This is a genomic window from Thermanaerothrix sp., assembly GCF_056331585.1.
In genome coordinates, this window is the sequence record NZ_JBWGPQ010000024.1 from 1 (window position 1) to 41,284 (window position 41,284).

Sequence of the window (41,284 nt, forward strand, 5' to 3'; positions counted from 1 at the left end):
CCAAACCTAAAAGTTAGGTGTGTGTTCTCGTGCTATAATCGAAGATCGTCAGTGTTATTTTTTAGTGTTTTGTGGGAGTTATTCAATGGTCTGGCAGGAACGAGTCTATTTAGATTATGCAGCGACCACGCCTGTGGATGAACGGGTTATCAAAGCAATATTACCTTACTTTGGTCCTAATTTTGGCAACCCGTCATCGGTTCATTTTGAAGGACAACAAGCCGAGGCGGCCTTGGAAGAGGCGCGTGAACGAATAGCGCAAGCACTTGGGGCTAAACCTCGCGAGATTATTTTCACCTCGGGTGGTACTGAAAGTGATAACCTCGCCGTGCGAGGACTTGCACTGACGGAACGCCAACGGCGCGGAGCCACCCGTATTTTAATCACGCCAGTTGAACATCATGCGGTTTCCGCTACAGCACATCAGTTGGAAGACATATACGGCTTTAAGGTTGAATATATCCCGGTGGATTCTCATGGGCAAGTTGACCCGGATGATTTAAGCGCTCTAATCAACGCGGATACGGCACTGGTTTCGGTGATTTATGCCAATAATGAAATTGGGACGATAAATCCGATTGCCGAAATCGCAAAAATTTGCTGCGAGAAGAATGTTCCCTTCCACACCGATGCTGTGCAGGCAGTGGCTCATTTGAGATTGGATGTGGAGTCTTTAGGGGTTTCCGCTCTTTCGCTGGGTGCGCATAAGTTCTATGGGCCAAAGGGCGTTGGTGCCCTTTACCTGCGCCGGGGAACCTCTATCGTCCCAACGCAAACTGGGGGTGCTCAGGAAAACGGCCTGCGCGCAGGTACGGAAAATATCCCTCTGATTGTTGGAATGGCAGAAGCGCTTAGCCTGGTTATGGAGGATTTGCACCGCGAATCAAAACGCCTAAGAACGTTGCGAGATCGGCTGATCGAAGGGGTGCTTGAGAGTATCCCACGTGCACGTCTTACCGGGCATCCTACTCAACGCTTACCCAACCATGCCTCATTTGCATTTGAGCAAGTCGATGCCAATTTGTTATTGATGCACTTGGATCACGAAGGATTCGCTTGTTCTTCAGGTTCGGCGTGCAAGACCGGGAACCCTGAACCCTCTGAGGTATTACAGGCGATTGGCTTGACGCCACAGTGGGCCATGGGGGGCCTGCGGGTTACCCTGGGAAGGGGAACTTCTCAGGACCATATCGAACGGTTTTTAGAGGTTTTGCCTCGGGTAGTAGAAAAGTGTCGCGTAATCAATAGGGTTAGTTAATCGGTTTATGGAAACGCCTCGGATGCATAAGGTTGTCGTGGCAATGAGCGGCGGGGTAGATTCCTCGGTCGCGGCTGCTTTATTGGTTGAGCAGGGGTATGACGTTGTCGGGATGATGCTACGTTTATGGAGTGAACCCGGAAAAGAAGACCTAAACCGCTGTTGCACACCGGATGCGATGATGATGGCGCGGCGAGTTGCCGCAAAACTGGGTATCCCGTTTTACGTGATTGATGCTAGGGAGAAATTCCGTGAGTGGGTTGTGGGAGCGTTTATCCAGGGCTATGTGGCCGGGATGACACCTAATCCTTGCTTGGTTTGCAATCGGCGCATCCGGTGGGGGGTGCTTTTACAACAAGCCTTATCCTTAGGCGCAGAATGGTTGGCAACCGGCCATTATGCCCGGATCATCCATGATGAACGGGGACGATTTCTGCTTTTGCGTGGTCTGGACACTTCCAAAGACCAATCTTATGTTCTTAGTGTATTAGGACAAGAAGAACTGCGCCATACTTTACTCCCCATTGGTGAGTTCACCAAGCCTCAAGTTCGTGACTTGGCGAGAAAATATGGGTTGCCTGTTGCAGAACGTTCAGAAAGCCAAGATCTATGTTTTTTAGCCGGTGAGGATTACCGTGATTTTTTGATGCGTTATGCTCCGGAAGTAATCCGTCCTGGGTTGATTATTAATCGGAGGGGTGAGGTTTTGGGGGAGCACAAAGGATTGGCGTTTTACACCATAGGACAGCGTAAGGGATTAGGAGTTGCAACTTCCCAGCCTTTGTACGTGGTAGATAAGGATTTACGCCAAAATCTCTTGATCGTAGGCCCTCAGGAGGATCTGGGTAAGCGCGTTTTGCATGCTGCACCAGTGAATTGGATTCTGGGTGAGCCGCCGGCAGAACAATTCCGAGCGCAGGTTAAAATTCGTTATACAGCTTCCCCCCTTGATGCAACCGTCGTAATTGAAACTCCGCAGCAGGTGCGGGTGGAATTTGATCAGCCAGTACGGGATATAACGCCAGGGCAACGGGCGGTCTTTTATCAAGACGATATTGTCTTGGGGGGTGGTATGATCATTTCCGCTTCCATGCGTTGAGGTACTTGCCATGACCTTTCAGAGTGTGATACTAGGGGTATGTGTGGCAACATTACTGGGGGCGTTGTTTCATTTGTGGCGAGGAGGAAATTGGGTCCATTTGGTCGTCTATTTGATCGCCGCTAACCTGGGCTTTTGGGTTGGTCATTGGATGGCAGGTGTATTATCCTGGAGTGCGGGCCGGATTGGACCGCTAAATTTGACCGGGGCTGTTGTAGGCAGTGTTTTGTTCCTGCTCATCGCTTATTGGCTGGCCCGAGTTGATTCTTACAAAGGAGGACGACAAGCGTGACCTGGAATCTTCGCTCTTCCCAAATCCAGGCGGATGATCTGGTGTACTTGGTAAGTCAGCGACGTAAAACGTTTATTTTGCGTCTGGAACCCGGAGGAGAATTTCACAGTCATCGAGGGATTATTAAGCATGATGAGATTATCGGTAAACCCTGGGGAGTGCGGGTTACCAGTCATATGGGAGAACCCTTTTTGGTGTTACAACCCTCTCTGGCAGATCTTATCCGTGAACTGCCGCGAACCACACAAATCCTCTATCCTAAGGATATTGGATTAATCCTGATCAACATGAGCGTGGGGGAAAGGCAACATATTGTTGAAGCGGGCACGGGCTCAGGCTCTCTGACCTGCGCTTTTGCGTTTGCGGTTGGCGCTGGTGGTAGAGTGACCAGTTATGATGTTCGCGAGGATGTTCAACGCTTGGCGTTGAAAAATTTACAGCGCTTGGGGTTGGAAAATCGGGTTACCTTTAAACTCAAAGATATTGCTCAGGGCTTTGATGAGCAAGGCGTGGATGCGCTTTTCCTCGATGTTCCCAATCCACAAGATTACGTAGAACAAGCCCGCCAGGCGCTTAAGCCGGGGGGATTCTTCGGTAGCATTCTTCCTACTACCAATCAAGTGACGCGCTTGGTGGCTGCGTTAAGAGCACAGGCATTTGATCTTATCGAGGTGTGTGAAGTCTTACTTCGCCACTACAAACCCGAACCAGAGCGGTTGCGTCCGGTGGATCGCATGGTAGCACATACCGGATTCCTCATCTTTGCGCGAGCCGTGCAGCCGGGAAGTTTGGATATATCAGAACCCATGGGAATGGTAGCTGGTGACGTTCCAGGCATAATCCCGCTTGAAGAAAATGACAAGGAAGAAGACGAATAATCCGGAAGCCTTCTTTTATGCGCTTAATAACCTTACGGATGCCAAAATCCGGCAGCGGCTATCCGAATTTCAGGCTCGCTGGACTCAGAGTCATGTCTCCACGTTTTTCCCCAGATCGGATTTACGCCCGGCAGCGGTCTTAGTCCCGCTACTCCGGAAAGATGATGAGTGGCATTTGCTCTTCACTAAGCGAACCTCGCGCGTTCAAAATCACAAAGGGCAGGTGGCATTTCCAGGAGGGGCTATTGAGCCCGATGACCCATCGGTTGAAAGTGCTGCCCTGCGTGAGACCCGGGAAGAAATTGGAGTTGACGCATATTATATAACTTTATTGGGGCAATTACCCACCCTGGTTTCGGTCACGCATTATTTGATCTATCCTGTGGTAGGAAAAATGGCCTGGCCGGTTACGATTCATCCTTCGGAGGAAGAAGTCGAAAAGGTGTTTACCATCCCGCTAGTATGGTTAGCGCAGTCCCATCATCTAGAACGTGAAATGAGACCCACACCGGAAGGAACATTGCATGAAGTTCTTTATTTTGCCCCCTATCGGGGCGAGCAGGTATGGGGGATCACGGCGCGCATTGTTTATTTGTTGCTCCAGGCATTAGGCATTGTGTCTGATGATAAGAATTCGGAGGAAAAGCAAAACTGGATGCTGGTGTAGCATCCAGTTTTGGGTTTGTGTTATAAAAGATGATGTGAGCGTTATTCTTCCTCGACCTCTTCTTCCTTCTTGCCGCGTTCGATGACTTCAGGCTCAGCCAAGCCAACTTCTTCACCCTCGGCCACCTCTTCTTCCGCACCACCTGTGATCACAGCGACGACCTCATCGGGATCTTCTAGACATTCCACGTTCGGTGGGAAGGCCAAATCGCGAACGTAGATGGCATCACCGATGCGCGCCAATCCGGAGATATCTACCACAATTTTTTCGGGCAGGTCTTGAGGTAAGCAGGAGACTTCCACTTCTTCCAGATTGGTGATTAGTACGCCGTTGAAATCGCGCACGGCGGGTGCTTCACCCACAAATTCAAGCGAGACGTCGGCACGGATTTTCTCGGTTAGAGATACGACCTGAAAATCCACGTGGAGAAGAGTACCTTTGATGAAATCACGTTGTTTTTCGCGGATTAGGGCTGCGTGCTGGGCACCATCCAGTTCAATGGTGACCAGGGCAGAGGGTTTGAGCCCGCCGAGCACTTTTGTTGCCTCATGGAGGTCAAGTGTAATAGGGGTGGGGTCAAAATGATGCCCATACATGACAGCGGGCAATTGACCAGCACGGCGTAAAGCCCCAACTTTCTTTCCGGTCACGTTACGTCGAGTGGCTTTTAGAACGATCTTTTCCATTTTCCCTTCCTTCGAGCGCCTCTCACCTCGTTTTTTGAGGTTACCTTCGCTCTAATTTGGAGTATGATTGAGGCCAGTCAACTGGCTTGCAGGCTGTGATTTTAAGCACCAATGACGGTATCGTCAAGGTTTACGGTCATTTAGCGGGAAGTGAGGGAGAACCATGCTACAACCATGGCGTGCCATCCGGAATAGTATCCTTGTATTAGGCTTAAGCCTTAGTATTGTGGCTTGTCAATCGAACAATAATGCGCTTGTGCCCTCGACCTCAATTGAGACAGAAACCCAATCTTCACCCACGGTTACCCCCATCTCCCAATCCACTATTCCAATGACCGAAACACCCACGGGGGGAGCAACGCTCACTCCAACATTGGCGAGTTTAGGGAATGAAGGGATGTCAAATTATTTTCTATGGCTTCGTTTATTTCCAGAGCGCCGCACGGTGGAAGTGGAGGAGAGGATTCGTTGGTTTAATGATACCGGTGCGCCTCGGGAAGAGTTGCCGCTGGTTGTTGAAGCCGCCAGGTATCCGAAAGGGTTTGAATGGCTTTCCGTTATGCAGGGGGAACGTCGCTTAACGCTTCAGCCAGAGACGGTTAACGTTTGGAAAATCAAAGAAATGTCTCCCGTGACCGAGGGCGAAACGACCGAATTGACCCTCCATTATCGGCTCAATTTGCCTGAAATTCCGCCTCCATCAGACACTGCTAAACCTCAAATTTATGGTTATACCTTACGACAAATCAATTTGGTGGATTGGTATCCTTACATTCCATCCCTTAAGGATGGCGAGTGGTTGGTTCATCCTCCTGGCTACTTCGGTGAGCATCAGGTTTATCCTCTGTCGGATTATGAGGTGGTGCTTGAAATCTTAGATTCTTCTCGCGAATGGTTGATAGCAGCCAGCGCGGCGGGCGAAAAAGATTCCGAAGGGCGTTTTCATTTTAGGCTTCAACGGGCGCGTAATTTTGTGCTCTCGCTGAGCCCCGATTACCAAGTGAATGAGATCACCGTCAATAATATTCGTGTAGTCAGTTATTACTTCAAGGATAATACCCTGGCAGGTGAGGCTGCGCTCCAAGCCACGGCACAAGCTCTAGAACTTTATTCGAAACTGTTTTCGCCTTATTCTCGGGCTCAGTTAAGCCTGGTGGAGGCGGACTTCCTGGATGGAATGGAATACGATGGACTATACTTCCTTAGCAAGGGTTTTTACAACCTTTACGATGGAACGCCGCAGGGGTACTTAACCATGATCGCCGCGCATGAAACTGCGCATCAATGGTGGTATGGTCAGGTGGCGAATGATCAGGCTTTACATCCATGGCTGGATGAAGCCTTATGCACGTATAGCGAACGCCTTTTCTATGAGTATTATTATCCCGACTTGGTTGCATGGTGGTGGTTCTATCGAGTCAACTATTACCAGCCAGCTGGTTGGATAGATCGAAGTATTTATGATTATGCCGGTTATCAGGCTTATCGTAACGCAGTTTACCTACGGGGTGCGCAATTCTTTGAGGACTTGCGCCAGGCAGTTGGAGACGAAGCATTTTTTACAGCCCTACGCGAGTATGCTCAGCAGTACAATGGCAGAATTGCTTCACCCTCGGATTTCCTCGATCTTCTTAGAGGACAAACGACAAGCGATTTGGAACCCCTCCTGCGCCAGTATTTTTCTAGTTTTGCGTCGCAATAAGCTTTGACCTAAGAAAGTTTGCGGGCGGGAATGTCAAAGGTTCGCAGTGCAGTTTCAGCAATGGTTTGCCCAATGCTGATCGAGGCGGTCGCTGCGGGCGAAGGGGCATTGAGGACGTGTATCATATTGGGCGTTTCTAAAATAGCAAAATCATCTAGAAGCGCACCGTTGCGATTTAATGCCTGGGCACGCACGCCGGCACCACCGCGTTCTACATCTGTTTCTTGTAATTCGGGTAGCAGGCGTTGGAGAGCACGGACAAAGGCGCGCTTGGAAAGTGAGCGATAGAATTCTCCGAAGCCGGTTTTCCAATACTTCAACCCCATACGCCAAAAACCAGGGAAGAATAAATAATCAGCAACGTCTCGAAGTGAGACATCCGTCATACGATAGCCTTCGCGCTTGAAGGCCAGCACGGCATTTGGCCCAGCCTCAACACTGCCATTAACGCGGCGTGTAAAGTGGACTCCAAGGAAGGGAAAGCGCGGGTCGGGGACGGGGTAGATCAGATTCTTAACCAAATATCGCCGTTCTGGCACAATGTCGTAATATTCGCCGCGGAATGGAATAATCTGCAACTCGGGCTTAAGGCCGCACATGCGGGCGACACGGTCGGAGTGGAGACCCGCACAGTTAATAAGGTGACGGGTTTCATAAGTACCGGCGGTGGTTTCAAGAGTTATAACATTTCCTGTCTGTTTCACTCCAATCAGTCGCGCCCGAGTCTGAAGGGTTGCCCCTTGGGCTTGGGCTAATTCGGCATACTTCTGGGTCACCTGGATGTAATCCACAATACCGGTGTAAGGAACGTAAATCGCCGCCAGCCCGATGGAATGAGGCTCGTATTCCTTTATCTCGTCGGGTCCAAGTTTTCGGATTTCGGTCAGGCCGTTTTCTAATCCACGTTGGTAAAGCGCTTCTAAGCGTGGAAGTTCATCGGGAAGGGTAGCAACAATGATTTTGCCACAGCGTTCATGAGGAATATCGTATTGCTCGCAAAAGCGATAAAGGGCTTCGCGGCCCTGAATGCAGTTGCGGGCTTTCAACGAGCCGGGTTTATAGTAAATTCCGGAGTGAATCACGCCGCTGTTGTTGCCGGTCTGATGGGCAGCTAATCGGTCCTCGGCTTCGAGGACGATCAGTGAGGCGCAACTCCGTTGGGTAAGGGCCATGGCAGTGGCCATGCCTACAATTCCACCGCCAATAATGGCAATGTCGTAACGTGTGGTCATGGATGCTGAGTTCCTCCTTGGTCAGGTATGGCAGTTAATTCAAAAAAAATATTCTTATTTTGGGTCGTTTAGGTACAAATGCAGGCAAGATGATTATAGCGCGTTTTAGCGTTGACAAAAGGCAATCATTGATATTTATTGCTACAAAATTGGATTTTCTGATAGCGGGGTGTGGTAAACTAATAAATATAAGTGAGGGAGACAGCATATGACAGGTGACCAAAAAGGAAAACGGATCGTGTACATCGAAGACGACCAGGAAATGATTGAACTGGTCACGTTGATCCTGAGTCGTCGCGGTTATGAGGTCATCGGCGCACAAGGGGGACGTAATGGTTTGGAAGTTGTCCTTGCGCAAAGGCCAGATTTAATTTTGTTGGATCTGATGATGCCAGATGTTGACGGCTGGGAGGTATTCCAGCAGTTAAGAAATCATGCCCAAACACGCAACATCCCAGTGATTGTGATCACCGCCAAGGCCCAACCCATTGATCGGGTACTGGGATTACACATTGCCAAGGTAGATGATTATATTGCCAAACCTTTCCATCCACAGGAGTTAGTAAACAGTATTGAAAATGTGCTGAATAATGTCTCTAATCAGTTATCAATGTAAATTGCGCTCAGAAGTTGTTCTTAACACTCATGCGCCTGGCTTTGATCCAAAATCTCACCCAACCACTCACCAATCCCATTCGTGTGCGCTTCTGTTCAAGTTATTGGGAACGATTGTGGGGTTTGATGTTTCGACCTCGCTTAGCGCCTGATGAGGGGATCCTACTGGTTGAGCCCCATGAAGGGCGGCTAGAAACGGCAATTCATATGCTATTTATGCGCTTTGATATTGCGGTTATTTGGATCAATCGAGCCCGACGGGTGGTGGATCTTTGCCATGCTCACCCCTGGGCGTTATTATATGTACCGCGGCAACCGGCTTCGTATGTTTTAGAAACCCACCCCAATTACCTTGCTTGCTTTCGAGTGAACGATGAGGTTGAGATTACGCTCCTTTAGCCTTGTAATTATCTTGGTAAGCCTGCTGTATCCTTGGGGTTATCGTGATGTAGCATGGGCACAAAGTGAGGATTTGCCGGTATATATTGTTCAACCGAATGATACCATCAATTCCATCGCCCGCCGTTTTGGGGTTTCACCTCAGGATCTCGTCCGGGTAAATCAAATTGAAAACCCGGACTTTATAAGCGTTGGGACAAGGCTGAAGATCCCCGGTTTTGAAGGTGTTCGAGGTACATTAACTACAGTATCTGTTCCTTTAGGGGCGTCTTTGTCTTTCTTGAGTCGCCAATACAACATCCCTGAAGAGCAGATTGTGCGTCTTAATCGTCTGGCAACTCCCTCTCAATTATTTGTAGGAGCGACGTTAATTCTCCCGGTGCAAGAGAATTCCTCGCAAAGCCAAACGACATCTCTGGTTGCGTTATCCGTAGGGCAGACGCCCCTTGAATTGGCAACGGCGTCCGGTGTATCTATGTGGGACTATCTGCTGGCAAATGGTGTTGGATCAAGTGCTCAGCTTCTCCCCATGGATCCGTTGATCGCGGTAGGAAATGAGCAAGCGGCGCAAAATGCAGCGGCATTTCCAGGGGCGCCGGCTTTTGTAAAAGGGATTGATCTCTATCCTCTGCCGGTAATTCAAGGAAAAACAGTAGTGGTTAAGGTGAGCGTGCATCAGCCGGTTCGTGCTATTGGAATGTTGGGAGAGTGGCCGCTCCAATTCGATGCCCAGGATACGAACACCTATGTGGCGTTGCAGGGAATCCATGCGATGGCTCAGCCAGGATTACTGGACTTTTCGTTGACCCTTACTACAGTCGAAGGAACGACCTTCTCGTTAAGTCAACCGGTCTTGCTCCAACCCGGTAACTATCCACAAGATCCCCCTTTGGTAGTAGACCCACAAACGCTGGATAAGGCGAATACCGAACCGGAAGATAGCTTGGTGCGCTCGGTAGTGGCTAATCATACCCCGGTGAAATTTTGGCAAGGGGTTTTTCGCAAACCAGTAGATGAGCCCAGTTGCATCAAGTCTTGGTTTGGGAACCGTCGTTCCTACAATGATAGTGGTTACACTTATTTTCATACCGGGGTGGATTACGGTGTTTGTGCTAACTTGAACATTTATGCCCCCGCGGCAGGGGTGGTGGTATTTACCGGACCACTCACGGTACGAGGCAATGCGACCATCATTGATCACGGCTGGGGGGTTTATAGTGGATTCTGGCACCAGAGCAAGATTTTGGTTAACGTCGGGGATCGAGTGGAAGCAGGTCAACTCATTGGCGAGATCGGGGGAACTGGGCGCGTCACTGGACCTCACTTGCATTGGGAAGTATGGGTCAACGGCGTACAGGTAGAACCTTTGGATTGGTTGGAGCGCGAATATCCGTAGGTGAGGGGTTCGGCACTGGGAAATATTTGTTCGTTCGGTGTGGGTTAGAGGTATACTCAAATTGGTGTGGCGATATCCCTGATCTGGGGCGAAATTGATCCCCAAAAAGTTATGGCTATTTGATAGAATCGCTAAGGGTGCGTGGGGTTTTGCGGTGTTCTTTATCCCTCGAATTCGATCCTACTTCACAAACTCAATCGAAAATCCGATGACGGCGCAAACCGCGGGCCTCACTAAACCGTTTGGTTTTTCCGGTTCTTATTTTAAAAGGGAGGGGCTAATGCAACAATCAACGGGGGGAAGTTTTACCAAAGAGTTTCTCATCTTTGCCGGGAAAGTCGTTTTGATCCATACAGCGACATATTTTGTATTCGGACTGATCATGTCCAACGTGTTCGATTATGGCAGGATTTTTCAGCAAGAGGTCATCCGAGACTACATGCGTCCAATGGGTTCTTGAGCGGCGTTCCTGGGGCCATTACTTCAGCCGCTTCGAGGGCTACTCTATGCGGTAGCGCTGTGGCCGCTGCGTAAGACGATTATGACCCATAAACGAGGTTGGCTGATTCTATGAGGCATTTTTGTTTTCTTGGGAATCCTGGGTACCCCTGCCGCAGCGCCCTCATCGCTGGAAGGGATCATTTACACCAAATTGCCGCTCTGGTATCACCTGATTGGATTGCCGGAGATGCTTTTGCAGACATTAACATTCTCGCTGATTCTGGTTGGATGGGAACGGCGGCGCTATCAACCTGAATCATCGCGCCGCCGAAGTACCCAGGGGGTTGATGTGCTAAAGGCGGTGATGATCGCCTGCTTTGCTTACATGGGGTATGCAGTTGGTAGTATTTTGAGCGCTGTCATTGCTAGAATCGCCATTAATTTTGAAGCCGCAGCCTCGAATTGGACAACACAAATCATGTTTGTGGTCGCATTCGTTCTTAATGTTGTTCTTATCCTTTTGCTCTCCCGATTTTGGACAACGCATAAGATTACATTGTGGCAGGTTTTCCTTCTGTTCTGGGTGGTAGATACGGTGGTGCCGTTGGGGTATCAGTTAATTTTTCTCTCGCCAATGCCCATCCCTTTAGCGATGTTAATGGGTGTTTTCCCGGCGCTGGTGATTACTGTTGGACTGCGCTTGGGGTATAAGCGAGAATAACCGGTCATTTGAAAGACAATTGACCGTAGTAAAGGAATATTTCTTTAGTAAGGGGATACCTGTGCCTAAAATTTGATGATCATTGAGAGCATTGTACGAACCTGCCTGAGGCAAATTTTTTCCAAAACCTCTATTAATTTTGAAGACGAACGGACCGTAAGTAAACACCCATGCTATTTGCATTAAACACTCCCGAACCCTGCGGGGTCTACTCTTTCCTTTTGATGTATAATTTTTGTGCTTTTTGTTGCAATCCAATTAACGAACCCGAAACAAACGGATGGAGACATGGACTCATTAGCTTTATCCTTAGATCCCAATTATTGGAAAAATCTCACCATCACCGAAGAAGATTTGCAGTTCTTATACAATCACCTTCTCGAGACCGAAACGCCCCAAACTGCCGCCGAGTTGGCGGAAGTATTGATCCGCGAACGGATTCGGCGTGAAATTGAACGGCTGAAGCAAGAGCAAGTGGCCGGAGGCGAGATTTATCAGCCCAAAAACCATTATCGCCCCGGGCAGACGCTGCGTTTCCCGGCTTTGGGGATGACGCAAGGCGTTGTGGTTGGGGTGCGACCGGGCTTTAACCCTGATTATCCCCCATTTGAAGTTATTGAGGTCGAGTTTGATTCTCAAACGCACAAAGAGTTTGCTGCTGGTCTGTCCGAGCATGCCCTTAACGCGCCGATCAGGATTAGTGAACAAGATCCGTTGTTAGATCCCAAGTATGTGATTAAACACTATGGACGCGAAATTGCGGCGAAATTGACCGCAGTATTTGAAACCAATCCGGACCTAGTGCGCATTGCCGGTGCTTGGTTCCCACGGGCTTTACTGGTAGACGTCTCGATGGGCTATCTAAACTTAGCGGAGGCTGTGTTAGAGATGGCGGGTGGGGGGCCGTTACCGACGCAAGCGATCTTAGAGCAAATCGAGTTGCCTTCGGATGTGAATCCGAAATTGACTGAGTTTTCTTTGAACCTGGCTTTACAGGAAGATGGACGTTTTGATGAAGTTGGTCCGGCGGGGCAGATATTGTGGTTTCTAAAGCGCTTAGAACCAGAGGCAGTACAATCGCCGCCTATATTTTTGAAATACTCACCCACCGAATTACCCGGGGAACCGTCGCAAAGCATCCTTCAGGAACTCAATCGTTTGGTCTTTGATGAGTTGGAAAATCAGGAAACACCTTCAGAGGAAGTTGGTGAGGTCACGCTCAGTCTGATTTTCCCTCATTGGCGGGCAGGTACTCTCCCTTTGACCGGTGCGATGGTTAACCTGTTCCCCACGGCTTATGAATCACCACGAGTGCGCTTCAATTTCGTGGATGAAGACGATGGAAACATTTACCCCGGTTGGGTGGTTCGTTCTCATCGCTATATTTATGGACTACAGGAATGGTATGCGCGGCAAGGTGTAATACCCGGCAGCCTTATCACCGTTCGCCAGGGGGAAAAGCCAGGCGAGGTAGTTGTCCGGGCGCGCAAGAAACGCCCCACCAAAGAGTGGCTGCGAACTGTGCTTATTGGTTCAGATGGAGGTATTGTCTTTACAATGCTGAAACACACCGTTGGGGTTGAATACGATGAACGGATGATCATCATTATCCCTGACCCCGAGCGGTTGGATCAAGTATGGGAGCAAACATATCGTCAACGAGTTCCTCTAGATCGTATAGTGCGTTCGATGACGAAGGAATTGGCGAAACTCAATCCTCAAGGCCATGTACATGCACAAGAATTGTATGCCGCGGTTAATTTGGTCAAACGTTGCCCTCCGAGCGCACTCTTGGCCATTTTAGCGAGTTTGCCCAACATTTCGCACTTGGGTGACCTCTATTTCCGCTTGAGCGAAGAGGAGGCCAGCCATGAGTAATTCTCAAACTTTTAGTATGATTCGCCCCACGATAAAGACACCCTTTCATATTGATTTTGAGTGGTGGCAACATCATGATTCGAACTGGCGGATTTACCTGTTCGATTTCCTATGTCCAGAACATCAGAAAGCCTTTGAGGATAAGGCTGAGGTATGGATTGACCATGTGGATCCCCAAACTGCCGAGGTGCATCGGGTGGATGGCTTGCAACATACCCTCATGAGCCACTGCGCCAAGCAACCCGACTTTCTCTTGCGTGAGACGTCCTTAATCAACAAGATTTTCAAGTTGCTTTTGGCGAACGGGAATCGCCCAATGACCCCTGAGGAGATGTCACCGCTAGTGGGACGTCCAGCAGAAGTTATCCTTCGCACCCTTTCCGGCCCTCAGGTTTATCATGGAATCCGACCTTACAAACCGTGATAACTAATTTTATATACCCTCCTCATCTTGTCATAATTGGGCCTTTTGAATATACTCAATGGCGTGGTAATGGGATGAGGAGGTCAGGTCGCTATGGCGAAACAAAGAATTTTGTTGGTAGACGATCACGAGGTTGTACGATTGGGATTGAGAGCGTTGCTGGAACACCATCCCCAGTTTGAGGTGGTTGGGGAAGCGGGTACGGCCAAAGAGGCCTTGGAGCAGGTTGCTCAGCATCGCCCAGATGTGGTCTTAATGGATATCCGTTTACCGGGCGCTTCGGGTATTGAGGCCTGCGAAGAAATTACCCAAAAATACCCCGAAACTAAGGTGATCATGCTCACCTCTTACGCCGAGGATGAAATGCTCTTTTCGGCGATCCGAGCTGGGGCGTCCGGATATGTCCTCAAACAGATTGGTCGCGAGGATCTAATTCGGGCGATTGAGGCTGTTGGGCGAGGTGAAGCGTTGCTCGATCCCGCGGTCACTCAGCGCGTATTTCAAGAAGTGCGGCGTGCGGTACGCGAGGAAGAGGCTTCGGCATTTGCGAACCTTAGCCAACAAGAAAAGCATGTCTTGTTATTGGTATCCGAGGGGAAGACAAACCGTGAGATTGCCAAAGCCCTCTATCTAGGAGAAGGAACGGTGCGAAATTACGTTAGCAGCATTCTCTCCAAACTAGGGGTAAGCAACCGTGCCGAAGCTGCTGCCTATGCTGTGGAGCATAATTTGCGGGATTACCTTTAAAGGGCAAGGGCTTATCCCTTGAAAATCTGACGAAAGCGAAATCTGACGAAAGCGAAAAAGGTAGGTCTTGGGAACCTACCTTTTTAATTCTTGACTGTCAAATCATCCCATGTTTGTTGCATCCAGAGGGCATCGGTTTCGAGGTTGGGGCTTTCGCAGAGAATGCGGCCCGCACAGCCTCGGTCGCGTAAGGCTGTGAAAAGAGCGTGGACATTGAAATCCGACTCCTGGATGGGAAGGTGATTCCGCTCCCCTTTGGAGGAGTATTCAATTCCGGAAAGATGGATGTGTAGCCGTTGCAAAGCTTCTTCCCCTAGATATTTCGCATAGTCATTTAATACCCTGATCCATTCTTCATAACTATTCATAGAACCATCCCCAGCCCGGGCGTGAAGATGGGCAAAGTCCAGGCAAGGCTGTACCTGAGGCACCTCTCGACTCATGATTAAGACATCTTCTAAAGAGCCAATCATGGCTGATTTGCCCATCGTTTCCGGGCGTAGAGTAACTTGAATTTGCCTTGCTCGAAGTTCCTCTACACATCCCGTGAGGCGAGCAATGACCTTTTTCATCACCTGAACCGAGGATTCGCCAAAGTAAGAACCGGGGTGAAACACGATATCCGTAGCTCCAGCCAAGTAGCCATAATAAGCCGCATCCATCAAACGCTGACGCGATTTTGGCCACTCTTCTTCTGAGGCGTTCAGGTTGATAAAGTAAGGGGCATGCACGCTAATTGTTATGCCCAACTCTTTTGCCGTCGAAGCAATTTGAGCACAGGTCTCGGGTGTGACGCGTACGGCTTGTACCCAACCCAATTCCAATGCCGAAAGGCCCAGAGTCGCGATTTGATGCACGGCCCCAACAGATCCTCCGGGTTTTTTAGGTGTGGAGAGGGGAGACCCAACAGTACCAAATCGGAATGGACGCATAACGGAAACCCTTTCTGGTAATGGGATGGTCGTTTATCAGGAGAGGAAAAAGCGTTGAAGAAGATGGGGACCAAGAATAAGGATGCCGATAATTGCGGCGGTGATGGCGGCAATGAGAACTGCAGCCGCAGCTGTATCTTTAGCGATACCGGCAAGAGGGTGCGTATCGGGGTTGACCAGGTCTATAAATGCCTCGAGAGCGGTGTTAAAGGCTTCGCTTAGCCAGACTAATCCAATGGCAAAGATCAAAATTGCCCAGCGGATTGAGTCGAGACCTAGCCAAGATCCTAGAGCAATCACCAGCATGGTGGCCGAGGCGTGAATCCAGGCATTTTTCTGAGTGCGCAATACATAACCCAGACCACTAAAAGCGTGTCGAAAAGCCGGGAGGCGCGAACGTAGAAATTGCATCATCTTTCCGCCTCGCTATTCAGGAAGAATTTGCGGATCACAGCCAAGATTTTTTAGGATGTCGCCCTGAATTTGCCACATTTCTTGTTTTTTATCTTCCATTGCATGGTCGTAGCCGAATAAGTGCAATACCCCATGGATGACAAGCAAGGCTAATTCGCACTCAAGAGAATGACCGGATTTTTGGGCTTGCTCGACCACCTTTTCCCAGGAGATGATCACATCTCCCGCATAAAGGCGTTGAGTATCGGGATCTATTTCACCTAGAGGAAATGAAAGCACGTCGGTAGGTGCATCATGTCCCAGAAACTCCCGATTGAGACGCTGCAATTCCTGATTGTCGCTAATGACTATGGAAAGATCCACGTCCTTTCGTTCGCGCAGTAAAACCGCCTCGGCTGATTGAAGGATTACTTTTTGGGGGATTGTGAACTCAAAGGAGGGAGAAATGATCAGGTTAATCATAACATTTAGCGGGAAGTGGTCTCAATAGGGTGGGTAGCTTGCTCCGCGAGTGGAGATGACGTGGATTGTACTTCAGGATATTTAATCCTCGGGTGATAAGCGTTACGTAGTGTTTTGGTAAAAGACTCCGTGATCAAATAAAAATCGCGCAGGGTTAGGTTCGTTTGGTCGAGCTGTCCCTCGCGTTGACAATACTCAATAGCTTTGCGAACTAGGGCACGAAATTCCTCTTCCTCGCTAGGCATTTCGGCCCGGGTGCGAGCTTCAGTCATATCGGCCAACATGAGCAATGCTGTTTCCCGGGATTGAGGGGGTGGGCCGGGGTAACGGAAACGATCCGGATTGACCCTCGAAGGATCATTCCCGGCAGCCTCAAGAGCGCGAGCATATTGGTAACGTGCAATTAAGGTCCCGTGGTGCTCGCGAATGAAATCAATGATGCGGGGGGGCAGACGATATTTCCGGGCGAGTTGTACCCCGTCCTCGACATGTCGAATAATTATATCTGCGCTGGTGTAAGGATCTAGTTCGTTGTGGGGATTTGGTGTTCCGATGGCTTGATTTTCAATGAAAAATGCTGGATTTACGGCCTTTCCAATATCATGATAAATTGCCCCAACCCGTGTTAGCAATGTGTCAGCGCCAATGGCTTCTGCGGCTTGTTCGGCAAGATTGGCGACTTGCAGGCTGTGCTGATAGGATCCCGGTGCGTTGCGCAGCGCAAACTGCAGCAGGGGGTGATCGGGACGCAATAAATCCAGGAGTTGAAGCGGTGTAACAACACCCAGGGCTTGGGAGAAAAGAAATTGAAGTAAAAGGGTTAGGCTTGCTGATGCAATTCCATTGATGAAGGAAGAACCAATAAGTGTAGCAATGCCGATCCAATCCGCAAAGGGATCGGGTAGCCGGAAGGCAATAACCATAGCGCTTCCTACCAATCCAATAGCGACACCTGCCGCGAAAAAGTTTGCCACACGCCGCGCTTTTCCTAACGCTAGGATTCCCACGATGCTGGTCATAAGATAGAACATAAACAACCCGAGAGCATTGGGGAGGTTATAGGCGGAGAGCAGGCTTAACACGAGGGAGAAGATTAGACCAATTTCTAAGTTATATAGGCTGGCCACTGTGAGTGCAAAAGCAGGTAAGGGGAACAAATAAGGGACAACAACACGGTTAGGAACAATGATACGAGCAGCATAGAGGAAAAGAAGAAAAGTCAAAGCCAGAAGGAGCAATGCCTTAAGACTTTCAAGCGCGTGTGTGTGTCGACGGGTAAAATATAGCCCAATAAAAACTGTAAGAGAAAGCACGAGCGCAGTAGCCGCAGCGATTTCGCGCACACGATTTTCGGTTTCGACCAAGCCAAATTTTTCCAAAGCCTCCATTACCGCTGGAGTGATTAACTGCCCACGCCGCACAATAACTTCACCCGCCAAGTAGGAACGAGTCACGGGCTCGACTTTTTTAGCCGCCTCGTCTCGGGCTTTCTGGGTTAACGTTTCGCTGTAAAGACTATTAGGTTGAACCAACGGGGTGACCAAATCGGCTACAATGCGGGCTTGTTCTTCGGGAAGGGTGAAGCTGATCACTCCGGGGACGCTTTGTCGGGCTTCCTCAACTCGATCTTCACGGATAGTACCCCTCATGACCTGTTCAAGGGTCAAAAGGGCTTCTTTTTGAATGGTTTGCCACTGGCTATCGTTGAGATCAACGAGCAAACGTGCTGTTTCCTCGGAAAGAGGAATGTCACTCAGAGCACGCAGATCTTCAATCTTTTGGTCAGGCGTCGCATAAGGATCGTAACGTACGGTTGTAATATAGTTCAGTGCCAGTTGAAGCTTCTCAATCTGGCGGCGGGCAATAGAGGGGTCTGGAGGAAGATAGACAGGAGCAACGGCATTTCGTGCTTCATCTTGGGCTTGATGCGTCAGGACTTCACTCACAAAAGTTAATGTCTTGGGAGCCAGGATGTCCTGAGTCGCCACATCGCCAACCTTGAGGCTGAGATAAGGAGGACGTATGGCAATCGGAAAAAGCAACGCGCCAAGAGAAAGAAGGCTACAGATAATTAGCAAGGCGCGCTTGATGAGAGGGCGATTCAAGCGCTCAAAACGTTTTGGAATTGCCGTGATGCCTTTCATGTCCCTTGGTTTTGGAGGAGTTGCCGCACGACTCGGCTGGCTTCATCGCCGCTAGCGCGACCTTGTAGCCGCGGAATAAGCAATTTCATCACCTTTCCTAGGTCTGCTGGCGTTTTGGCGCCTACTTCTTCAATTGCGGCTTTTGCTATCGCGATCAGTTCTTCCTCTGAAAGAGCTTGGGGTAAGAACTCCTGGATAACATTGATCTCGGCTTGTGCTGCGGCTACCAAATCAGGGCGTTGTCCTTTTTGTGCGTCTTCAATAGTTTCACGGCGGGATTTGATCTCTTTGTGTAAAAGGGCTAAGATTGAATTATCGTCGAGTGGATTGCCTTTATCAACCTCGGCCAAGCGGATGGCTGAGAGGATCATGCGTAACGTTCGCTTGCGCACATCATCGTTGCTGCGCATGGCATCGCGCAACGCTAGTTCAAGTTTGGTTTTTAATTCCGCCATGGCTGTTCTCCGAAAAAAGTGACGTTTAAGGAGTCACAGTAATAAATTCGCGAATTTGCTCAAAGATCCCAGGGCCTATTCCAGGGACATTTTGAATTTGTTCTATTGTATCAAATTTACCGTGCTTCTGCCGATATTCGATGATCGCCTCGGCTCGGGTTTTGCCAATGCCCGGGAGCGCTTCTAATTGTTCAACACTGGCTTGGTTGATGTCCAAACGGTCGGATTCTCTTCCTGAAGCCTCATCATATATCTCAACGGAAGAGGTGATATCTGCCGACAAAGATGAGGTTTCTTCGCCAAGAAACGGGATACGGATTTTGATGCCATCCTTAAGAGGTGCGGCTAAATTTATGGCGTCCGTATCGGCTTGGGGTAGCAAACCGCCAGCAATGTTTATAGCGTCCATTAAGCGACTCTTTGGGGGAACCTCATAAACCCCGGGACGAGTCACTGCGCCCGAAAGGTGTACAACCCATGGGGAGGGCGTTTGAGTTCGAAGAATGATCGTTTCCGAGCGCGGAGGTGCGCTGATGAGTAGGATAAGCGCTGTGGACAGGAGCCCACCCAATACGCCGACCAGAATGAGTTGCCAGGGTTTCATCGTATGGTCATCCTGGGATAGATTCGGTAAGATGAATTCAACCCCAGTATAATATGTGCGATATTTCCGTCAAGACCACCAATAGCATCATTTTTTACTCACTCGGCTGTAAGTAAGCCTATGGAGAAGCGGAGATGGTTAAAACCACTTACTTGTCGCTGATGACGCGGGGAAATACGGATGTTCAGGATATTACAGCGCTTGTTTCTCGCGCTGTGGAGGAAAGTGACATTGAAAACGGCGTGGTTGTTGTTTTCACCCCTTCCAGTACCAGCGCAATCACCACAATAGAATACGAGCCGGGGTGCGTTAGCGATTTAAGACACCTTTTTGACGAGTGGATACCTGCTGAAAGAGACTATGCTCATCATTATCGTTGGGGAGACAATAATGGACATAGTCACTTGCGGGCTTCGATGTTAGGGCCCTCAATCACTATTCCCTTCGTGGAGCGTCATCTGTGCTTAGGCACTTGGCAGCAAATTATCTTTATTGACTTTGATGTGCGCCCACGGCAGCGTCGCTTGGTGGTGCAGATACTTGGTACCTAGGATTACGTTCTAGCGCAAGTTGGTTTTCAAGTTCCAGCATTGCCTTAAAAGCGGTGATACTGACCTCTAGCATGTCCGGGCTAGGGGGACGTGTGGTTAATTGCTGGAGCCAAAGGTTAGGGCGGATTAACCAAGCCACAAGTGGGTGATTGCGATGGTCGGCCGCCCATCGAATGTATTCATAGGCGAGCATAGCTAATACTGGAATAAGGAGGATGCGACTTATAATTAATCCCACCCATGGAAGGTCCCCCAATAACGAAAAAAGCACCACCGAGAGCACAACCAGTGTTAAGATGAACGATGTGCCACATCGAGGATGTTCAAGAGGATAGCGATCAACACTCGTGGGGGTTAACTCGGTGCCGGCTTCAAAGGCATTGATGGTTTTATGTTCGGCTCCGTGATAACCGAAGACACGCTGAATATCAGAAATACGCCCGATGCTCCAAATGTAACCGATGACCACAAACAAACGGATTAGCCCTTCAAACAGGTTGGTTGCCCAACCAGTTAGACCGAGTAGGGATTGAAGTCCTTTGCCCACTAATGCCGGGAAAAGGAAAAATAACCCCACGGCTAGCGCCAGGCTCACAAATAACGTCGCTGCCCAAGTAGCCCCCTCGATTTTTTCACTTTCTTTCTCGGCTTGCAAGTTGGCCGAAAGTGAGAGATAACGCATGCCTAAGCCAAGTGCATCCCATAGAATAACCAAGCCCCTCAGAAAAGGAATTGCGGTCAGGCGTGAGAGATAAATGCCTTTTAGCGGCTCACTAACGACCTCAATGTGGCCTTGCGGTGTGCGTATAGCCGCTGCCACGGCATAACGACCACGCATGAGCACCCCCTCAATCAGGGCTTGTCCTCCGTAAGAGGGAAGTTTAAGATTTTCGGCCATGTTTGATCCTCAGGAATGGGCGAAATCGGGATAGGACATGAGAAATTCTACGACTGCCTGGATACCGCGATACCATGTGGGCAAATGCAGGCGTTCATTGGGAGAATGGATGTGATCATCGGGTAAACCGAAACCTGAAAGCGCCGATTCCAAGCCCAGGATGCACTGCATCATTCCAACGACGGGGACACTTCCACCCTCGCGGCGATAAAGAGGCTCTTTGCCCCATACGTTCTTAAGGGCTTGGGCGAGAGCGCGCACACCGGGGTGATGACGGTCAGTAACGGAAGCTGGGGAGCCGGCAAAAGCAATTAATTCCCAGCGTACGGTGGGTGGGCAGTTCGCTTCGAGATAAGCGCGTAGTTTTTGGTGAATGTCTTCGGGGTCTTGGTCAGGCACCAGACGGGTGGAAATTTTCGCCATGGCCCAAGCGGGAATGATCGTTTTTGACCCTTGCCCGGTATATCCGGAATAAAGTCCATTGATTTCAAGCGTTGGTCGTGCGCCAATCCGTTCTATCGGGGTAAATTCAGGTTCGCCATAGAGTTGTGGCACGCCGAGATTACGCGTAAGTTCGGCCTCTTTGAATGGCAAACGGGCTAATTCCTGGCGTTCTTCATCATCCAAGGGACGAACGTGATCGTAAAAACCGGGCACAAGCACTTTGCCAGAGGCATCGTGCATACCGGCGATCAATTCACAAAGAGCCTGTGCTGGATTGTGAACGACCCCGCCGAAGAGACCAGAATGGAGGTCATGATCAGGGCCATAGACGCGTAATTCAAAGGCGGCCACACCCCGCAACCCATAGGTGATTGTGGGTTGATCCGGGGCGAGCATGCCGGTGTCCAAATTTAAGGCCACATCCGCCTTGAGCAATTGGCGGTACTGCTCTAGAAATTGACTCAGATTGGGCGAACCGATTTCTTCTTCTCCCTCAATCAACCATATAATATTCAAGGGGAGGGTACCAGTAGCGGTGATGGCTTCTACAGCTTTTAGGGCTACCATGACCTGCCCTTTCATGTCTGAAACACCACGGCCATAGAGATATTCACCTTTCTGCCATGGTGAAAAAGGGGGATTTTCCCACTCGTCATAAGGGTCAGGGGGTTGAACATCATAGTGACCATAAATTAGAACTGTGGGAGCATTGTTTAGACGAGGCTCCGTATAAGCCAAAACGACTGGATGGCCTGCGGTTTCGACCGTGTTGGCATTATCAAAACCAAGCCGCTTGAGTTCGGAGACTAACCAATTCGCGGCGCGGCGTATGTCTTCTTTGTGTTCAGGATCCGTTGAAACCGAAGCGATGCTGGCGAATTCCTTTAAGGCGTTGAGAAACGCTTGACGATTAGTATCAACATAGCGCAAGGCTTTGGCTTTGTTTGTCATCATAGAATAACTCCTCAATAAAACGAGATAAGCCGATTATAATTGAATTGTAAGACAAAAAACACTTCATCTGACTTAGATTTGTGCTAAAATATATGCAGGAATCGGTGGTCAGTTCAAGCGTTGCTTGACTGGCGTCGGGTAATCCCATGGGCCCGTCGAAAAGTGCCGCCGGCTAAGGTCCACCGATCCGATGGTTTTGCAGAGCTCCACTTGCCCTTTCCCCTTTTCGGTAAACTTCAACGTCTGCTGGATTTTTTGTTTTCACCCGTGAACATGACTAGACACGGGCGTATTTTTTAAAAACAAGATCCCGAGGTGGCTATGTTAATTACCAATGGCACACTAATCACTTGGGAAACACCCAATCGTATATTAGAGAATCACGCGCTTTACATTGAGAAGGATCATATTCGTGAAATTGGCCCGACCCAAGATTTGATCGCAAAATATCCTCACGAAGAGCGTTTGGATGCGAAAGGGCAGTATGTCATGCCCGGAAATATCTGTGCCCATACCCATTTTTATGGGGCATTTGCGCGTGGGTTAGCCATTCCCGGACCGGCACCAGCAGATTTTCCTGAGATCTTGGAAAAACTTTGGTGGTCATTAGATAAATCACTTTCTCGAGAGGCGGTCTATTATTCCGCTTTAGTTTGCCTGGTTGATGCAGTGCGTCATGGCACAACCACCCTAATTGATCATCATGCGTCGCCGAATGCGATTGCAGGATCCCTTGACCAAATTGCGCGCGCGGTAGAAGAAAGCGGTGTCCGAGCTTCATTGTGTTATGAGGTTACTGACCGGGATGGGCCTGAACGTGCCCAAGCCGGGATAGAGGAGAATCTTCGTTTTATTGAGTACGTCAAGCGCGACCGTCCGCTCAACGGCCGGTTGGCGGCAATGTTTGGTCTGCATGCCTCTTTAACACTAAGTGAAGCCACTCTGCAAACTTGCCGGGAAAGGGTAAGTGAAGATATAGGATTTCATATTCATGTTGCCGAGCACCCCGTTGATGAATATGATAGCCTGCACAAATACGGAGAAAGGGTAGTAGATCGTCTCTACCGCCACGGCATCTTGGGGCCAAGATCCATTGTTGTTCACGCTGTTCATGTAGATGTGCGTGAAATCAATCTGTTGGCCGAGACCGGCACCTGGGTTACACATCAGCCGCGCTCCAATATGAATAACGCGGTTGGCATGGCGCAGACGGAAGGGATGTTACGGGCAGGAGTAAAGGTTGGCTTAGGTAATGATGGTTTTTCTAATGCAATGTGGGAGGAGTGGAAAGCAGCTTATCTGGCACATAAATTATGGCACTTGGATCCGCGCCGTATGCCCGCTACAGATGTTGTTCGGATGGCAATTTACAACAATGCCGCATTGGCTACGCAGCAATTTAACTGTGGTCCCATTGGTGTGATTGCACCGGGCGCTCAAGCCGACCTCATTTTTGTGGATTATCAACCGTTTACCCCCCTGACACCCGACAATTTACCCTGGCATATTGTGTTTGGATTCCACGAGAGCATGGTTACGACAACCATTGTGGCGGGGAAAGTGTTGATGCGGGATCGCGAACTGCTCACGTTGGATGCGGAAAAAATTGCCTACGAGGCGCGTCAACTGGCTCCCCGCATTTGGGAACGTTATCATGCTTTGTTCTAATCTCATCTTGGGAGTCTTGAAGACATGACGGAAGGATTTCAAAACATCCCACAGCGGACCATTGCCATTATCGGCGGTACGGGAAAAGAAGGAAAAGGATTAGCCTATCGTTGGGCGCGTTTTGGACATCAGGTGATCATCGGATCGCGTCAGGAGGCAAAAGCACAAGCTGCGGCCAGTGACATCAATCAGTTATTGGGTTCGAAGGGTCGTCCAGTGATCGGAATGAGCAATGAGCAAGCGGCAGGACAGGCCGAGATTGTGGTGTTAACTGTGCCCTATGCAGCTCATCGTGATATGTGCGAGTTTATCAAGCCTTATGTCCAGGGCAAAATAGTGATTGACGTCACGGTACCTTTAGTTCCTCCCAAGGTGACTAAAGTACAGATGCCACCGGATGGAAGCGCCACCATGGAGGCGCAGCGCATTCTGGGTGAGAATGTTCAGGTGGTGGCTGCTTTTCAAAACATTTCCTATGAGCACCTATTACACGATGAACCTGTAGAATGTGATGTACTGGTTTGCGGTGGGAACAAGGAAGCCCGACACGTCGTGCTTGACTTAGTTAAAGAGGCAGGGTTGGTGGGGTGGGATGCAGGCCCATCTGAGAACGCGGTAGTCGTCGAGGGGTTGACCTCCATACTTATTGGCCTCAATAAACAATTTGGCGTTCAATCAGCGGGTATCCGCATTACTGGGGTGCCACGGCCCGACTGAGAGGCTTTGACGTTATGAATGTGTTCATGACGTTGACCGCACTGCAAGGTATTCCGTTGATTCGCCCGGGCGATAATTTGGGTGAGATTTTGTGGTATGCACTAGTGGCCAATGGAATTACGTTGCAGGATGGCGATATCCTGGTCGTGGCCCAGAAGATTGTATCAAAAGCTGAGGGGCGCCTAGTCAACTTAAGCGAAATTACACCTTCAGCACAGGCGGAAGAATTGGCGCGACTCACCAATAAAGATGCCCGGTTTGTGGAATTGGTTTTGCGAGAGAGCCGCGCCGTATTGCGCTACCGCCCTGGGACACTTATCGTTGAACACCGATGGGGTTTTGTCTGTGCCAATGCGGGCATTGATCATTCCAATGTTGAAGGTCTTTATGGTAACCCCGAGGACTGGGTGCTTCTTTTACCCGAGGATCCAGATGCCTCGGCGCGGCGTATCCGAGCGGCTTTACACGAACGCAGCGGGGTTAATCTTGGGGTGTTGATCATAGATTCGCATGGTCGAGCGTGGCGGTTAGGAACTGTGGGAGTCTGTATCGGTTTAGCGGGCGTACCGGCGTTGGTTGATTTACGAGGTCATCCCGATTTGTTTGGTTATCAATTGCGGGTTACACAAGTCGCCGCAGCGGATGAATTGGCTGCAGCGGCTTCACTGATCATGGGACAGGCGGATGAGAAACGTCCGGTTGTTCACGTGAGAGGATTCCCATATCCACTGCGGGAGTCTTCGTTCTCGGAATTGCGCCGTCCCGAAGAGCAGGACTTGTTTCGGTAGGGATGAGTTATGCGGGTGGTCGCCCTGGCAGGTGGAGTTGGTGGTGCGAAACTGGTGGATGGGCTGGCGCGTTGTGTTTCACCAGACCACCTGACCGTTATCGTCAATACGGGAGATGACTTTCGGCACATGGGGCTGTATATTGCCCCCGATTTGGATACGGTTTGCTACACCCTGGCGGGAATGGCAAATCCAGAGACGGGCTGGGGGCGCGAAGGGGAAACCTGGACGGTTATGTCAGAGTTGGCGCGACTAGGTGGGCCAACCTGGTTCCGCCTAGGGGATCGTGATTTAGCCACGCATCTTGAACGGACGCGCCGTCTGCAAGAGGGGGAAAGCCTTTCCCAAATCGTGTCCGCATTTTGTCGCGCGTGGGGAATAATGGTCAAAGTTCTTCCTATGTCCGATGATCCCGTCGCCACGATTGTGATAACCCGACAGAATGAAGAACTTGGTTTTCAGGACTACTTTGTAGCCCAGAGATGCGAACCTGAAGTAAAAGCCTTTCGTTTTGAGGGAGTCTCAAACGCGCGTCCCGCGCAGGGTGTGCTTGATGCTTTAAGTGAAGCCAATTTGGTTATTATTTGTCCCTCTAATCCATGGGTTAGCATTGGGCCAATACTTGCGGTGCCGGGGATTCGACAGGTGATTAGTCGAAAACCTGTTGTGGCAGTTTCACCCTTGATAGGTGGTCAAGCGTTAAAGGGACCTGCGGCAAAAATGTTCCGGGAAATGGGATGGCAACCGAGTCCGCTGGCAGTGGCGCGTTATTATTCTGGCTTATTGCAAGGTTTGGTCATTGATGTTTCGGACATCGAATGGGCTGAGGAGATTAGGCAACTCGGTATAATACCTGAGACAACCGACATTGTAATGCACGATGTTCAGGATCGTGTTCGCCTGGCAAAAGAGGTTATGGCTTTTGGCCAAAAGATAGTGGAGACTCTTACGTTATGAGCACTTGGGCGATTGTTCCGGTTAAACCGATCTATCAAGGGAAGTCACGTTTAGCGGCTGTGTTATCCCAGCACGAACGAGTGCTTTTGAATCAGATACTGTACGTGCATCTTCTGCAAGTATTGCAGGACGTGAAAGAGATCGAAGAAATTCTAGTTGTCAGCCGCGATTCTTCGATCCTCTCAACGGCGCGTCAGTATCGCGCTCGCACTTTACAGGAAGATGGACGCATCAATCTGAATCTGGCCCTTCGACGTGCCACGGCCATGGCCCAAATTTATGCCGCTAGCGAGGTGTTGATCTTGCCGGTAGATTTACCGTTGGCAAGCCCCGAAGATATTAGGACAATCCTCAAATCGGCACGCTTTGAACGGGGTATTGTGATTGTGCCTGATCGTCGCTTGCGAGGCACCAATGCATTGCTGGTTCGACCGCCAGGAGCATTAGAGTATCAGTTTGGAAATAATTCATTCGAAGCTCATTGTCGCCAGGCGCACCAAAAAGGGTTAGAGGTTCGGACCTTGGAATTGCCTTCAATTGCGTTCGACCTGGATTGGCCCGAGGATCTGGAGTACTGGCGCGAACACCAAATGAATCCACTCACTCTATAATAACCCCAGGAGGAAATCATGGAACGAGTAGCACTTTACTTACAAGACGCTCATGATCTGCGCGAAGGGTTGGAATTTGTTCGTTATGCTGAGCAACGGGGTTTCGAAGCCGTGTGGCAAGCCGAAAGCCGTCTGGTAAGGGATGCCATTGTGCCCATGGCGGCGTATGCCGCGGTCACTGAACGGATTAAGATTGGTTCGGGCGTAATCAATAACTGGACGCGGAACATTGGCCTGTTAGCGGCGACCTTTCTAACCTTAGATGATTTGGCGCCCAATCGGATCATTTGTGGTATTGGCGCCTGGTGGGATCCTTTGGCCCGCAATGTGGGCATTGAGCGTAAGAAGCCGTTGGTAGCCATGCGCGAGACAGTGACTGTATTGCGTCGCCTGCTCAATATGGAACGGGTTACGTTTCATGGAGAATTCATCCATGTGGAAGGGATTGAACTGGATGTTGTCCATGGACGGCGCGAACCGCGCAATGTGCCAATCATGATCGGCGCCACTGGAGATCAAATGATGGAATTGGCTGGCGAGATCGCCGATGGGGTGGTGCTTAATTATTGCGTGCCCCCGGAATATAACTATTGGGCGATGGAATTGCTGGATAAGGGCGCTAAGAAGGCTGGACGCCGGGTGGATGATTTAGACCGGCCGCAACTCATTGTGTGCTCGGTAGACCCAGATCATGATCGTGCGATTGATACGACGCGTGAACTACTGTGCCAGTATTTAGCCCAGCAACCCCATATTGCAAAAGCCTCTGGGGTTTCACCCGATGTCGTAGCGGAAATTCAAAGCATCTTGGGCTGGCCGGCTACCCATGAGCAGATCCAAAAGGCCAAGCACCTGGTTCCAGAAGACTTGATTTATCGCATTACGGCTTCGGGTACTCCAGAAGAAGCCAAGGCCAAGGTTAAGGAATATCTCAAGACTGGGGCAACCTGCCCGATTTTATATCCGGTTGGTGGAGACTATAAACTTCTCATTGATACCTTTGCTCAGATATAAGGATTTGCTTTTGCAGATCGGCCACCTGGGCCTTCCCGGGTGGCCCTCAATCAAGGAGGGTTGGTTATGATCGTTGAGTATCATCGCCCCAAAACATTAAATGAGGCATTGGCGTTATTGCAACGCCCGCATCCTTTTACCATTCCGTTAGGGGGTGGGGTAACAGTGAGCCGAATGAAAGAACCAGATTGTGCGGTAGTTGACCTGCAAGATTTGGGTTTAAATCAAATTGTCTCTCAAGGTAACCTGGTAAAGATTGGGGCTACCGTTACCTTGCAACAACTGGTAGAGTGTGAGGGGCTTCAACCCGATTTGATCCTGGCGGCCCGCAAGGAGACGACTTATAACCTGCGCCAACGTGCTACTGTTGCGGGGAGTATTGTGACCGGTGATGGTCGCTCACATCTGCTGAGTGCTTTATTGGCGTTGGACGCGATATTGATTTGGGCACCGGGGGAACAACAAATGTCCTTGGGCGATTTTTTGGCCTTACGCGGAGCGCGATCTCCAGATGCGGTATTGATAACAGAAATTCGTGTAGCCAAAAACGCCCGACTGAAATATGAATATGTTGCCCGTACACCAGAAGACCGCCCAATTCTTCTAATCGCCGTAGCCCAATGGCCCTCTGGACGAACTCGGGTAGTTGTGGGAGGTTTTGGCAAAGCACCTGGCTTGGTGGTGGATGGGCCGGATGCTGGTGGGGCACAAATGGCACTCCGTGCGATGCTGCAAGACGCAGGGGACGAGTGGGCAAGTGCCACCTACCGTCAAGAGGTTGCTCAAGTACTACTGAAGCGGTGCCTGAGTGCGCTATGAGGACTTGAGGAGGGAGCTATGCAGATAAAACTCTGGGTCAATGGCGTAGAACAAGAATGGCATGTAACTCCTAATGAAACATTATTGGCTGCTTTGCGTCGTCATGGTTATTATGGTGTAAAAGACGGTGGTTGTCAGCACGGCGAATGCGGCGCTTGTGCGGTGTTGTTGGATGGTGTACCGATTAATACGTGTGTCATGTTGGCGGCTCAAGCCGATGGACATCGCATTGAAACGATTGAGGGGATTGGGAAACACCCTGATTTGGGGTGGCGGAAAACGGAGGGTTTGCATCCCATTCAACAAGCGCTGGTGGAGAGCGGCGCAATTCAGTGCGGTTACTGTACTCCTGCCATTGCCCTTGCAGCTAAATCTCTGTTGGATCGTAATTCAAAGCCGACCGAAAACGAAGTTCGGGAGGCCATATCGGGCGTCCTATGTCGTTGTACCGGGTATCTGAAACCGGTGCAGGCAATCTTACGCGCCGCGGCGATAATGCGTGGTGAACAGGTGCCTCCGATTGAGGGTGAGGTCGGAACCTTAGTATTTCCAACCAATTGGCCAGGTTCGGGTGAGGATACCCAGACAGCAAATCCTGGATTAGCGCCTTCACCTATGGTGCGTACCCAAGTGATGCCACGCATCTGGACAGTCATGCGTCCGGAGCGGCAAGCAATGCAGCGAGTTGGCAAACCCGAGATCAAGGTGGATGCAGTTAAACTAGTCCAAGGTAAACCGGCCTTTGCCGCCGATATCGAGATGCGGGGCATGTTAATTGCCAAGGTTTTGCATAGCCCAGTGGCTCATGCCCGGATAAAACGGATCGATGTTTCGAAGGCACGTGCGCTGCCCGGTGTTGCGGCGGTACTAACCTATAAGGATATTCCTCGCGTTCCTTATTCCACTGCCGGCCAATCCGATCCTATTCCTGGTCCATTAGATACTTTCTCGTTAGACGAAAAAGTACGGTTTGTGGGGGATCGTGTGGCGTTCGTGGCAGCCGAAACTGAGGAAATTGCCGAACAAGCCCTTAAGTTGATAGAAGTGGAATATGAACCGCTTCCGGCAATATTAGATCCGGCGGATGCGTTGAAAGAGGGGGCACCGATTATTCATGACGAACCCGATTATGTAAACTTCGCCGAGTCGGATCCTAAACGTAACCTTGCCGCCCAGATCCGGATAAACATCGGCGATGTCGAAAAGGGTTTCCAGGACGCCGACCGCATTTATGAAGCTGAGTACGAGGTTCCCAAGGTTCAACAGTCTCACATTGAGCCTCATGTAGTCGTTACCTATTGGGATGAGGATGATCGTTTGGTGATTCGCACCAGCACCCAGGTGCCATTCCACGTACGCCGTATCTTGGCGCCAGTGCTAGGTCTGCCGGTCAAGCGGATTCGAGTGATAAAACCACGCATTGGCGGCGGCTTTGGCGGAAAACAAGAAGTACTCATTGAGGATGTAGCGGCTCATCTGACCATTGCGACTGGCCGCCCTGTAATGTACGTTTATACCCGCGAAGAAGAATTCACGGCAGCACGTTCGCGTCATCCTATGCGGATACGGATGAAAACCGGGGTTAAACTGGATGGCACGATTACGGCTAACGCGATGTATGTGCTGAGTGATACCGGCGCTTATGGCTGTCATGGCTTGACGGTCACCGGGAACACGGGGCACAAGGCAATGGCGCTGTACGTCGGTGATGGAGAGTATCGCAAGGCGCCAAATATCCGCTTCTACGCAGATGTGGTATACACCAACAAACCGCCTTCCGGTGCGTTTCGGGGCTATGGCGTCCCTCAGGGGTTCTGGGCAGTTGAGCGCCATATGGAACGTATAGCCCGCGATTTGGGTTTAGATCCGATTGCGTTTCGCCTGAAGAATGCCATTCGTGCCGGTGAGTTGCATCCGTTCAGCACGGCGTGGAGCGAAGGACGTGAGCCTCGTCCAGAAATCATTCATACGGTTGGTTTGGAGGAATGCGTCGCCCAGGGCAAAGCCGTTATCGGCTGGGATCAAAAGTTTGGAAACCCGGAGTGGCATCAGGTACCAGGAAAACCCCACTTGCGCCGTGGTATTGGCGTGGCAATGGTTATGCAGGGAACGGCTATCCCATACCTGGATATGGGTGGCGCCTCGATAAAGATGAACGATGATGGTTCATTCAACTTGATGGTCGGAGCGACCGATTTAGGCACTGGTTCGGATACTGTGTTAGCGCAGATGGCGGCAGAGGTTTTGGGGGTGCCCCTTGAGGATATTATTGTGCATTCCTCTGACACCGATTTCACCCCCTTTGATAAGGGTGCTTATGCCTCTAGCACGACTTACATCTCCGGCGCGGCAGTTGTAAAAGCGGCTCAACAAGTGGCGGAGCGAATTCGGATCCGAGCAGCGAAGATGCTGAACGACCAGGGTAATGGCCACGGCACAGTGAAACCTGAGGAAATTCGCTTAGCCGACCGCAAGGCAATTGCCCCAGATGGGCGTTTCGTGACCATGGAAGATATTGCACTCAACAGCCTCCACCACGCCGATCAAGAGCAAATTATGGGCATTGGCTCTTATGTTTCTCCGGTTGCGCCCCCGCCCTTCGCGGCCCAATTTGCCGAGGTAACCGTAGATATCGAAACCGGCCAAGTGACGGTGGATCGGTTGGTGATGGCGGTGGATTCTGGGGTAATCGTCAACCCGATCACGGCTTCTGGGCAAATTGAGGGGGGCATGACCCAGGCCCTAGGGTACGCGGTTTGCGAAGAACTCAAATATGACGAACAAGGGCGTCCGCGCGAAAAAGACTGGCTGAATTATCATATTTTCCGCGCCAATGAGATGCCGAAGTTGGAGACCATCTTTGTCGAGACATTTGAACCCTCTCATCCGTTTGGCGTTAAGGCTGTAGCAGAGATTCCAATGGATGGCGTGGCGCCGGCCGTCGCAAACGCAGTTCTCGATGCATGCGGCGCTGATATTCTGGATAACCCATTAACTCCGGAAAAGGTCTGGCGCGTGTTGAAACAGAAATAGGTTGGTTGGGCTATGAATGAAGAGATTTATCGGGAAGTGGTCAACTTGGTGGAAAAGGGCGAGGCTGGGGCCCTGTGCACGATTGTTTATGCACGGGGCTCCACGCCTCGCCACACCGGAAGTAAAATGTTAGTGTATGCCGATGGTCACTTTATAGGTACCGTTGGCGGTGGTGAATTAGAGAGTCGAGTTATAAAAGAAGCGCTGGCGGCTATCCAGGATGGACGGGCTCGCTTGTTGCGGTATGATATGGTTGATCCCCAGCGGGGCGATCCTGGGGTTTGCGGTGGTCAATTGGAGGTTTATGTGGAACCGATTCTCCCCAAACCGATGATCGTTGTTATTGGGGGAGGTCACGTAGGAAAAGCCTTGGTTCACTTGGCGAAATGGCTCGGCTTTCGGGTTGCAATTTGTGATGATCGCCCAGAATTTTGTAACCCCGAATCCAACCCCGAGGCAGACGAATTCTATCCGGTGCCCATGGCTGAATTACCGCAGCACTTGCGCATCCACTCGCAAACCTATCTTATCCTTACGACGCGCGGTAGCGCTGTGGATGTGGAAGGCTTGCCTGCACTTCTGGAAACCCCGGCGGCATACATTGGTGTCATTGGGTCGAAGCGCCGTTGGGCGGTAACACGCAAAACATTATTGGAGCGTGGTGTTTCAGAAGAGTCGCTTAATCGTATAGTTTCGCCGATTGGGTTGGAAATAAATGCTGAAACCCCTGAAGAAATTGCTGTAAGTATTATGGCCGAAATCATTATGTTGCGCAATGGTGGTAACGGAAAGCGGATGAAAGAAAACCAATAAGTTAAGGAGGAATACCTATGTGGCAGACCTATGTCAGCGCGGCATCTTTAGATGATGCATTAAGAGTTTTGGCTGAAAAACGCGAAAAAGCGCGTGTGGTAGCCGGTGCAACCGATCTTATTTTAGAGATAGAACGGGGTGTTCGTAAGGGCATTGAAACCCTGGTTGATATAACTCGTATTCCTAAACTGGATCAGATTGTCTTGGACGAGGATGGCAATCTGCACTTAGGGCCACTGGTAACCCATAATCACTGTGTGGCTTCAAAATTAATCCGAGAATACGCACTGCCATTAGCCCAGGCGACTTGGGAAGTGGGGTCACCTCAGATTCGCAATCGTGGCACAATTGCCGGAAACCTCGTTACTGCTTCGCCCGCAAATGACACCATTACCCCCCTTATGGCCTTAGACGCCAAAGTGCGTTTGCGCTCATTGCGTGGCGAGCGCGTGGTGAGGCTGAAAGATTTTTACACCGGGGTTCGGCGAACTGTGCTTGAACCGGATGAAATGCTTGTGGATATTGTTTTCCCGGCCCTAAAAGCCAATCAACGCGGAATCTTCTTAAAATATGCCCTGCGCCGGGCGCAAGCCATATCGGTAGTCAATGCGGCTATCGTGTTGACTCTTGAAAATCAACGAGTGAACAAGGCAGCCATAACATTAGGTGCCGTAGCCCCAACGATTATCCATGCCATTGAAGCAGAAGCCTTTTTGGTGGGTAAGTCGCTCGATTCGGAAACGATACAACGTGCGGCTGAGTTGGCCATGCAAGCAGCGCGCCCTATTTCAGATATCCGCGGCTCAGCCGAATATCGGCGATATATGGTGGGAGTTTTGATCCGGCGCGGGTTAACTGCCATTGCTCAAGGGCGAGAACGTGGCAATTTGCCCGAAGGGCCAGTTTTGTTGTGGGGAAAGAGCAGTCCCAATTCGAACGGTTTAACTAAAACGATTGTTCATACTCAGAACACTCCCATTCAAACCGTTATCAACGGCAAACACTACGAATTCAGCACCGGTCAAAACAAAACCCTTTTACGGCTCTTGCGCGAGGAAGCAGGCCTCATTGGTACTAAAGAGGGCTGTGCAGAAGGGGAATGTGGTGCATGTACCGTTTTCTTAGACGGGGTTGCCGTGATGAGTTGTATGGTTCCAGCGGTGCGGGCGCATCAGGCTGAAATCCGTACCATTGAAGGGATTGCAGAGGGTGATCGCTTACATCCGGTGCAACAAGCGTTTGTGGAGGAGGGCGCGGTTCAATGCGGCTATTGTACGCCAGGGTTCATCATGTCGGCGGTTAAACTGCTTGAAGAAAAACCGCGACCTTCGATTGAGGATATTCAATATGCGATTACTGGCAATTTGTGCCGGTGCACTGGATACTATAAGATCATTCAGGCCATTGAGCGGGCAGCGGAGCAACATGGGGAGATGGTGTAATGGGTAAATATGCCGACTACAAACGCCAACCGTCCATGAGCGAGCGTGAAGCCAGCACAAAATTGCACCCTATTTGGCAAGGGGTGGGTTTTGGACTGATGATTCTCACGCCGTTACTGGGTTATTTTGGGGCTTTAGTCCTGCTGGAAGAAAACTCGCGTCGCAATTGGGTTACGATCCCAGCGGATCTGTTAGCCCCTGGGAAAGATCCGTTGTTGTATGCGAAAATCATTCTAACGGTGGCGTTGATGTTGGTTATCTTTACTGTTTTTCAATTATTCACTTATGTGCTCTATCGCCTATTCGGTCCTTCGCGTTACGGGCCCTTAGATGTACCCCCGGTCTCATATCCGAAACGCCAAAAAAAGCAGCGCTGAGTCGTAGTTTGGAGGTCACTTTATGAACACATACATTGGCCAATCTGTGACTCGGGTGGACGCAGTCGCAAAAGTTAAGGGTGAGGCACTCTACCCGGGTGATTTCAATTTTCCTAATCAGGCTTATATGAAAATTCTTTTCGCTAACCGCCCACATGCACGCATTCGGTCTATTGATGTTTCAGAAGCATTGAGCATGGAAGGGGTTATAGCCGTCTTTACCGCGGCAGATGTTCCTGTTAATGAATATGGCCTGATCATGCCTGACCAGCCGGTGTTATGTGGACCAGGTTCAAATAAGCCGTATGCGGATCGCGTGCGTTTTATCGGTGATCAGGTCGCGTTGGTGGTAGCGGAAAACGAAGCTATTGCCGAAAAGGCACTCCAGGCCATTCGCGTGGAATATGAAGATTTGCCGGTGGTTACCGATCCGCGCGAGGCAATGAAAGAGAATGCCACTTTGCTACACCCTGATAAGGGCTCTAACGTTTTCTGCCGCTATCGTATCCGCAAAGGTGATGTTGAAAAAGCCTTTGCTCAAGCCGATGTGATTGTCGAAGGATATTATGAGACCCCCTTTCAAGAACATGCCTACCTGCAACCCGAGGCGGGGGTGGCTTATATCGATGAGGAAGGACGAGTTACCGTAGTTGTTGCTGGGCAATGGACGCATGAAGATCGTGAGCAAATCGCTCATGCGCTTAATTTACCTGAGGATCAAGTACGAGTCATTTACCCGGCCATTGGCGGAGCCTTTGGTGGGCGCGAGGATATGTCGGTACAAATTGTGTTAGCGTTGGCTGCTTGGCGATTGCATCAGCGGGGTATTAATCGCCCGGTGAAAATTGTGTGGTCGCGTGAAGAGTCTATCATCGGGCATCATAAACGTCATCCCTACTACATTCGGGCTAAGTGGGGTGCCAACCGTGAAGGGAAAGTCATCGCTGCGGAAGTTGAACTTATTGCAGATGGTGGGGCTTATGCCTACACTTCGACAAAAGTTTTAGGCAACGCGACCCTGCTCTGCACGGGTGCTTATAACATTCCGAATGTAAAAGTGGATTCCTACGCGGTTTATACCAACAATATTCCCACTGGCGCTTTCCGTGGCTTTGGAGGTCCTCAGGCGATCTTTGCGGCTGAATCCCAGATGAATAAATTGGCGGAAGCCCTGGGGATGGATCCGGTTGAGATTCGGATGCGAAATCTTTTGGGTGAAGGTGATTTGCTCTCAGTGGGGACCCCGCTTCCCAAAGGGGTGAGCATTAAGCAAGTGGTTGAAACTTGCGCGCTTGCGGCAGGATGGGAAAAAACGGAGCGGGGTTGGCAGCGCCCAACAGGTTATGTGTGGCAAGTTGAGGGATCACCTAACCTGCGCCGCGCTATGGGGTTTGCGTGTGGTTTCAAAAATGTAGGTTTCTCCTTTGGCGCACCGGAAAATTGTTGGGCGATTATAGAGTTGGAAGGTGGAGCAGAAATTGAAAAGGCTACCCTTTACCATGCAGGCGCTGATGTTGGGCAGGGGGCACATACGGTATTCGTTCAAATGGCCGCCGAAGCATTGGGGGTGCCAATTGAAAAAGTCTCGTTGGTAGCATCGGACACCGCTTATACCCTCAATTCCGGAAGCGCATCAGCATCGCGGATGACCTTCATGGCGGGTAATGCCATTCGAGGGGCGGCTGAACTTGCGCTGGAAAAATGGCGCAACGAAGAACGTCCAGCGCGAGCCGTTTATCAATATCGGCCACCTAAGACAACCCCCTTAGATCCAGAAACGGGTAAATCGGAGCCAAATTTTGCTTATGGATATGTTGCCGAAGCCGTTGAGGTAGAAGTGGACCTCGAAACTGGGCAAGCACGTTTGGTCAATGTGTGGTGCGCCGACGATGTGGGAAAAGCGGTCAATCCACAGCAAGTGCAGGGGCAAATCGAGGGAGCGGTGGTACAGGCGGCGGGCTATGCCCTGTTGGAAAACTTCATTGTCCAAGAGGGGCAGGTGTTGACCAAAACGCTCTCTACGTATTTGATCCCAACCGTGTTAGATGTCCCGGAGAACGTTGAATCGCTTATCATCGAATACCCCGATCCTATTGGCCCTTGGGGTGCACGTGGCATGGCAGAGATGCCCTATTTACCCTTAGCACCAGCGATTTCTTCGGCACTGCGCCAGGCCACCGGAAGATGGTATGACGCTTTTCCTTATACCCCCGAACGTGTCCGTCAGGGGTTGGAAACGAAGTAAACACTTGGGGACGGGAAATTCCGTCCCCTCTTTCAAAGAGGTAACGCGAGATGCCGTTACGGGTTTTGGTGCGAGGCGGTGGTGATCTTGGAAGCGGCGTGGTGATGCGGTTGCACCAGGCTGGCTTCTGGGTTTTGGTGACTGAATTAGAAAAGCCGCTGGTTGTACGGCGCAAAGTGGCTTTTGCCGAGGCCATTTATGCCGGAGTCACCCATGTGGAGGAAATCCTTGCACAGCGGGTTGCCACTGCGGAGGAAGCCCGAGAATGCTTTCTGCGCGGTGAAGTACCGGTGATGGTAGACCCAGAGGCAAAAGCACGTGCTTGGTTCAAACCCCACGTGCTCGTGGATGCCCGTCTAACCAAAAAGGGTTCAGATTTGCCTCATCCTGTCGCGCCATTGGTGATTGGAATTGGCCCCGGTTTTGTAGCCGGTCAAGATTGCCATGTGGTTATTGAGTCCATGCGAGGGCATACGTTGGGGCGCCTTTATTGGGAAGGCAGTACCGAACCGGATACTGGAATTCCCGAGAGCGTAGGGGGGTATGATGCTCAGCGAGTATTGCGTGCACCGGTTGCAGGGGTTTTGACGGCTTGTGTTGAAATTGGCGATCTGGTTAAGCAAGGTCAACCGATTGCTACCGTAAACGGGTATGAAGTGCTTGCTCCCTTTGATGGTGTGGTTCGGGGCTTGGTGGCAGATGGGCTGTATGTAACCCAGGGGATGAAAATCGGGGATGTGGATCCACGGCAGAACCCCAAGTACTGTTACTTGGTTTCAGATAAGTCCTTAGCAATTGGTGGGGCTGCCCTGACGGCCATTCTCTCAGTGTCGGCTCTTAGATCTGTGCTTTATCGTGATGACTAGGCATGAATCTAAAGCATGCCTTAAGAATTTCTGAACGTTCTAAGGTGGCGTTAGTTGGCGCCGGGGGTAAAACGACCACGCTGTTTGCTCTTGCCCGTTCCTTGGAAGGGTCTGTCATTCTCACCAACAGTGCTCATCTGGGCCGTTCACAGGCCGCATATGCCGATTATCATGTGATCGTTGAATCCCGAGAAGAGGTGGACAAAATCTTTGCCTCCCTAGGGGATGGAGTCACGCTAATCACGGGGATTGAACGAGAAAGTGGACGGCTTATCGGTCTAACGCCTGATGTATTGACCCAGGTGTACTCTCATGCCGAAAGGTTAAATCTTCCGGTTATTATTGAAGCCGATGGCTCGCGGATGCGTCCACTTAAAGCCCCTGCAGAACATGAACCCCCGATTCCCGAATGGGTGGATTCGGTTATAGTGGTATGTGGTCTCTCGGGGTTAGGTAAACCTTTGAGTGAATCTACCGTCTTTCGTCCCGAAATTTTTGGCCAACGGGCGGGTTTACCTCTTGGTCAGCCAGTAACACCTTTCGCTTTGATTGCTTACCTGCTACACCCCCAAGGTGGTTTGAAAAATATTCCGCAACATGCGCGCCGAATAGTACTTTTTAACCAGTGGGACGAATGTAAGCCGGATGATCAAACCATTCTTTTGCAAAATCTGCCGCTCCTTCATCGATCTTATGATGCGGTTGTTTTGGGTAATGTTATTCGTGGAGGTGAGGATGCTGTTGTTGCCGTTTATGAGCCTATTGCAGGCATCGTTCTAGCCGCGGGGGCATCCCAGCGGCTTGGGATTCCTAAGCAGTTATTGGCATGGAAAGGAAAGTCCCTTATCCGATGGATTGTGGAAGCTGCCTTAGGTGCGCACCTTTCTCCGGTGATTGTGGTGGTAGGGGCTTGGATTGAACCCATCCAGCAAGTGCTGGCTGACCTGCCAGTGCGTATTGTGATCAACCCCAGATGGCCCAATGGGGTATCTACCTCGGTGGTGTGTGGCCTGGAGGCATTACCAGGGGGCGTTGGAGGAGCAGTCTTTTTGTTAAGTGATCAGCCCTATCTTTCTGTGGAACTTATACGCGCCCTCAGAGACCAACATGCGCACACGTTAGCACCAATTGTAGCTCCCTTTGTTAAAGGGCATCGAGCCAATCCGGTTTTATTCGATCAAGTAACCTTTCCTGCGTTAAGGCAGTTGCAAGGTGATGTGGGAGGAAGGGCGATCTTCGGTCAGTTCCCGGTATTACCCTTGGAATGGTCTGATGAGCGTATTCTATTGGATATTGACCAACCTGAGGATTGGGAGCAAGTTCAGAAAATAGGGTGAGGAGGCTATGGGAGCAGGGGTGAAGATCGGTGCAGTGGTTTTGGCTGCCGGACTCTCACGGCGGATGGGGGCACCGAAACTCTTGTTGCCCTGGGGGGATCGTAAAGTGCTGGAACACGTTGTCGTAACGCTGTGGGAGGCAGGGATTAAGAGCATCGAGGTCGTAACGGGAGGATATCGTGAGCAAGTGGAAAATTTATTACGGGCACTGCCATTTCCCATACGATGGGTACACAATCCCGAGTTTGCGGAAGGGGAGATGATTTCGTCCTTGAAAGTGGGGCTCAAATGCCTTTCTCCGACTCTTGAGGCGGCGTTGATCGTTTTAGGTGATCAACCTCAAATTCAGCAAGATGTCATTACTCAATTGGTCAGGCGGTATACCGAACGAAAATCACTGCTGGTTGTGCCGAGTTACCAAATGCGGCGGGGGCATCCCTGGCTGGTTGATCGCCGTTTATGGAGCGAACTTATTACATTACCGGCGGAACAAACTTTAAGAGATTTTCTTGCCCGTCACGCGGATGAAATTGATTATCTAGTTGTCAACACTCCAAGCGTTATCCAGGATTTGGATACCCCAGAAGATTATGAGCAGATGAAACCTCCCCATTCTTCGGGGGAAGATTAGGGAGGTTTCATCCTATAATAAAGGCCAATGTAGTCTCTGAGGTTGGTTGGCAATGGGGATGGTTTCACTCTGGTTTTTAGATCTTAAGGCATTGCAACTAAAAAAACTGGGACAGCGGGAAGGAACGTTGGATGCTATTACGCTTGAGATTCCACCCGGGGCATATACTACATTTCGTACGTTTCGGGGGTATTATGCCCTATCTCTGGATACACACTTTCAGCGCTTAGAGAGAACGATATTTCTACAGGGTTATTCTATATCTTTACCCCGGGAAGCACTTCGATCGGGTATTTACACGGCTATTACTCATGCGGGTATGAGTGAGAACTATCGAGTGCGCTTACTTGTGCCTGTAGCGGAGGAAATACCGGGGTGTTACATCTTGGTTGAACCATTGGCAGTTCCTGCGGATTGGCTTTATCAAGAAGGTGCCTGGGCAATCACTCGGATTCTAACCCGCCATCAACCCGAGGCTAAATCCAGTCAGTTTATTCACCAAACAGTTTCGTTACGGGAACAGGAATTAAAACAACATCCCCGGATCAACGAAATCTTAATGGTCAATGCGCAGGGGGAAATATTAGAAGGCTTATCAAGTAACTTCTTTGCAGTGAAGAAAGGGCAAATTTTTACGGCAGGCAAAGATGTACTGCCAGGTGTAACGCGCTCGCTAGTTATCAATACAGCTCAGAGGGCGGGGTTTCCGATCCTCTTCTGCCCGATAACCATTAACGACCTGGGAACAATTGAGGAGGCATTTATCACCAGCAGCAGTCGTGGGGTATTGCCGATAGTGCGGGTAGATAAGCGTGACATTGGAAATGGCTACCCAGGTGCGATAACGCGAACCATCGCGCGCTTATATGATCTAAATGTGGATCGGTTGATTGAGCCCATTTATTTAGTGAGGTGAGGCGGGGTCAGATGGCGTTTCATTGAGATCAACCTCGTCCTCTTCTGAGGTGTTGGTTTCGCCACGGTCCATCGCCGCGAGAAGTTCCCGTGCTTCGGCCGCTTGCTCGGAGGGAACAAAAATCCGAACCTCGCCGAGCGGTCCGACAGTTAACCCGTAGACTGCCCCGGCGCTTTCCTGATACAACACTACGGTGAAGCCAGCGGCCTCCAGGAAACCACAAATAATGTCGGCATGGAGACGACCGTTGGCACGGTAGACTTCCTCATAGCCAGGCGGGTTAGGGGGCATCACGACTCTCTTTCTTGTAGGACTTCGTAAATCAATGAACCAATTGTGTCCAATTGTTGCTTGGCATTATTTAGAAGGCGGGAAAAACGGACATCTTCGGGATCGAGGGAAGTTTCAAGTTGCCTGATCGCTGTTTCAAGCCGCTCAGCATGAGGGTAGGCTTCGCCCTTAGGATGACCTTGGAGCGCTGCGGCGCTTTGCGTGGCGATAAAAGCGGCATAATCTTGGAATTGCTCATAAGCCCGACGGCACAATGGGCAATGCGTAGGCTCATCCAGGTGAACCGTCTTTTGCTGGATAATGGCTTTGCGTAGCCGTAAAGTGGCCGATTCTGTCATTCCTCTCTCCGCGTTATGGCTTTCGGGCGACTAGGCTTGCAATTGCTTTCAACCCTGAATGTCCTTGGGTAATACCTTCATTATAGTAAAGAATTTCCCACTTGCAAAAGATGTTATAGAGTTCACCT

The 41,284-nt window shown here is 50.3% G+C and carries 43 protein-coding genes; 31 read left to right on the plus strand and 12 right to left on the minus strand.

Annotated features, from left to right (window positions below; genetic code table 11):
- Window positions 1-85 precede the first annotated feature (85 nt).
- The 5 genes from AC01YT_RS09120 to AC01YT_RS09140 are packed head-to-tail and all read left to right on the plus strand — an operon-like array spanning window position 86 to window position 4,194.
- A complete protein-coding gene (locus tag AC01YT_RS09120; protein ID WP_476674765.1) occupies window positions 86-1,258 on the plus strand; it encodes a cysteine desulfurase family protein in 1,173 nt (390 codons plus the stop codon).
- Between the two features lie 22 nt (window positions 1,259-1,280).
- Window positions 1,281-2,357 (plus strand): tRNA 2-thiouridine(34) synthase MnmA, encoded by a 1,077-nt coding sequence (gene mnmA, locus AC01YT_RS09125; protein ID WP_476674767.1) that lies wholly within the window; start codon window positions 1,281-1,283, stop codon window positions 2,355-2,357.
- A 10-nt stretch (window positions 2,358-2,367) separates the two neighbouring features.
- Entirely contained in the window at window positions 2,368-2,649 is a 282-nt protein-coding gene (locus AC01YT_RS09130; protein ID WP_476674769.1) for a hypothetical protein, read from the plus strand.
- The gene (locus AC01YT_RS09135; protein ID WP_476674771.1) at window positions 2,646-3,527 is read left to right on the plus strand and encodes a tRNA (adenine-N1)-methyltransferase; all 882 of its coding nucleotides are present in this window, start codon (window positions 2,646-2,648) and stop codon (window positions 3,525-3,527) included. Before AC01YT_RS09130 ends, AC01YT_RS09135 begins: the two co-directional genes overlap by 4 nt.
- Window positions 3,505-4,194, plus strand: a complete 690-nt coding sequence (locus AC01YT_RS09140) for a CoA pyrophosphatase (protein WP_476674773.1) — start codon at window positions 3,505-3,507, stop codon at window positions 4,192-4,194. Before AC01YT_RS09135 ends, AC01YT_RS09140 begins: the two co-directional genes overlap by 23 nt.
- A gap of 41 nt (window positions 4,195-4,235) precedes the next feature.
- Here AC01YT_RS09140 and AC01YT_RS09145 read toward each other — a convergent pair whose 3' ends face one another.
- Entirely contained in the window at window positions 4,236-4,880 is a 645-nt protein-coding gene (locus AC01YT_RS09145) for a 50S ribosomal protein L25 (protein ID WP_476674774.1), read from the minus strand.
- A gap of 163 nt (window positions 4,881-5,043) precedes the next feature.
- On the opposite strand from AC01YT_RS09145, the gene AC01YT_RS09150 reads away from it, so the two are divergent.
- Window positions 5,044-6,582: a M1 family metallopeptidase gene (locus AC01YT_RS09150; RefSeq protein WP_476674775.1), complete on the plus strand. Its 1,539-nt coding sequence runs from the start codon at window positions 5,044-5,046 to the stop codon at window positions 6,580-6,582.
- A gap of 8 nt (window positions 6,583-6,590) precedes the next feature.
- Here the strand turns inward: AC01YT_RS09150 and lhgO are convergent, their stop codons facing one another.
- Complete coding sequence (lhgO, locus tag AC01YT_RS09155) at window positions 6,591-7,814, minus strand: L-2-hydroxyglutarate oxidase (protein ID WP_476674776.1); 1,224 nt, start codon at window positions 7,812-7,814, stop codon at window positions 6,591-6,593.
- A gap of 208 nt (window positions 7,815-8,022) precedes the next feature.
- On the opposite strand from lhgO, the gene AC01YT_RS09160 reads away from it, so the two are divergent.
- The 8 genes from AC01YT_RS09160 (at window position 8,023) to AC01YT_RS09195 (ending at window position 14,435) form a co-directional block, all read left to right on the plus strand.
- On the plus strand, window positions 8,023-8,430 hold the full coding sequence (locus tag AC01YT_RS09160; protein WP_476674778.1) for a response regulator transcription factor: 408 nt from the start codon (window positions 8,023-8,025) through the stop codon (window positions 8,428-8,430).
- 29 nt (window positions 8,431-8,459) lie between these two features.
- The gene (locus AC01YT_RS09165) at window positions 8,460-8,828 is read left to right on the plus strand and encodes a DUF192 domain-containing protein (RefSeq protein WP_476674780.1); all 369 of its coding nucleotides are present in this window, start codon (window positions 8,460-8,462) and stop codon (window positions 8,826-8,828) included.
- Window positions 8,803-10,224, plus strand: a complete 1,422-nt coding sequence (locus AC01YT_RS09170; protein ID WP_476674782.1) for a peptidoglycan DD-metalloendopeptidase family protein — start codon at window positions 8,803-8,805, stop codon at window positions 10,222-10,224. The genes AC01YT_RS09165 and AC01YT_RS09170 overlap by 26 nt, the downstream gene beginning before the upstream one ends.
- A gap of 280 nt (window positions 10,225-10,504) precedes the next feature.
- Window positions 10,505-10,684, plus strand: coding sequence for a hypothetical protein (locus AC01YT_RS09175; protein ID WP_476674784.1), 180 nt, complete (start codon window positions 10,505-10,507; stop codon window positions 10,682-10,684).
- 129 nt (window positions 10,685-10,813) lie between these two features.
- Window positions 10,814-11,386 (plus strand): hypothetical protein, encoded by a 573-nt coding sequence (locus tag AC01YT_RS09180; protein ID WP_476674786.1) that lies wholly within the window; start codon window positions 10,814-10,816, stop codon window positions 11,384-11,386.
- Window positions 11,387-11,674: 288 nt separating this feature from the next.
- A complete protein-coding gene (locus tag AC01YT_RS09185; RefSeq protein WP_476674788.1) occupies window positions 11,675-13,264 on the plus strand; it encodes a hypothetical protein in 1,590 nt (529 codons plus the stop codon).
- Entirely contained in the window at window positions 13,257-13,688 is a 432-nt protein-coding gene (locus AC01YT_RS09190) for a hypothetical protein (protein WP_476674790.1), read from the plus strand. Before AC01YT_RS09185 ends, AC01YT_RS09190 begins: the two co-directional genes overlap by 8 nt.
- A 93-nt stretch (window positions 13,689-13,781) precedes the next feature.
- Window positions 13,782-14,435 carry a response regulator transcription factor gene (locus AC01YT_RS09195; protein WP_054521515.1) on the plus strand — a complete coding sequence of 218 codons (654 nt, stop codon included), beginning with the start codon at window positions 13,782-13,784 and terminating at the stop codon, window positions 14,433-14,435.
- Window positions 14,436-14,518: 83 nt separating this feature from the next.
- Here AC01YT_RS09195 and AC01YT_RS09200 read toward each other — a convergent pair whose 3' ends face one another.
- The 6 genes from AC01YT_RS09200 to AC01YT_RS09225 all read right to left on the minus strand — a co-directional run bounded on the left by AC01YT_RS09200 (window position 14,519) and on the right by AC01YT_RS09225 (window position 19,446).
- The gene (locus AC01YT_RS09200) at window positions 14,519-15,292 is read right to left on the minus strand and encodes a TIM barrel protein (protein ID WP_476674792.1); all 774 of its coding nucleotides are present in this window, start codon (window positions 15,290-15,292) and stop codon (window positions 14,519-14,521) included.
- A 111-nt stretch (window positions 15,293-15,403) separates the two neighbouring features.
- The gene (locus AC01YT_RS09205; RefSeq protein ID WP_476674794.1) at window positions 15,404-15,781 is read right to left on the minus strand and encodes a diacylglycerol kinase family protein; all 378 of its coding nucleotides are present in this window, start codon (window positions 15,779-15,781) and stop codon (window positions 15,404-15,406) included.
- A gap of 12 nt (window positions 15,782-15,793) precedes the next feature.
- Window positions 15,794-16,243, minus strand: a complete 450-nt coding sequence (gene ybeY / locus AC01YT_RS09210; RefSeq protein WP_476674796.1) for an rRNA maturation RNase YbeY — start codon at window positions 16,241-16,243, stop codon at window positions 15,794-15,796.
- A 5-nt stretch (window positions 16,244-16,248) separates the two neighbouring features.
- Window positions 16,249-18,387: an HD family phosphohydrolase gene (locus AC01YT_RS09215; protein WP_476674800.1), complete on the minus strand. Its 2,139-nt coding sequence runs from the start codon at window positions 18,385-18,387 to the stop codon at window positions 16,249-16,251.
- The gene (locus AC01YT_RS09220) at window positions 18,384-18,842 is read right to left on the minus strand and encodes a GatB/YqeY domain-containing protein (protein ID WP_476674802.1); all 459 of its coding nucleotides are present in this window, start codon (window positions 18,840-18,842) and stop codon (window positions 18,384-18,386) included. The genes AC01YT_RS09215 and AC01YT_RS09220 overlap by 4 nt, the downstream gene beginning before the upstream one ends.
- Before the next feature lie 25 nt (window positions 18,843-18,867).
- Entirely contained in the window at window positions 18,868-19,446 is a 579-nt protein-coding gene (locus AC01YT_RS09225) for a helix-hairpin-helix domain-containing protein (RefSeq protein WP_476674804.1), read from the minus strand.
- A gap of 134 nt (window positions 19,447-19,580) precedes the next feature.
- On the opposite strand from AC01YT_RS09225, the gene AC01YT_RS09230 reads away from it, so the two are divergent.
- Complete coding sequence (locus AC01YT_RS09230; RefSeq protein ID WP_476674806.1) at window positions 19,581-19,997, plus strand: secondary thiamine-phosphate synthase enzyme YjbQ; 417 nt, start codon at window positions 19,581-19,583, stop codon at window positions 19,995-19,997.
- Here the strand turns inward: AC01YT_RS09230 and AC01YT_RS09235 are convergent.
- Complete coding sequence (locus AC01YT_RS09235) at window positions 19,936-20,895, minus strand: DUF1385 domain-containing protein (RefSeq protein WP_476674808.1); 960 nt, start codon at window positions 20,893-20,895, stop codon at window positions 19,936-19,938. The genes AC01YT_RS09230 and AC01YT_RS09235 overlap by 62 nt on opposite strands.
- A gap of 9 nt (window positions 20,896-20,904) precedes the next feature.
- Window positions 20,905-22,293 carry a dipeptidase gene (locus tag AC01YT_RS09240; protein WP_476674810.1) on the minus strand — a complete coding sequence of 463 codons (1,389 nt, stop codon included), beginning with the start codon at window positions 22,291-22,293 and terminating at the stop codon, window positions 20,905-20,907.
- A 321-nt stretch (window positions 22,294-22,614) separates the two neighbouring features.
- Between AC01YT_RS09240 and ssnA the strand changes: the two genes are divergently transcribed.
- The 16 genes from ssnA to AC01YT_RS09320 all read left to right on the plus strand — a co-directional run bounded on the left by ssnA (window position 22,615) and on the right by AC01YT_RS09320 (window position 40,527).
- Window positions 22,615-23,961 (plus strand): putative aminohydrolase SsnA, encoded by a 1,347-nt coding sequence (gene ssnA / locus AC01YT_RS09245; RefSeq protein ID WP_476674812.1) that lies wholly within the window; start codon window positions 22,615-22,617, stop codon window positions 23,959-23,961.
- Window positions 23,962-23,985: 24 nt separating this feature from the next.
- Window positions 23,986-24,678, plus strand: a complete 693-nt coding sequence (npdG, locus tag AC01YT_RS09250; RefSeq protein WP_476674813.1) for an NADPH-dependent F420 reductase — start codon at window positions 23,986-23,988, stop codon at window positions 24,676-24,678.
- 14 nt (window positions 24,679-24,692) lie between these two features.
- Window positions 24,693-25,466 (plus strand): coenzyme F420-0:L-glutamate ligase, encoded by a 774-nt coding sequence (gene cofE / locus AC01YT_RS09255; RefSeq protein ID WP_424913234.1) that lies wholly within the window; start codon window positions 24,693-24,695, stop codon window positions 25,464-25,466.
- 9 nt (window positions 25,467-25,475) lie between these two features.
- Window positions 25,476-26,423 (plus strand): 2-phospho-L-lactate transferase, encoded by a 948-nt coding sequence (cofD, locus tag AC01YT_RS09260; protein WP_476674816.1) that lies wholly within the window; start codon window positions 25,476-25,478, stop codon window positions 26,421-26,423.
- The gene (gene cofC / locus AC01YT_RS09265) at window positions 26,420-27,034 is read left to right on the plus strand and encodes a 2-phospho-L-lactate guanylyltransferase (protein ID WP_476674818.1); all 615 of its coding nucleotides are present in this window, start codon (window positions 26,420-26,422) and stop codon (window positions 27,032-27,034) included. Before cofD ends, cofC begins: the two co-directional genes overlap by 4 nt.
- Before the next feature lie 18 nt (window positions 27,035-27,052).
- Window positions 27,053-28,048 (plus strand): LLM class flavin-dependent oxidoreductase, encoded by a 996-nt coding sequence (locus AC01YT_RS09270; protein ID WP_476674820.1) that lies wholly within the window; start codon window positions 27,053-27,055, stop codon window positions 28,046-28,048.
- A gap of 66 nt (window positions 28,049-28,114) precedes the next feature.
- Complete coding sequence (locus AC01YT_RS09275; protein ID WP_476674822.1) at window positions 28,115-28,867, plus strand: FAD binding domain-containing protein; 753 nt, start codon at window positions 28,115-28,117, stop codon at window positions 28,865-28,867.
- Window positions 28,868-28,885: 18 nt separating this feature from the next.
- Complete coding sequence (locus tag AC01YT_RS09280) at window positions 28,886-31,900, plus strand: molybdopterin-dependent oxidoreductase (RefSeq protein ID WP_476674824.1); 3,015 nt, start codon at window positions 28,886-28,888, stop codon at window positions 31,898-31,900.
- 12 nt (window positions 31,901-31,912) lie between these two features.
- A complete protein-coding gene (locus AC01YT_RS09285; protein WP_476674826.1) occupies window positions 31,913-32,713 on the plus strand; it encodes an XdhC family protein in 801 nt (266 codons plus the stop codon).
- 17 nt (window positions 32,714-32,730) lie between these two features.
- A complete protein-coding gene (locus AC01YT_RS09290) occupies window positions 32,731-34,155 on the plus strand; it encodes an FAD binding domain-containing protein (RefSeq protein WP_476674827.1) in 1,425 nt (474 codons plus the stop codon).
- Window positions 34,155-34,532 carry a hypothetical protein gene (locus AC01YT_RS09295; RefSeq protein ID WP_476674829.1) on the plus strand — a complete coding sequence of 126 codons (378 nt, stop codon included), beginning with the start codon at window positions 34,155-34,157 and terminating at the stop codon, window positions 34,530-34,532. Before AC01YT_RS09290 ends, AC01YT_RS09295 begins: the two co-directional genes overlap by 1 nt.
- 22 nt (window positions 34,533-34,554) lie before the next feature.
- Entirely contained in the window at window positions 34,555-36,777 is a 2,223-nt protein-coding gene (locus tag AC01YT_RS09300) for a xanthine dehydrogenase family protein molybdopterin-binding subunit (protein WP_476674831.1), read from the plus strand.
- A gap of 50 nt (window positions 36,778-36,827) precedes the next feature.
- Window positions 36,828-37,643 carry a selenium-dependent molybdenum cofactor biosynthesis protein YqeB gene (gene yqeB, locus AC01YT_RS09305; RefSeq protein WP_476674833.1) on the plus strand — a complete coding sequence of 272 codons (816 nt, stop codon included), beginning with the start codon at window positions 36,828-36,830 and terminating at the stop codon, window positions 37,641-37,643.
- A gap of 2 nt (window positions 37,644-37,645) precedes the next feature.
- Window positions 37,646-38,980, plus strand: coding sequence for a selenium cofactor biosynthesis protein YqeC (gene yqeC / locus AC01YT_RS09310; RefSeq protein WP_476674835.1), 1,335 nt, complete (start codon window positions 37,646-37,648; stop codon window positions 38,978-38,980).
- Window positions 38,981-38,987: 7 nt separating this feature from the next.
- Window positions 38,988-39,611 carry a nucleotidyltransferase family protein gene (locus tag AC01YT_RS09315; protein ID WP_476674837.1) on the plus strand — a complete coding sequence of 208 codons (624 nt, stop codon included), beginning with the start codon at window positions 38,988-38,990 and terminating at the stop codon, window positions 39,609-39,611.
- Window positions 39,612-39,663: 52 nt separating this feature from the next.
- A complete protein-coding gene (locus AC01YT_RS09320; protein WP_476674839.1) occupies window positions 39,664-40,527 on the plus strand; it encodes an aminotransferase class IV in 864 nt (287 codons plus the stop codon).
- Here the strand turns inward: AC01YT_RS09320 and AC01YT_RS09325 are convergent.
- Both AC01YT_RS09325 and AC01YT_RS09330 read right to left on the minus strand, forming a co-directional pair.
- Window positions 40,516-40,818 carry a putative signal transducing protein gene (locus AC01YT_RS09325; RefSeq protein WP_476674841.1) on the minus strand — a complete coding sequence of 101 codons (303 nt, stop codon included), beginning with the start codon at window positions 40,816-40,818 and terminating at the stop codon, window positions 40,516-40,518. The two genes, AC01YT_RS09320 and AC01YT_RS09325, sit on opposite strands and share 12 nt — an antisense overlap.
- Window positions 40,818-41,156: a hypothetical protein gene (locus AC01YT_RS09330; RefSeq protein ID WP_476674843.1), complete on the minus strand. Its 339-nt coding sequence runs from the start codon at window positions 41,154-41,156 to the stop codon at window positions 40,818-40,820. The genes AC01YT_RS09325 and AC01YT_RS09330 overlap by 1 nt, the downstream gene beginning before the upstream one ends.
- Between the last annotated feature and the right edge of the window lie 128 nt (window positions 41,157-41,284).

What these genes read in the sequence shown, in the direction of transcription:
- AC01YT_RS09120 (WP_476674765.1), top strand. Translation starts at nt 86, where the DNA reads ATGGTCTGGCAGGAACGAGTCTATTTAGATTATGCAGCGACCACGCCT.
- mnmA (WP_476674767.1), top strand. Translation starts at nt 1,281, where the DNA reads ATGCATAAGGTTGTCGTGGCAATGAGCGGCGGGGTAGATTCCTCGGTC.
- AC01YT_RS09130 (WP_476674769.1), top strand. Translation starts at nt 2,368, where the DNA reads ATGACCTTTCAGAGTGTGATACTAGGGGTATGTGTGGCAACATTACTG.
- AC01YT_RS09140 (WP_476674773.1), top strand. Translation starts at nt 3,505, where the DNA reads ATGACAAGGAAGAAGACGAATAATCCGGAAGCCTTCTTTTATGCGCTT.
- AC01YT_RS09145 (WP_476674774.1), bottom strand. Translation starts at nt 4,880, where the DNA reads ATGGAAAAGATCGTTCTAAAAGCCACTCGACGTAACGTGACCGGAAAG.
- AC01YT_RS09150 (WP_476674775.1), top strand. Translation starts at nt 5,044, where the DNA reads ATGCTACAACCATGGCGTGCCATCCGGAATAGTATCCTTGTATTAGGC.
- lhgO (WP_476674776.1), bottom strand. Translation starts at nt 7,814, where the DNA reads ATGACCACACGTTACGACATTGCCATTATTGGCGGTGGAATTGTAGGC.
- AC01YT_RS09160 (WP_476674778.1), top strand. Translation starts at nt 8,023, where the DNA reads ATGACAGGTGACCAAAAAGGAAAACGGATCGTGTACATCGAAGACGAC.
- AC01YT_RS09165 (WP_476674780.1), top strand. Translation starts at nt 8,460, where the DNA reads ATGCGCCTGGCTTTGATCCAAAATCTCACCCAACCACTCACCAATCCC.
- AC01YT_RS09170 (WP_476674782.1), top strand. Translation starts at nt 8,803, where the DNA reads ATGAGGTTGAGATTACGCTCCTTTAGCCTTGTAATTATCTTGGTAAGC.
- AC01YT_RS09175 (WP_476674784.1), top strand. Translation starts at nt 10,505, where the DNA reads ATGCAACAATCAACGGGGGGAAGTTTTACCAAAGAGTTTCTCATCTTT.
- AC01YT_RS09185 (WP_476674788.1), top strand. Translation starts at nt 11,675, where the DNA reads ATGGACTCATTAGCTTTATCCTTAGATCCCAATTATTGGAAAAATCTC.
- AC01YT_RS09190 (WP_476674790.1), top strand. Translation starts at nt 13,257, where the DNA reads ATGAGTAATTCTCAAACTTTTAGTATGATTCGCCCCACGATAAAGACA.
- AC01YT_RS09195 (WP_054521515.1), top strand. Translation starts at nt 13,782, where the DNA reads ATGGCGAAACAAAGAATTTTGTTGGTAGACGATCACGAGGTTGTACGA.
- AC01YT_RS09205 (WP_476674794.1), bottom strand. Translation starts at nt 15,781, where the DNA reads ATGATGCAATTTCTACGTTCGCGCCTCCCGGCTTTTCGACACGCTTTT.
- ybeY (WP_476674796.1), bottom strand. Translation starts at nt 16,243, where the DNA reads ATGATTAACCTGATCATTTCTCCCTCCTTTGAGTTCACAATCCCCCAA.
- AC01YT_RS09215 (WP_476674800.1), bottom strand. Translation starts at nt 18,387, where the DNA reads ATGAAAGGCATCACGGCAATTCCAAAACGTTTTGAGCGCTTGAATCGC.
- AC01YT_RS09220 (WP_476674802.1), bottom strand. Translation starts at nt 18,842, where the DNA reads ATGGCGGAATTAAAAACCAAACTTGAACTAGCGTTGCGCGATGCCATG.
- AC01YT_RS09225 (WP_476674804.1), bottom strand. Translation starts at nt 19,446, where the DNA reads ATGAAACCCTGGCAACTCATTCTGGTCGGCGTATTGGGTGGGCTCCTG.
- AC01YT_RS09230 (WP_476674806.1), top strand. Translation starts at nt 19,581, where the DNA reads ATGGTTAAAACCACTTACTTGTCGCTGATGACGCGGGGAAATACGGAT.
- AC01YT_RS09235 (WP_476674808.1), bottom strand. Translation starts at nt 20,895, where the DNA reads ATGGCCGAAAATCTTAAACTTCCCTCTTACGGAGGACAAGCCCTGATT.
- AC01YT_RS09240 (WP_476674810.1), bottom strand. Translation starts at nt 22,293, where the DNA reads ATGATGACAAACAAAGCCAAAGCCTTGCGCTATGTTGATACTAATCGT.
- ssnA (WP_476674812.1), top strand. Translation starts at nt 22,615, where the DNA reads ATGTTAATTACCAATGGCACACTAATCACTTGGGAAACACCCAATCGT.
- npdG (WP_476674813.1), top strand. Translation starts at nt 23,986, where the DNA reads ATGACGGAAGGATTTCAAAACATCCCACAGCGGACCATTGCCATTATC.
- cofE (WP_424913234.1), top strand. Translation starts at nt 24,693, where the DNA reads ATGAATGTGTTCATGACGTTGACCGCACTGCAAGGTATTCCGTTGATT.
- cofD (WP_476674816.1), top strand. Translation starts at nt 25,476, where the DNA reads ATGCGGGTGGTCGCCCTGGCAGGTGGAGTTGGTGGTGCGAAACTGGTG.
- cofC (WP_476674818.1), top strand. Translation starts at nt 26,420, where the DNA reads ATGAGCACTTGGGCGATTGTTCCGGTTAAACCGATCTATCAAGGGAAG.
- AC01YT_RS09270 (WP_476674820.1), top strand. Translation starts at nt 27,053, where the DNA reads ATGGAACGAGTAGCACTTTACTTACAAGACGCTCATGATCTGCGCGAA.
- AC01YT_RS09275 (WP_476674822.1), top strand. Translation starts at nt 28,115, where the DNA reads ATGATCGTTGAGTATCATCGCCCCAAAACATTAAATGAGGCATTGGCG.
- AC01YT_RS09280 (WP_476674824.1), top strand. Translation starts at nt 28,886, where the DNA reads ATGCAGATAAAACTCTGGGTCAATGGCGTAGAACAAGAATGGCATGTA.
- AC01YT_RS09285 (WP_476674826.1), top strand. Translation starts at nt 31,913, where the DNA reads ATGAATGAAGAGATTTATCGGGAAGTGGTCAACTTGGTGGAAAAGGGC.
- AC01YT_RS09290 (WP_476674827.1), top strand. Translation starts at nt 32,731, where the DNA reads ATGTGGCAGACCTATGTCAGCGCGGCATCTTTAGATGATGCATTAAGA.
- AC01YT_RS09295 (WP_476674829.1), top strand. Translation starts at nt 34,155, where the DNA reads ATGGGTAAATATGCCGACTACAAACGCCAACCGTCCATGAGCGAGCGT.
- AC01YT_RS09300 (WP_476674831.1), top strand. Translation starts at nt 34,555, where the DNA reads ATGAACACATACATTGGCCAATCTGTGACTCGGGTGGACGCAGTCGCA.
- yqeB (WP_476674833.1), top strand. Translation starts at nt 36,828, where the DNA reads ATGCCGTTACGGGTTTTGGTGCGAGGCGGTGGTGATCTTGGAAGCGGC.
- yqeC (WP_476674835.1), top strand. Translation starts at nt 37,646, where the DNA reads ATGAATCTAAAGCATGCCTTAAGAATTTCTGAACGTTCTAAGGTGGCG.
- AC01YT_RS09315 (WP_476674837.1), top strand. Translation starts at nt 38,988, where the DNA reads ATGGGAGCAGGGGTGAAGATCGGTGCAGTGGTTTTGGCTGCCGGACTC.
- AC01YT_RS09320 (WP_476674839.1), top strand. Translation starts at nt 39,664, where the DNA reads ATGGGGATGGTTTCACTCTGGTTTTTAGATCTTAAGGCATTGCAACTA.
- AC01YT_RS09325 (WP_476674841.1), bottom strand. Translation starts at nt 40,818, where the DNA reads ATGCCCCCTAACCCGCCTGGCTATGAGGAAGTCTACCGTGCCAACGGT.
- AC01YT_RS09330 (WP_476674843.1), bottom strand. Translation starts at nt 41,156, where the DNA reads ATGACAGAATCGGCCACTTTACGGCTACGCAAAGCCATTATCCAGCAA.